We start from the raw sequence: 57,671 nt of genomic DNA on the forward strand, positions 1-57,671 counted from the left end.
TGGTAAAATCAGCTGAATTTGCCACAACTTTGACCAAGGTCTGGTCCGCAGTGAAGAAGCCAACGGCTAACTGATCGCCGGCCCAATTAGCCTCCAAAGCCCAACGTAGTGAAATCCAGTCCGAAAGGCTAATTCCTAGATTTAACAGGTAATCGGTTGTCAACCGAATATGAATCGGATGTTTTGACAAGTTAGCCTGATTGGCGTTCCCCAACTGATCCAAACAATGCGAAAAGTAAAGACAGAGCCGCTCCAAATCAGCGACTGCTAATTCCTTTTGTCCATCGGCGAAGGCTTGTAAATCACTCATTTGCAGACCAGTCGCTGCCCCAACTTGTTCGATACTTTGTTGACTTAATTGTTGTAAAATTCGAAAATTATTCATGGTTTTATTATAACAAGTTTTGACCAAAGAAAAAGCAGGTCGACGAACGTCGAACCTGCCTAAGAACTAATTTTTTACTGTTGCTTTTTCTTTTTCATCAATGATCGTAATACACCAATAACTGAAGGTAACAACGTCACCAAAACAATGCCCATAATAATCAATGAGAAATGTTCGCGGACGAAGGGAATGTTACCAAACAAAGCACCAGCACCGGTTGCAATGAAAGTCCATGAAAGCGCAGCAATCATAGTAAATTCAAGAAACTTACGAAAGTTGTACTTTGATAAACCAGCCACAGAAGGGACGAATGTTCGCACGATTGGAATATAGCGGCCTAAGATGATGGCCATCGCGCCTCGCTTCGCAAAGAATTGCTCAGCTTCTTCAATATATTTAGGCTTAATCATAATTGAAAACGGCCGGTGATTTAACAACTCGCGCCCGCCAGTTCGTAGAATCCAATAATTCATTGAATCACCGACAACAGAGGCAATAAAGAAAACCACCATAAAGACCCAATGATTCAAACCGGCTTCTTGGCCAGCTGGTGTCATTGAAATGGCACCAGCAGCAAACAACAGTGAATCACCTGGTAGAAATGGCAAAACCACTGCCCCAGTTTCAATCAAAACAATCACAAATAAAATCAAATAGGTCCAGATACCAAAGTGGGAAACCAAGTTTGCCAAGTGGACATCAATGTGCAAGGTAAAATCAATTATGCTACTCATTCTTTTCTCCGTTTTGTAAGGCCCAGCATCACGCTGTACTAGCCAGTGACATTCAACAAGCATAAGCCTATTGGGTGGTGGTTGTTGACAGGTTCTACTTTCTTACTAGGATACTGTTTTTTGGACTCAGCAACCATACCAATCAAATCTAAGCTTCTTCTGATTTATTTTCAGAATCCAAAGATAAAATTAGTCTCGTTTTTTCATCAAAACACGTTAAGCCTTTTTAAAGGCCTGGACAGTCGTAAAGACAATTAACCAGATAGTAGCGCCAATTGCGGGTACCATCGCACTTTGGTTAAAGAACAACGTCAGGTAAATCAGGACAAAGCCGATAATGGCAATTGGCACAAAGAACTTTGGCGCAATCATCAAGAAACCGTCCTTCAAGTAGTCGTTTGACTTACGGTACTGCCAGTAAGTTACCAGCGTCAACACATAAATCATGATAAACAAATCTGTTGAGGCAGAGGTAACGAAAGTAAAGGCATCCGAAATTTGTGGCAAAACGGCAATAATGGCAGAACAAGCCACCAAAGCTGCTGTAATCAAAACAGCATTAGCAGGCAACTTGTGCTTTGACATCTTGGTAAACGGCTTCAAGGCCTTGTTCTTTGATTCAACAGCTAATGAATAAAAGTTTCGTGAAGCTGAGAAAATCACAGAGTTCAAAGCAGAAGCAGCAGATGTCAAAACAACAAAGTTAACCAAAGCTGCAGCCCAGTTAACCCCAGCTAACTTAAAGACGACCACAAAGGGACTTTGGTTAGCTGGAATTTGTTGCCATGGATAGATAACCATGATGGTTGCCAAGGCGCCTAAGTAGAAAAACAAAATTCGGAAAGGAATTTGGTTAATTGCCTTTGGCAAAACCTTACGAGCATCCTTTGTTTCGGCTGCTGTCATTCCGATAAATTCCATTCCAACGAAAGCAAACATAACCATCTGGAAACTATTAATAAAGTTCCCGACACCATTTGGCATCAGTGAGAAATTACTAACCAAGTTGTTAACCGAAACTGGTCCTTGGCTCGTCTTAAAGCCGGTCAACAGCATGATAATTCCAGTAGCAATCAGTGACAAAATAGCCACAATCTTAATCATCGCAAACCAGAATTCAGCTTCACCATACAATGCTACCGCAATCAAATTAACTGAAGTTAAAATCACGAGAATCACAATTTGGATTAACCAAGCTGGCCATGATGGAAACCAAAATTGCACGTACTTTCCAATCGCTGTTAATTCGGCCATTCCCATGAAGGCAACGGTCAACCAATAAGACCAGGAAGCAAAAGTTCCAGTTTTCTTGCCCAAGTACTTAGACATGAAGGCAATAAACGTATGCTGGGTTGGGTCAGCATACAGCATTTCCCCAATCGCACGCATCACAACAAACATTAATAGGCCAATAACGGCATATGTCAGCAAAATTGCTGGTCCAGCAAAGTGAATCGAATCCCCGGCACCCATGAAAAGTCCGGTTCCAATCGTTCCACCGATGGCAATCAGCTGAACATGACGGTTACTGAGCCCTTTATCTCCCTCAAGAGCTCCGTTATTTTCTGAAGACATGATTTATCTCTTTTAATCCTTTAATTTTGCGTTTAAAAACACTCTTACAAACAACAAATCAATTCACTAGCGAGTGGCTTGATTGTTGGTGACTACATTACTCTTCTACTCGAGAGTAGTTGGCAACATCTTTTAAGACTAAGTCTTTAAAGGCGTCAGCCGACATCTTCTCTGTTGCTTGTTGACCATAGCGACGAACCGTAACCGTTTGGTTATCTTGTTCATCATCACCCAAGACCAACGTATATGGGACCTTTTTGGTTTGCGCTTCACGAATCAAATAGCCCATCTTAGCTTCCTTCGTTTCAACGTTGGCACGCAAGCCGGCTTCCTGCAGCCCTTGCTTAATCTGGTTGGCATAGGCACCATGAGCACCGTTGTTAACAGGAATAATTTGCACTTGCAAAGGTGCTAGCCAAGTTGGGAAAGCACCCTTATAGATTTCAATCAAGTAGGCCGTAAAGCGTTCCATCGTTCCAACAATACCACGATGGAGCATCACTGGCCGATGATTGTCTTGACCATCCTCACCAACATAAGTCAAATCAAAGCGTTCTGGCAACAAGAAGTCCAACTGGATGGTTGACAATGTTTCTTCACCACCCAAGGCCGTCTTGGTTTGAATGTCCAACTTAGGACCGTAAAAGGCCGCTTCACCTGGAGCTTCGAAATAATCCAAGCCCATGTCGTCCATGGCCCGCTTCAACTGCGCCTGTGACTTTTCCCACATTTCATCGTCATCATAGTACTTGGCAGTGTTTTCAGGATCACGGTATGACAAACGGAAACGGTAATCCGTGATATTAAAGTCTTCGTAGACGGCCATTGTCATCTTCAAAATTGACTTGAATTCTTCTTCCAATTGGTCTGGTGCCACGAAAGTGTGCCCATCGTTCAAAGTCATTTCACGAACACGTGACAAACCAGTCAAGGCTCCAGACTTTTCATAACGGTGCATCATACCCAATTCAGCAATACGCAATGGCAAGTCGCGGTAAGAACGTGGCTTGTGCTGGTAAACTGAAATGTGAGAAGGACAATTCATTGGACGCAATTCCAAGTACTCGCCATCCCCCATGTCCATTGGTGGGAACATGTCTTCACGGTAGTGATCCCAGTGACCCGAAGTCTTATACAAGTTCAAGTTTGACAAAACTGGTGTGTAAACATGCAAGTAATCGTTGGCCAATTCCTTGTCGACGATATAACGCTCCACTTGACGGCGGATAGTTGCACCATTTGGCAACCAAACTGGTAACCCTGAGCCAACCTTTTGACTCGTAAAGAACAAATCTAAGTCACGCCCAATATTACGGTGATCACGTTCCTTGGCTTCGGCACGACGTTGCAAATCGGCTTCCAAATCTTCGGCATTCCAGAAGGCCGTTCCATAAACACGTTGCAAAACGGCGTTATCTGATTGACCACGCCAGTATGAACCGGCAACAGAAACCAACTTAAAGTGTTTAATCCAACCAGTTGATGGCACCAGACCACCACGGTCTAATTCAATATGTTCACCTTGAACGGCCACCGAAATCGGCTCGTCTTCAGGCAAATCATTAATCAATTCCACCTTATATGGGTCGTCCTTGAAAGTTTCCAAGGCTTCAGCACGAGTAATTTCATGTGACAAGATCGGCAAATCTTCTTTAACAATCTTCTTCATCATCGCTTCGATTTCTGGGAAATCTTCCACAGAAACTTGGTTTCCAGCACCGTTATCAGTATCGTAATAGAAACCATTTTCGATAAATGGTCCAACTCCGAAGTGTGCATGAGCAAACTTTGGCAAGCGACGCATTGCTTGAGCAAGCAAGTGCGCGGTCGAGTGACGCAGGATGTCCAATGATTCCTCGTCGGCGGTAGTGATTAATTGAAAATCACCACCCGCGGTCAAAGGATCATTCATCCCAACATAGTGTCCATTCAGCTTTGCTGAAACAGACTTTTTTGCCAATGACTTTGCAATGGAACTTGCAACATCAATGGGCTTGATGCCAGCTTCGTAAGACTTCTTAGCGCCATCAGGGAAATTTAATGTAATTTCTGCCATTATGATTGCCTTCTTTCTTTTTTCAATTGCTGATTTGGAAAATAAAACATAAAAAAAACCTTTGTGCGTTTGCACAAAGGGACGTGTCACCGTGGTACCACCCAATTTCCAGATAAAACCAATATCTGGGTCTTTGAGACAGCTAACGGTGTCACCCGGGTTAACTTTCAATTCCTACTCGCTAACCATTCAGAGGTAGTCAAAAAATTAGGGTCCTGCTTACTTCCACCAACCGTAAGCTCTCTATCAGGACTTGCTAACCTAAGTTATCCTCATCAGCAATTTCTATGATTAAATATAACACGACCAAAAAAAAATATCAATTATTTCGCATCAGCCAAAACCTGGGCCAGTGCCTGGCGGGCTTTGTCATCATGGTCCAAAATGCCATTATCATAAACGTTTTGCAAGGCTGCAACTTGGTCTTTATTCAATGCCATATCAAACATCCTCCTTGTATTTGTGACTATTATAAGATAAGAATTTTAAAATTACCAGTCTTTCAAATCAGCTTAGCTCTTCTTTTGTGCAAACAGAGCCACAGTAAATTTTGTATAATAGTACTAAATCTCATAGCCAAAGGAGGCAGACAATGCCTGCAGCAAATCTCACAGCCCAAGTCGTTTTTGCCACAATCACTGGCAACAACGAAGCCGTTGCCGATATTTTAGTTGAAGAACTTGAAAACCAAGGAGTTTTTGTTAAGAAAAGCGAAATCTCTCAAACCGAACCCGAAGAATTACAAAACTTTGATCTCGGTTTTGTTGTCCCTTACACATACGACGAGGGATCACTCCCCGATGAAGGCCTCGACTATTTTGATGACCTCGCTGACGTGGCCTTAACTGATTTTACCTATGCCTTAGCAGGTTCTGGTGACACCTTTTACGGTGACCTCTATTGCCTAGCACTTGACGCCTTTGATGAACAATTTCAAAAGACCGGTGCCAAGCGTGCCGGTGAATTAACCCGGATCAACCTCTATCCGAGTGACCAAGATCGCGAGAAATTATTAGCCTTGGTCCAGGCTGCATTAGCCCAGGTACAAAAATAAATAATTAAAAGCGTTCAAACGAATAGCACAGATTAAAAATTAACGAGCGCTTCACTCCTCTATTAGCAAGCAGCAAAAAAGGCAAGCCCAATCGGGCTTGCCTTTTTTAATTAGCCTTGAAAGTCAAAATTAGTCTTCAGCAGTTGTATAAACAGCCAAAACATCTTCGTTTTCTTCCAGTTCATCGACTAAACTATCCAACTTTTCGCGATCTTCATCAGAAATCGCCATTGGGTTTTGCGCAATCATTGAAACTTCAGCATCAGCGAATTGATAACCAGCTTCTGTCAATGCAGCTTCGACAGTCTGGAAATCGCTTGGCTCTGTGTAAATCTCAAATGCTTCATCAGAAGTTTGTACATCTTCAGCACCTGCTTCCAACGCCGCTTCCAAAATAGTGTCCTCATCCAAATCAGGGTTCTCTGAACGGTCAATCACCAAGTAACCCTTGCGGTCGAATTGGAAGGCAACTGAGCCAGAAGTCCCCAGTGATCCACCGAAGTGCTTGAATGAATTCCGTACAGAAGAAACTGTTCGGTTAATGTTATCAGTTGAAGCTTCAACCAAAACGGCCACTCCAGCTGTTCCATAACCTTCATAAGTTACTTCTTCGAACTTGGCACCACCGGCACCTGAAGCTTTGTCCAAAGCTCGTTGGATGTTATCCTTCGGCATGTTCGCTGCCTTAGCCTTGTCAACAACCAAACGCAATGAAGCGTTCATTTCGGGATCAGCACCGCCAGCCTTTGCTGCAACATATAAGTCGTGCGCAAGCTTTTGGAAAATTTTTCCACGCTTAGCATCTTGGGCGTTTTTACGACCTTGAATGTTATGCCATTTACTATGTCCTGACATTGTGTCTTCTCCTTAAAAAATTAAAATACAATTTATTGTAACAAAAATCGCATTGATTAACCAGAGAAAATTCGATTAGTAATCGTTTCCACCAAGAACCTCAAGGTAAGTCATCGCAGCAGATGAAATCAAGGCTGCTAAGATATCGTCCAAGTAAACGTTGACGGTATCGGTCCGATCGTTAATTTCACCGATCAAGCCAGGCTTTTCATCGTCCAAACGTCCATAATGCACCGTGGCTGCGGCTGAGAATTGTTGGGTAATGCCGATTGCCAAAATTTCATCGACATTGTGACCATTAGCATCACGCTGCAACCGGGCCTTCAATGGTTCTGAATCAGGCATCAAAACTGCTTGTTCATCCAAAAAAATGGCTGTCAAAATGATGTCGGCGACTTCATCCTTGTGCAACACCCGGTTAATCGCCTTATCGAGGGCATCCCCATCAACTTCATCATGAAACTTCTCAATCAAAAAGGTCTCTGTTCCTTCAAAAACGTCCTGCAACGTAACGCCACGGGCAATCAATTTCTCAATGGCTGCTTGTTGGAGTGCTTCTGTCATTTTTTATTTCTCCCCTTCAATCCTTGTTTTGATACAATTCAACGTTCAAAACGTTTTCAATGGCTGCTAGGTTATCGACAATATTGTCCTCTTGTCCTAATGGTAACTGATTTAGCGCCAAAAGGGTATAGGCATAGTCACCAACTGCGCGGTTTGATAATTCTTCGATGTTTAAGTCAAGCTCCCCGACAACCTTTGTAATTTGTCCAATCATATTTGGCACGTTATTGTGCAAAACGCCCAACCGATACTTAGTTGTAAAGGGTTCGTTAATATCTGGGTAGTTGACTGAATTCACAATATTGCCACTGGTCAAATAGTTGTCTAATTGTCTGGCTGCCATCAAGGCAGAAGTATCTTCTGCTTCAACCGTTGATCCACCAATGTGTGGCGTAATGATTACCTTGTCATGATCAAACAAGACATCACTACTAAAATCAGTAATAAACATCCGCAACTTATCAGCATTCAAAGCCTTCACCGCTGCCTCATCGTCGACAATGCCACCCCGGGAGAAGTTAATCAAAGCCGCATTTGTCTTCATTTCTGCCAATTTAGTGGCATCAATAAAGTGGTGGTTTTCTTTCGTATAAGGGATATGCACCGTGACAAAATCAGACTGCTGCAGGACCTCATCGACACTTTTGGCATGCGTAATATGCCGATCAACACGCCAAGCAGTATTAGCATTCAGTCCTGGATCATAACCAATGACCTTCATGCCAAAAGCCAAGGCGATATTAGCAACTTTCGATCCAACATTCCCAAGGCCAATGACGCCAAGCGTCTTTTCATACAGTTCCGTACCACGGTAACCACCCTTGTTGGCTTCCGTGCGCAGTGAAACATCGCCCCCACGAACTTGGTTAGAAAAATTAATCGCCCCCACGATTGGTCGGGCTGCCATAATCAACGCGGCCACTGTTAATTCCTTGACAGCGTTGGCATTGCCACCGGGAGTATTAAAGACTGGAATGCCCCGTTTGGATAAATCAGTCACCGGAATATTATTAAAACCGGCTCCGGCACGAACAACGGCCTTAACTGAGTTTGGAATTTGCTCCTTGTGTAAGTCTTGGGAGCGCAACAAAAGACCATCGGGGTCCTGGTCACCGTTAATCTCATAACCATGATCCTTCAAATAGTCCAAACCGGTATGACTAATCGCGTTATACGTTTTAATGTTCATGATTTGTGTTCCCTCTCCGCTTTCTGCAAAAATGTAATCAATGCCTCGACTGCTGTCATCGGCTGGGCATTATACAAGGATGCCCGAAAACCACCAACCGAACGGTGACCGGCAAGGTTGTGCAGGCCCTCTTGATCAGCTTGCCAGCTGATTTTTCGATCTAAATCATTGTCTCCCGTTGTAAAGACAACGTTTGTTAAGGAGCGTTGCTGACCACAAACAGGGACTTGATAAAAATCAGACTGATCTAAACAATCATAAAGGCGCTTGGCCTTCTTTTGATTGTTTAAGTAAAGTTGCTTGACACCTCCCTGTTCAAAAACCCAATCCAAAACAAGGCTGAGGGCGTAAATACTAAAGACGGGCGGTGTGTTGTACATCGAGTCCTTGTCGATGTATGACTGGTAACGCATCATTGGACCAACACCTTCAATTTTTTGCTCAGCAAGCCAATCTTTTTTAACGATGGCGAGCGTGACACCGGCAGGCCCCAGGTTCTTTTGGGCTCCGGCAAAAATGGCTGAAAAATCAGACACATCGTAAGGCTCAGCTAGAATATTAGAAGACATATCTGCCACCAAGTGTCCAGGAGTTTTGGGCAAGTTTTCTTGATGGTAAGTGCTACCTTCAATAGTATTGTTGGTGGTGATGTGGAGATAGTCATAGTCAGCAGCAGCAAAATCAGCTGGTAACTTTGGCAAAGAGCGGTAGTGGTCTGGCTTTGAGCTAGCGACAATGGTGGATTCTTTGCCAACTTCTTGCGCGGCCTTGGCTGCCTTATTGGCAAAGTTACCGGAATCTAAAACCGCAATTTTGTTCTTCTGATTTGCCAGGTTGAGAGGGAGCATCTCAAACTGTAGAGATCCCCCACCTTGAATAAAGAGCACGGCGTAATCGTCTGGGATGTCCATCAATTGACGCAGGCGTTCTTCTGCATGATGAATAATCCCATCAAACTGGGAGCTACGATGAGAAATCTCTAAGATACTGTAATGCGAGTTTTCCTCCTTCTCCAAGTCTTCTCGAATCTGCTTAATCACCGAACTCGGCAGGACCCCTGGCCCAGCCGAAAAGTTATAACTACTCAACGTTTTTCCTCCTTCTGCACCAACAAAAAAAACACAGGGCAGCCTCTAGCGCCCCGTGCCCAATACGGTCAAAATAAAAGAACTGAAAGACACACAGTAAACTTAAAAGTTCAGACGCCAGCGGCTGATTGTAGTCCATCAATCGTTGGTAAGTCCCATTACCTGCGGGCCTACTTCTCCTCGATTAGTATCCATTTTAAGAAAATTTTAATTAAAGTCAAGACTTGTAATTAGGACTTATCCAAGGTATAATTTTACTTGTTTGTTGCCGATGTGGCGGAACTGGCAGACGCGTACCGTTCAGGTCGGTATGGTGATTTCACCGTGCAGGTTCGATTCCTGTCATCGGCATAGAACAATGCTTTAAAACAAGCATTTCTTGCTTCAAGTGTACAAAAAATGTACAAAACAAATAAAAAAACACCTCAAATCTTAATTGACTTGAGGTGTTTTTTATTTTTTCTTATGCTAGCTGCTCAATAGTTCCCACAAATTCATGACCACTACCAGCGCTTACTACTACATATTTGAGTTTTACTCTTTCTCCTTACACTGAAATCCAACCGAAAAACAAAGGTGAAAAAAAACAAAAGTGTAAATTTTATTTAAAAAGCAAAACAGTTTCCCACCAGAATTGCTTTTCTGTCGGGAAAATTCTATACTCATAACTGTTGTTCTTGTTAATTTTTCTAACATTTTTATCCAAGGACCAATTTTTGTTATTTTGCAAAAAAATAAAAACATTTCAAAGGAGTCCTTCTTTTTTATGATAACAGACCATTATTTACAAGCCTTTCTTTTCCTGCTGCCGATGGGCATTTTAGCCGGAATTGTCAGTACTACTGCAGGGCTGGCCTCTCTTGTTTCCTACCCCGCGCTTTTAGCAGTCGGGATTCCACCAGTTTTTGCTGATGTTACCAACACCGCCGCCCTCGTGATGACTGGTTTTGGTTCCATGTTTTCTTCCAAAAAAGAATTAACCAGCCATAAAAAAGAATTGATTAAAATTTTTCCATTAACTATTTTAGGATCAATCTTTGGTGCTTGGCTACTCCTATCACAGCCCGCTTCCTATTTTTCTAAGATTGTTCCCTTCTTTGTCTTGCTTGCCGGTTTACTCCTTTTTTCACAAATCAATAAATCGAAGTCAAACCCGCTCAACTTGACTCGTGATGAATCAATGGAAAACGATGCCCATTCACCAGTCTATAAAACAGTGATTTCTGTCGCCATTCTGTTGGTTGGAATGTATTGTGGTTACTTCGGTGCGGCCGGTGGCGTGATGCTTTTAGCCATCCTTTCTGCCACGACCACGATGAACTTCTCATCCTACAATGCGGTCAAGAACGTTTCCCTTGGTGCATCAAACTTGATTGCAACCCTGATTTACGCCTTTTCTTCCCACATTTACTGGGGACTGGCACTACCAATGGGGATTGGCCTCTTCATCGGTGGCTATATCGGTCCAAAAATCGTCCGCGTTATTCCAGATAAGATATTAAAAATCATTGTTAGTATTTTAGCAGTCTTGCTAGCTATTGACCTCTTCGTGAAGGCTTATTTCTAAAAGTAAATCCGCATCATCCAAAAGAGTTGACCAACTACCGGTCAGCTCTTTTTGCTTTCTTCAAAACTCGCAAGATTCATTGGTGAAACCAACTATCAGACCTATAATCAATTTAGATAGTATGGTATAATTTCTTTATTGTATCTTTTAAAAATACAATAAGAGACACTACCTCTTAAATTCAACTAACCATCATACGCTTAGCATCGAAAGGAGTTTTCATGAAAGTATTAATTATTGGCGCAACAGGAATGGCAGGTTCCGCAACAGTTAAGGCAGCATTGGCTGCCGGCGATGAAGTCACTGCCAACGGTCGGTCAGCCGACAAACTTGCTGATTTGAAAAAGGAATTTCCAACCATTAGGACATTGCAAAAGGATGCCTTTGAATTAACACAAGATGATTTGGCAGCTTTTGACGTTGTCGTCGATTCTTTTTCAGCTCCAACCAAGGCTTTCTTGCAAATTGACCTGGCTGCCCACCTCGTTCACCTCGTCCGTGAACAAGAAAAGCCACGCCTGGCCTTTATTCTTGGTGCCGCTTCACTCCATACCGGAGATGACCGTCACCTCTTGCTTGACGATTTAAAGAAAATTCCAGGATCAGAAGAATGGGTGAGTGTACCAGCCAACCAGGTTCTCGAACTCGATTTTTTGAGAAGTGTTGAAAACGTTTCTTGGTTTGGAATTTCACCATCGATGGACTTCATTGCTGGCCCAGCCGATCCTAAGCCATTAATGGGACAAGATGATCTTTTGACCAATGATGAAGGAAAATCAGTGGTGACAAGTGCTACCCTGGCCAACGCCTTAGTGGCCGAATACCACGATCCAAAACATCCTAACCAACGTTTTACCATTGCTAACCACTAATCAATGATTTGTTAACAAAAAGGCCCCGAAATTTCAAATTTTCGGGGCCTTTTCAGCGTTCACAACATGTTCACGGTTATCATTATAGGATTAAGTTCGATTTCTAGTGAAAAAGCCCCGAAGCTGTTTCTGGCGGTGACCTTCAGCACTAGCATCTCGTTCTTGTGTATTCGTTTGCTCTGACTTCATAGGTTCTTTTGCGCTCGTTGAATCTAATTCTACAGATTCTTCTAAGTAATTTTTATCTGGTTCTGGTGTTGCAGTGGTCCCCTCAACAGCCTGGGTTGTTTTTCCCTGAGCCGAATCAATTAATTGCAAAGCATCTGGTGACTCTGACAATTTGTCAACTACCTGATTTTGATTCACCGCAACCCCTAACTGAGATAGTACAGATTCTTGCCGATCTTGCGTCAATGGGGGTAAATCACTCGGCACTAAAACTGGTCCTAATGGCGGCAAAGGTTGATCAGGTGCGACGTCTTGATTGGTAGCAGTGACGAACAGACTTTTTTCACCAGCAACTTTCTCTGGGTGCTGCTGGCCATCTGAATTACTGTCTTGCTTTTTCTTCATTGACGAATCACGGTTGACCTCACCGCCCCGAATTTGCTTTTTTTGCGTCTGCTCATCTTTTTTACGTTGCTTTTCTTCCTCACGGGCTGCTCGAATCCGTTTCAGCTTTTCCTGCCGACTTTCTGGCCATTCAGGATAAGCTAATTGCTGCAGAAGTTCTGTCTGAGGGCGGATAACCTGGATGGGACTAGCACTTTTCGCCAAAGAGTAGTGAACCAATAAACTGTCATTGGCATCCAGCAATCTTTCAATTTGTTCTGGTAGTGAGGACAAAAAGTCCGATAAATCAGCTGAATACCGGTCAATCCCTGCTGGCAAAACAAGCTGGTCGGGATTGGCAACAATTGCTTTTGCCCCTTTCACGGCCTGCCGGTATTGCAATGCCATCATGGAGGAAACCAAACCATAGCCAACAAATTCAACGTCCTTAGCACGAGCTTGCTTTTTGGCTTGATTGATCACTTTCAAGACTTCTTCATTATAAAAATCTTGGCAATGAAGCAAATCAGTCGCAAGGTACAAAACTGCCTGCGGTGATTTTTTCACCGCGTGAATTGGATAAGCTGTTTGACGAAATTCTGGTTCCGAAAGAATCACTCGCAGGGTTTTACTAGCCAACTGATTTGGCATATCCAGATACGCCCCGAGGAATTCGGTAATTTGCTGGTCCTGGTCGAAAAGCCAGCCAGCCACTTTTTCCGCCACCGTTACCTCATAAAAAGTAAAATCACCCGTCCCAGCCGACATTAAGTCTAATCGGTAGTGATCATAAATCCTTGGAACCTTTAAATCCAAAAAGTCGCCGTTTTGGTACTGGCTACTGATAACTTGATCCTTTTCGTCAAAAAAAGTCCAGTTCAAGTAGGCGTGCATTCGTTTGGAATTTTGCACCCGCCGAGTGGTTTGATAAATGCGACCCGGCTTCAATCGGGGTAAATCAGAAAAAGACTTATCCTGATAATAATTCGCTGCATCCGTCCATGAGGCAATGACTTGGCCAGAAGGCAAAAAGTGGTTCGTATAATGAACCTCATCCTCCTTGATAAAGTCAACAATTGCTCCCTGCAATTCATGAAGGGCCGTTTGCGGTTGCCAATAAATTTGATATTGCATTAACGCCAGCCCTCCTGTTTAATAACTTTGGCCTGTCGACCAATCTCTTTTTTCAAAAATTCAACCATCGCCTCTACTTGATCTTCATGATAACCGGGCATTTGCTCGCGATTAACGGCGACATGATGATGACGGAAATATTCCAATAGTTTTGGTAATGATTCCCCATCATATTCGTCCTGAGTCGTCGTAAAGAGCGAAACCTCACCATTACGCCAAGTCAATTGATCCAACGAATGCCAGAGTTTTTGATTTAAACGTTCAGTATCCGATCGATCAAGCCGACCGGTTAACAAATAGCGAACATCTAAAATCCAATCATGGTTAACACCGCTATGAGCAAAGTCCCCCTTGGCAGTGAAGGTTCCCAAATTGATAATTGGCTTAGCCAACACCAAGTGATCAGCAGCAACCTGACCCGCATAGTACATTGCTGCGTAAGAACCCATTGAATATCCAGCTAAAATCAGTTCGTCGTCTGTTACTCGCACTGCCTCTTGAGCGCTCCTGATTTTTTTCTTAATCAAGCCCTCGTATTCTTCATTGCCGACCATGAAAGCACCGCCTTGGGCTCTGGGATCCGTCAAAAGTAAGTATGGATAGCCCAAATCAGACAGTGGCCCCATCATCTCAAATCCTTCCACGTGAAGGCGAGTGCCGACGAAGAGCACAACCAGTGGCCCCTTTTTAGTGCCCGGGTTAAAGTAAGAAAGAACTTCCTGCCCATCCTCAGTCATATCCCGACTTCCACCAGGCAAAAAATACCCTAACCCGTGGCGAGACCGCCGTTGGTGCACATTATGCAGGTTCAGGGTTCCCTTGCCCTTGGCAAGCACGAGAATTTGATAATCCTGGTACGAAGCTGGCGCCTTAATCGCCGTCAATCGCCGCATTGCAGGTCCTTGAATCATCTGTAATTGCTGTAAATGACCATTATGGTAAAACACAAAACACAATGCTAATTCAGCATCCCCAGTCTGTTCGTAATCACAGTAGACAAGGTTCTCTTGTTCTGGCTGATAGTCCCCTGGAAAGGTTTTCAACGTGCCAATTTGCTGGTAGTCAGCGCCAAAATCGCCATCAATCGCCGTCGAAAACCGCCCCGACCGCTTGAGCTGCCAACGATAATTTTTGACCGGCAAAAATTGCGTTTCAGAGAAACGAGTTGGAAAACCAGCTTGTCCCAAATATAAATCACGAATAATTCGATCAGCCACCTCTGCTGGCTTTTTTTCCTGAAAATAAAATGCACCACGATCATCTAGCGCCTGCTGCAACTCCCGGTTGAAGCCAACGGTATTTCCCAAATAAATAACTCGATAAGCCGGCCACTCCCTGATTTGACGAGACAAAACAGTCGAATCAATCACGAAATCGGTCAACAAAACATATGTATAAGCTAAAAAACTGGGATCTTGTTGTCGAGCCAACAAGAAAGGTAAGTCCAAGCTAGTAGTATAATGCCAGTCCAAATTTTCGTTTTGAACTTGGTCGGTCCAATCCACTTCTCCAATTTGTAAAATTGACATCTGGGCCATCACGGTCCTCCTTCAAAAGTTATTCAATAGTTAGTTGTCCTTCATCGCATCAGCCAAGCTATTCCCGTTTAACTCAATTACCTTCTGACGGCTAACTTTTTGTTTAAAATCAGCGTAACTCAACCCGCCATTTAGCAGCTAAAGCGTCACTGGCATAGTCCGATTGAATCTTTAGCAAAGAATCCTGAACTCCCTGCCAATTTTGTTGATCCAAGAGCCAATTCAAACTCGTCACAATATCACTAACACTTTGAACGTGCTTTGTCTCTGGTGCCTGGTAGGCCGTTTGGGTTTTGGTCAGAGAAGGCAGCCCGTATGCCAAGGCTTGTGCTTGTAGCGACAAATCGACCTCATCGGCGAGATCAATCACGACCGATGCGGTTTGCAGATACTCCTGTCGCTTTTGAGGTGTCTGCCAATCAACTAGAACAAACTGAGCAGGCAACGTCTCTAACCGTTCGGGGGACAAAGTTTGGCTCTGCGCCAACTGACCTAATTTTGCGGTTAACAATTGCTGAAAGCCAACCTGCCACATATCATTTTCAACAATAATCACCAAATCATCATGCTCAATCGCCAAGTCAAAAAGTGTGGTAAAGATATGGTTGGCATAATCAACTGAAAGCGAACCCAAGCGCCAATAGCAAACAAAGTGCTTCTTTGGTACAGCATTTTTAGTCGCCAAATCAACAGAAAAGGGTCCCAAAACAAGCGGTTGGTGAACTAGGTTGAAAGCAGATGAAAGTGGCACTTGCCCCGTGACAGTTTCAAAAGACAACAGATCGTTTGGACCCAATTTTTGGCTAGTTTCAGCCCCGTAAAATGGATAGTCCAAGACTAAGACCCGCTGATTTCCTTTGATTTGCTGAGCAATGGCTAAATTTTTTACCGAAGGTTCGACCAGGAGGGTTTGGTCTGACAGCGATTGGAGATGCAAAACCACCAGTGATTCAATCAAGACCCCCATTTCAGTAAAAGTTTGCTCAGAACCGTCCGGTAACAGCGCCTTCACTTGACCGGTCTGACAGTCCTCTTTTGCAACAACCGCGCCACTTTGGCTAAGATAGTCAATCGTCTGCAATGATTCTTCTTGGTAGGTCAATACCCGTGAAACAAAGCCCCGATCATCAATCGTCAGTTGTTGCTCAAGTTGACCATTTTTCAGCAAATCAATGCGATCAATCAAATCTGCTTTGGGATAAGTAAAATAGATTGTCGCATAGTGGACTAAGTCAACCAAGACCACGATTCGGTCATACATGCGAACAAATTCAGCATTTTTTGGCCAAGTAAAATCAGTTAAATCAAGTGGCTGACGATCCTTTTGCGTTACTTGTTGCAATTCGTCATAGGCTGACCAATATTGAATGGCTTCAATCTGCGCCTGACCCAGCCAGGTTCTCAACCGTGGCAAGTAATTGGCAAAAATAACCGTCACCTGGTCTTCGGCACGCAAAAAGAGCTTGGTCAAAGCCAGACTACTATCAACTTCGTTTTTTGAGTTCGAATTTTCTTGCCAGGTGGGCAATAAGAATATGTTCAAGGTTTCTCTCCTTTATCAACCTCAAGCGAACAGTTCAACCTTATCTAAGGGAAGTCCCGCCTTCTTTAGTTTTTCGTGGTCACTTTTTGCCACCAATACACGGCTAACACCATATTTTTGTTTCGTTAAGACCATGACCAAATCAGGCCAGACATTTCCCTGTTCATCCAAAACACCCTGTGGCAGGGCCAGAGTTGACCCCGTTGGTGCTAAAACTAAACAACGGTCAACTGTACTAATTTGGACATCGCAGTGTCCCTGCTTTGCTATCACATGTTCCAAGTAATTCTCGGCAGAATCATAGTGGCGCTGCCTTTGATCAAGAACAAAGTTGCGCATCCCTTGAAAATAAAAGTCTTGGCAAACCAGCTGATCAAAGCCAACGTAAAAATCAGATTGAAGCAGTTGGCCATTACTAAAATATTGTTTGGCGAACAAACGGCCATTGCGTTGATAAATGTCTTTACGCTCGACTTGACCACCTGCGTTCTGCCAAGTCACGGCCTGCACGAGGCGGTTAGAATTGGCGAACCAGCGTACGTCCGCCACCAAGTGTCCAGCCACGGAGATACTCTTCGTCCAATCCTGATTGACAACTAATTGACCCTGGTTAGGAACTTTTAAATCATAAAACCAGAGTCCCTCACCAGCTACTTGATCGGCCAAATAACTTTGACTACAAAGGTCAAAAACTTGGTGTAATTCTAAGCCAAGATCACGGGCAATTTGAACAGCATCTTCATGTGGGGTTGCCAGCCAAAGTTCATCCAACTCACCAGCCAGCACTTGATTAATTTGCCAAGCAACTGCCTGCTGGTTTCTTTCATCAAAACTATTAATTAGTGCAGCTTTCATGCTAGTTCATCCTCCAATTCCACCCATTTTTCAGTAACCTTTTCTGTCAAAAATGGCCGGCAAGAAGCGATTGCACCAGCTGAAAGCCGATCGTAATCTTGGAAACAAGATAAAATAGCCTCCGCAAGCTGGACCACATTGTTGTTACGATCAGCATCGGTTGTTAAAAAATCAGCCAAATAACCATTTTCACCGGGATGGATCAATTCCTTAGCGCCAAAGTTATTTGCATAACTAGCAACTGGGAGGCCCTGACTTAATGCTTCCAGATAAGTCAAGCCAAATCCCTCAGAGTATGACGCGGAAACAAAAACATCATAACGCTGCAAATCCTTTGTCACATGCTGAGATAAACCAGCTAAGACAACGCGATTAGTCAAACCAAGATCCTTAATTTGCTTGGCTAATTTTTGCTGCTCGGCCCCGGCACCATAGATAGTCAAATTGACGTCATGACCACGTGCCACTAAAACGTGAACAGCATCAATAATTTGGTCAATGTGCTTTTCTTCATGCAAACGCGAGGCTGTCACCAAATTTAGTTTTTGATTCTTCCTGGTCTTTTTTTGGCCAAGACTCGTTACCCCACCAACGGGAATGGCATCTATCTTATCGAGGTTTTTCGCTGCGGTATAACCTTGCAAATCACTCTTTAGAGCCTCTTTTTGTGCCTTGGTTGCCACAACAACCGCATCATACTGGTCCAAATGATCCAATGTGTACTGATAAAAATTATTAAAAAGAATGTGCCCGTTCTCTTCACTCACCTTGTGGTTAGCATGAACCATGCCAACAATTTTCTGCGTCGAACCCGCTACTTTTTGTCGGACCAGGGCTTCATCATAGAATGTTCCCCGATCAATAAAATACGTATTTTGTCCAAAATGTACTTCAAGTTGATTTAAGAAAAAAGTCACTAACTCGTCAAAAGTCAAGAAATAGTAATTTTCCCCTAAGAAATTCGTCAGATGAATGTCCTGCATGATTTTTTCACCTGGCCCCTGTCGATACGACCACTCGACCTGATGTGTCCCCTTCGTCAAGGAAACATAAGCATCATCAACAATATAGATATTTTTTTCTGTATTAAAAATCTTATCGCGTAAACGACGAATTTGGTAATTACCGGAACTTTGAGTCGTAATCATGCGCTGCGTATCGGTTTGATCAATTAAAATCTTTTCGTGGCTCTTGTGCACTTCGTCAGCAGGCAAACCATTATCCAAGTAGTCAAAAGGGTCGGCAGCTAACAAAAAGTCATAAAGACCAATAACCTGATTTTCTGGTAAATGCCATTCACGCATATGAACATGCAAATCTTGCAGTAAATCAGTAAAGACAATTTTGAATGGTAATTGTCCCTTTAAAAAGCACTGGGCCCGATAGAATTGAGCATGTTCAACGCCCGAATTGCCGTGACCCATACCTTGGTTAAGAAAAAAATTCATAAAGACTCATACTGCTTTCATTCAGATTTTTGTTAAAATAATGGCAAGAAAGGGCTAACCAAGGACTCGGTTACCCCTTTAATGCACTTAATTAACGTTGTGCCAGAGCCTGAGCTGCTGTGATGATGGCTACCTTGACCACATCATCTTTAGAAGCACCCCTGGAAAGGTCTGAAACCGGCTTGGCCAGTCCTTGCAAAATTGGGCCAATCGCCTCAAACCCGCCCAAACGTTGGGCAATCTTATAGCCGATATTCCCCGCTTCCAAACTTGGAAAGACAAAGACATTCGCCTGACCAGCCACCGCTGAGTCGGGTGCCTTGGCATTAGCTACCTTTTCAACAACGGCTGCGTCAAATTGCAAATCGCCATCAATTTGTTCGGCTAATTCTGGTGCCAATTCCTTGGCTATCTTTGTCGCTTCCTGAACCTTTTCAACTTGGGCACCCTTAGCAGACCCCTTCGTTGAAAATGAAAGCATGGCCACCTTTGGCTTGATACCAAAAATCTTAGCAGTATGGGCTGATTGAATAGCTATTTGGGCCATCGTTTCAGCATCAATGTCGATATTAATGGCACAGTCAGCAAAGACAAAACGCTGATCTCCTTTTTGCATAATAAAGGCACCAGAAATTCGGCGCGAACCAGGAGCCGTCTTAATTAACTGGAGGGCTGGACGTACCGTATCACCAGTTGGATGCACTGCCCCAGAAACCATCCCCTCGGCAGCCCCCATTTGGACCAGCATCGTACCAAAGTAATTTTCATCTTGGAGCCACTTTTCAGCTGTTCTTTCATCCGTCTTGCCCTTACGGCGCTCAACTAAGGCCTTAATCATCTTGACGCGTTGATCTGCTGAAACGGTTTTGATATCAACAATTTCCACCTGGTTTAGACTTAATTGAAGTTTCTTTGAAAGGGCAACAATCGCCTCTTTTTCACCCAAAATAATTGGGTTGACCAAGTCTTCTTGGGCCAATTCAACGGCTGCTGTCAAAACCCGCTCGTCGGTTCCCTCAGGAAAGACCAGGCGAATTTTTTGGCCCTTAATTTCTGTTTTAAACTGATCGAAAAGTGACATATTTCTGCTCCCTTTTGTTCGTTAGTCTTTTCTAAAGTATACCAAAATTTCTTTCTTTTATTAGCCCTTTACGGGCAAATTTCAAACTTATTTCAACCAGTTAACAGGCACCTCTTGGTGCCTTTCTAAAAAGGCATTGGTCTTTGAAAATGGTTTAGAACCAAAGAAACCTCGATAGGCAGCCAATGGGCTTGGGTGTGGTGCCATTAAAATGAGGTGTTTTTCAGCATCGATTAAACGCGCTTTTTGCTGAGCTGGCTTCCCCCACAGGATGAAAACTTTTGGCCGTTGATCAGCACTCGCTGCCTTAATCGCTGCATCTGAAAGCTCTTCCCAGCCTTTTTTTTGATGGCTATTGGCTTGACCGGCAGCAACCGTCAAAACCGTATTTAACAGCAAAACACCTTGACTTGCCCATGTTGTTAAATCATGGCTTGACCGATTAAACCCGACATCACTGGCCAATTCTTTTAAGATATTACGCAATGACGGTGGCGCTGCTAAAGTATCAGGCACTGAAAAGGCCAGACCCTGGGCCTGACTTTCGCCATGATAGGGGTCTTGACCTAAAATAACTACTTTCGTTTGCGCTAACGGTGTCTTCTCAAAAGCCAAAAAAACGTTTTCACGCTGCGGATAAACTGGTTTTTGAGGATTTTGATAAATTTCATTTAAAAATGATTCGGCCCGGTGCTGATAGCCTATTGGCAAAAGAGGGGCTAAGGCCTGGTCCCAGTCAGTTTTGGTCAAAGAAAAATCAGCCATAGTGTATACTACTCCTAATAAGACATTTCATTAACACTGTACCAAAGAAAATGATGAGAGAAAACGCCACCTAAAACGTTTTTACCCAATCTTAAGGACTCTTTATGCTTAGCCGAGACAAACTACTTGATTTAAAAGAACAATACATGGCCGACCCACAGTCACTAGCCAAAATTGATGCGGTAATTCAAACTCTGACAGCCCTTGATTACCAACAGCTGCCACCGCACCAGCTCCCCAATCTTCTCGAAGATGTCAAATCCTTAAGTCGCCATCCAGAACGTCTCCTTCTTGATGACGCATTAGCACAGCTAAGGGAAACACTGATTGTCAACTACGGGCTCTGGTTTTTACCAAACACAGATTGGGTTCAGGATTTAGTCCGCTTCGCCGATTCTCGACCGATTGTTGAGTTAATGGCCGGTAATGCCGCACTTTCTGCTGCACTAAAAGCGCAAGGACATGTTGTGACAGCTGTCGATAATCTCGATTGGAGTGGACAGGATAATCAACGGCCTGTCCCCTGGACAGCCGTTAGCAAACAAGCTGCACTCACAGCCGTCAAAGAGAGTCTCCACAAAGCCGATGACCCAAATTCTCAACCAATTTTTGTGATGGCTTGGGCACCAGATACCAGTGATGATGACTGGCAAATTTTACAGTATCTGCGGAGCCAGTCCCAACCTTTTCACTTAATTGTCATTGGTGAAAAGAATGGTGCCACCAATTCAAAAAAATTCTGGCAAGAGGCTGATTTGGAATTAAATGCTGTTTTAAATCAGCATTATCGAGCCTTTGACATGATTCAAGATGCCGTTTATCTGGTACATTGATCAGTTAAGCAAGATAAAAATTTATTAATTTTAACAAAAAAGAAGGCCAAAGCCTTCTTTTTTTGATCGACCTAAGTCTGGAGACAATATCAATCTGATTTTTATAAAATTGGTGCCAGCAGCCTGGCGACATACTGTTTAAAGACCAGCCAACGGCCCTGTTGGGCAAAACTCGTCACCGTTTGCTCACTGGAAACAGTTAAATCCTGCTTAAAGACATGGGCAAGATGATGAGCTAAGTCAGAGTCGTATAGAAAGGCATTCACTTCGAAATTCAACTTAAAGGAACGAAAATCCAAATTAGCCGAACCAACAGAAGCCAAATGGTCATCAACCACCATCGTCTTAGCGTGCAAGAAACCATTTTGATAATAATAAATCTTAATTCCGTACTTAGCTAACTGCGCAGCATAGTACTGGGTAGCTCGATAAACAAAAGGGTGGTCTGGCATACAAGGGACCATAATTCGGACATCAACGCCCGAGTTAGCGGCAATTCGTAAAGCATCAAAGGTTGAATCATCGGGGATTAAATAAGGTGTTTGAATCCAGCAGCGTTTTTTGGCCAATTGGATTAAGCGGATATAGCCCATCTTAATTTGTTCGTCATCTGTTTCAGGACCGGAAGTCACAATTTGTAAGTTTGACTTGCCCTGCAACGCTAATGACAACGGTGGAAAGTAACAGTCTGACGTCACCGCCATCGGTCTCTTAGGATCAGAGGCGTTCCAATCCAACAAAAAATGAGCTTGAAGTGAGTAAACGCCCGAACCTGTCATTCGCAAGTGGGTATCGCGCCAATGGCCAAATTTTTTATCACGGCCAAGGTATTGGTCGCCAATATTAAAGCCACCAACATAGCCAATTTTACCATCAATCACCACGATTTTACGGTGATCACGAAAGTTCAGCTGAAAATCGATTAGTGTCAGTCGCCTTTTCAAGAAAGGCGCAGCATGACCGCCCGCCGCTCGCAAGGGTGCAAAGAACCGCTTGGTGGTTCCAAAAGATCCCAGGGCATCGTAAATTACGTGCACCTCAACACCGGCTCGAGCCCGTTCAACTAAAATATCTCTGATTTCATGACCCAGCTTGTCACTATAAAAAGTATAGAACTCAAGGTTAATATTTTTTTCTGCCTGCCTCAAATCCTCTTTTAAGTGGTCAAAGAAATCCCGACCGGAAGTCAGGACTTTCACCCTATTTTTTGTTGCCAAGGAGGTTTGATTAATATTTTGAAACAGTGTCACCAAAGACTGGGCCTGAACTAAGGAAGCTTGCGTTTCGTTAAAATGCGGAACGAACCCCTCTCGTTTACCACGCTCATCGGCTTCTTGAATCAAATCGGCGATTTTTTCATTCATCGCCGATGTATCCTGGCCTTGATAGGCAAAAAGCCGGCGCTGTGATAGCTTCCGGCCCGCAAAAGAATAAATAATAAAACCAAGAACCGGAATTAAAATCAGCACCAAAATCCAAGCCCAAGTAGCGGCGATGTCTCTTGGTTCCCGAAATACCGTAATAACGGCAACGGTTGTATTAATCATTAAAAGTACTAATAGTGTTGTGAGCATCTGCTTGCCTTTATTTCACCCTGTGAAAGTCCGGTTTTGTACCAGCTGCTAGTCCTTAGTATTCCATCAAAGCAACAAACGGTACTTCGCCGGCTTCCATAATCTTCTCTCGACCGTGGAGGTCCTCTAATTCAATAATAAAGGCAACCCCGGCCACAACGCCACCTAATTCTTCCACAATCTTTCGGGTAGCATTGATGGTTCCACCAGTTGCTAAAAGGTCATCAACAATCAAGACCCGTTGCCCTGGTTGGATAGCATCCTCGTGAATTTCCAACTCATTAACACCACCGTACTCCAAAGTATAAGAAGCTGAGACGGCTTTACGGGGTAGCTTACCAGACTTACGCGCTGGTACAAAACCGATGCCCATGGCATAGGCCAATGGTGAACCAACAATGAAGCCCCGTGATTCTGGTCCAGCAATCAAGTCGACATCTAAGTCTTTGGCGAAGTCAACAATTTGATCAATTGCCTGCTGATAAGCTGGTCCATCACCCATCAATGGTGAGATGTCACGGAAAGAAACACCAGGTTCTGGATAATCTTCCACAGTGGCAACATAATCATGTAAATCAATTTTACTCATTTTTTATTTCCTCAAACCGGGTTCATTAACCGGCAAAATACCGCTGGTATGTGACAGAGTTTGCCAAGGGCTTTTTACTGGTACTTGGTAAACACAAAATGGTCCCTGCATTCATTTTAACAAAACCAAGGTCCAAAAAGACCTGAATCATTAATTTAAATTGCTTTTCTTGCATTGAAAGTTCGGATAATACAACTTCTAAATGCCCGATAATGTCCAAATTTTGGTGTCCGTACAAATATTTATATAATCTGGCAAAGTCTTGACTATTCGTTTGACCGATTACCTGGGCCAATGTTTTGGATGAATTTTTAACCGTAGCTTGTGCAGTCTGGGCTACTTGCTTGTTAACCTGACGAACAGCTGGCCCCATTGGCGTAGGCTGACCTTGTTCCGTTGCGACAAAGGCTAAATCTTCCAGCATCAGCTGCAACCTAGTTTTACCGGCAAAGGTATTTACACCAACCTTACCTGCTAGTGTTGCCTGCCTTTTTTCTTGGGCTTCTTTCACCAACTCGGGCTGGTTGAAGGCCAAAGCTTCAACAAGGCCCCGCCCACCACGGAAATTCAGCTTCAAGTGTTGATTGAGCGCTCCCATTGATTGCACCGACTCTAACGGTACATCCTCAACAGCAATGACCGGCTGTGGGTTTCCTTGCCCAAATGGCTCAAGTAAGGCTAATTGCTGGTAAAAATCAGGCGTTAAAAGACGCGGCTGCACAACCAAATTAACAGCCAATTTTTGATCAGCAAATTCCAGGTCGGCCCCATCTTGTTGAACCAAGCTTTGGACTACCGGCAATTCGTCCTGCACCATGCTCACTCCTAAAGCACCAGCATGACCACCGAAACTAGTAAAGTGATCACTATAGGCCTGCAAGAAGGCGTGCAAATCAAAGTCCCCAAAGGACCGACCAGAACCCTTGTAAACGCCATCAACGAGTGCAAGAACCACCACGGGCTTTTTCACTAATTCGGCCAAACGGGCAGCGACAATGCCAAGAATCCCCTGGTGCCAATCTTGACCGGCAATCAGTAAGATATTGTTCTGCTGATTTTTTTTGTCTAAAGCTTGCTCTTTTGCCTGGTCAAAAACAGTATCCACTAAAGTTCGGCGTTGATCATTGAGCTGTTCGACTTCCTTAGCAATTGCCTTAGCTCGGTCCGGGTCCTTTGTTAGCAAAAGTTCCAACCCTAACTGACCATTGGCTAGTCGACCAATTGCGTTTAACCGTGGCGCAATCTTGAAACCGATCGTCTCAGCTAAGATTGCTTGTCCCTTGGCATGTTTGGCACTCTTTAACAGTGCTGCTAAACCAGGTCTGGGATTTTCCTCAATTTGCTTAAGTCCCCAGGTCACAAAGGCTCGGTTTTCATCAGTCAAAGAAACCACATCGGCCACAGCCCCCATGGCAACCAAGTCCAAAAATTCTACTGGTAAGTCTTCCAACGATTCAGCGGGTTGGCCATCGGCTAAAATTGCCTGGGCAACCTTAAAAGCAACCCCCGCTCCTGATAAATCAGTAAAAGGATAATTTCCCTCTGGATGACGTGGGTGGATGATCGCATAGGCCTCAGGCAAGGTTTCTGGCAGTGCGTGATGGTCAGTCACGACCACATCAATGCCAGCACCTTGCGCCCAAGCAATCGCCTCGTGCCCACCCACACCGTTATCAACGGTGATAATCAAACTTGCACCGGTTTCTTCAACTAAGCGTTGATATGTCTTCAGATTAGGCCCATACCCATCTTCAAATCGGTTTGGAATGTAGGGGGTGACTTCTGCACCAAGCGAGGTTAATGTTTCCACCATAATCGCGGTACTCGTGATGCCATCGACATCATAGTCACCGTACACCAATATTGGTTCGGCAGTAAACACCGCTTCTTGAATCCGCTCCACTGCTTTTTCCATATCGAAAAATTCGTTTGGATCATGAATACTTTGAAAATCAGGGTGCAAAAAAGCTTGGGCCTCTTTAACATCCTTGATGCCGTTTTGCACCAAAAAACCTGCTGTAACTGGGTTTAAGTGTAATTGTTCCTGTAACCATTGGCTACTTGTTTGATTCGGTTGGTCTAACAACCGCCAATTACTTGGTACCATGCTGCTCCTTCTTGAATGGGACATCAACCACGTCGAAGTCACGGGCAACATAGGTATTTGGGAACAAATGCTTCACATCGCTTATGAACTTCTTTAATAATGGGCCAATATAGCGGGCAGAGATGTGGACTAAGACTAATTTGCCAATATGACTGTCAAGTGCGAGGTTAGCCGCATCACGAGAGGTGGAATGTCCATGTGCCCGTGCTAATTTACTTTCTTCTTTACTTTGACCATAGGTTGATTCGTGGACCAAAACATCTGCACCTTGTGCCAAAATCTTGGCTTGGTCGTTTGGAAGTGTATCCAAAATAAAGGTCACGACCCGGCCCGGCTGGGCTGGGCCAAGATAATCCTGACCGTTAATCACACGACCATCGTCCAAGGTAACTGTTTCGCCAGCCTTTAAGCGGCCATAAACAGGACCGGCCGGAATTTGATCAGCCTTTACCTTATCAATCAGCAACTCTCCTGGATGTGCTTTTTCTTCCACCCGAAAACCCCAGGCCTCAATTCGGTGCTTCAAGGGAGCCGCGACCACTCGGAAGGTTTCATCTTCAAAGATCGTTCCGACCTCAATTTCCACATAGTGAACTGGATAAGACAAGTGCGTATCTGAAATTCGTAAAGCCGTTTGAACAAAAGACTTCAAACCCTTGGGGCCATAAATCGTCAGCGGTTCACTTTTATCGGCACCCTGAAAAGACCGGGAGGACAATAAACCAGGTAAACCGAAGATATGGTCGCCATGCAAATGGGAAATAAAAATTTTTTCAATCTTTCGCGGGCGAATTGTTGTTTGCAAAATTTGGTGCTGGGTCGCTTCCCCAACATCAAAAAGCCACACAGCATTCCGTTCATCAAGCAGCTTCAAAGCAATGCTAGCCACATTGCGAAATTTAGATGGTTGGCCCGAGCCGGTTCCTAAAAATTCCAGTTCCATCGGTCTTGTCCTTTATCCTCTATTCGATCTACCGATGCTTACTAGTACAAATTAATCATCTGCTAATTCACTCTTAATATCATCCAATAGGTCGCGTTCTTCATTTGTAAATACCCGATTTTCTAACAAATCAGGTCGACGCAAGTATGTCTTTTTTAACGCTTCTTTCAACCGCCATTCAGCGATTTTACCGTGGTTTCCAGAAGTTAAGACTTCTGGTACGCTTAGCCCTCGAAAGTCGGCTGGTCGCGTGTATTGTGGGTATTCTAGCAAGCCGTCAGCGAATGAATCACCTGCTGCCGATTCGGCATTGCCCAAGACATGGGGTAAAAAGCGCACCGTTGCATCAATCATAACCATCGAGGCTAGCTCCCCACCAGTTAACACATAATCACCCAGTGAAAGTTCCTCATCTACCAAGGTCTTGATTCGTTCATCATAGCCTTCATAATGACCGGCAATAAAAGTTAAATGGTCATAGTTCGCCAATCGCTTTGCATCCGTGTGGTCAAACTTCTTTCCAGCCGGATCCAACAAGATGACATGCCCAGCACTTTTTTCAGGACTATTTTCCTTGACAGCTTCTAAGGCATCAAAAATCGGTTGGGGCGTCAGTAACATGCCAGCCCCACCACCGAAGGGATAGTCGTCAACATTATTATGTTTGTTTGTCGTATAATCACGAAAGTCGGTCACGGCAAAATCAAGGTCACCACGGTCGATGGCCTTGCCGATAATTGATTGACGCATCGGTGCAAACATATCTGGAAAAAGGCTTAAAACATCAATTTTCATCGTCAAATAACCCTTCCAAGACATCAATGGTAATCAGCTTATCAGCCACATTGACTTCTTTTACGACGTCATCGATCACCGGAATTAAGCCATCTTTGCCTTTGGGACGCTTCATAATCCAAACATCGTTGGCTCCGGTCGTCATAATTTCTTTGATTTCACCCATAGTTTGCCCGTTTAAGTCGACGACGGTGCAGCCAATGATTTCGTTGTAGTAATACTCCCCATCGTCAAGGTCAGCGCGGTCTGCTTCATCAACAAAGATGTCCTGGCCCTTAAAAATTTCAACCTGGTTAATATTATCAACACCCTCAAAGGTGACCAACCACATGCCCTTATGAACCCGGGCCTTGGCAATCGTTTCCTTGACATATTTTCCCCGGTCCAAACGATAAATAGCTTGGCCCTTTTGAAAGCGGTCGTCCGCAAAATCCGTAATGGCTTTGATTTTTAACTCACCACGAATGCCGTGTGTATTGACAATCGTTCCAATTTTAAAGTAATTTTTTGTTTCCATACTCTCTATTATAGCAAAGCTTTGCTTATCTTAGCTTGTTCAAAAAGAAAAAAACTACCAAATGAACTTTGGTAGTTTCCACTTTAAAAACCAGTTTGTCTTAAACCAATTCCAACAAATCAGCCTTCTTAGCTGATGCTGGGTAGTCGATACCCTGGGCGTCCAAGTATGCCTTAATTTCGGCAACCTTGTTCTTAGCCGTTGGCTTTTCAGATGAAGCAGCCGCAGCTGGCTTAGCAGCTACCGCTTTCTTTGTCTTAGCAGGCTTTTCAGAAGCTGCAGCAACCTTTTGTTCAGCATACTTAGCCATGATTCCAGCCTTTGACAACAAGTTACGAGCTGTATCAGATGGTTGTGCACCATTTGCCAACCAAGCCAAGATCTTAGCTTCGTCCAACTTTACTTCTGCTGGAACAGTAATTGGGTTATAAGTTCCCACTGTTTCGATAAAACGACCGTCACGTGGTGAACGTGAGTCAGCGATAACAACGCGGTAGAATGGACGCTTCTTAGCACCCATCCGCTTCAAGCGAATTTTAACTGCCATAATATAATTCCTCCGTATTTCTTTACTTCTCTATTATGCCAAATATAAAAAACGATGTCAAGTGTTTTTACTTGACATCGTTTTTTAAAATCCAAATAACTGATTTTTAAGCTTCAAAACCTTCTGCTAAAGCAGCTGGGTAATACTTCCGAACCAATTCAGCTTCAGCTTTTGATAATTCTGGGAAAGCTTCATCAGCTCCCAAGTCTTCGTGATAGCGACGGTCACGTGGTGACAATCCACCACGGGCCTTTTCGACTAAGACAGGCACGCCATCAAAGCTTGGCACCGTTTCCACTACCTCTTCACGATCCTTCAAGTCTAGCTGTGAGACCATCAAGATCAAACGTAAGTCTAAGTGTAAATCAGCTAAAACGTTCTTCTGATCAGCCGTCAAATACAGCGTCATGGCTGCTTCGGCATTCTTACCAACCAAGCCATCAGTTCGAGCAGCTTCGATTGCCTTGTTCGCTGCCGAACGCAATGTAAAGACTGTTTCCCACTTGACCATCATGTCTTCAGTTTCTGGCAAATCCTTTACCGTTGGCATGTCTTGCAAGTAAGCGTATTTCGTGTTGGTATGTGGGATATATGACCAGATTTCTTCAGCTGTGTGTGGCAAAACTGGCACCATTAACTTCGTTAAGGCCGTCAAAATTTCATAGAAGACAGATTGCATTGAACGACGCAAAGCGGAATCCGGCGCTTCAACATAAACCACATCCTTGGCGACATCCAAATAAAAGGCCGATAAGTCAACATTAATAAAGTTAATCAACCGAGAGTAAATTTCATTGAGACGGTAGTTATCGTAACTATCCTTCAAATCTGCTACCAAGTTATTCAACAATACCGTTGCATATTGGTCATGGGCAGCACGGTCTGCAAAGGCAACTTGGTCAGTTTCATAATCAAAGTCAGCTGTGTTTGCCAACAAAAAGCGCATAGTATTGCGAATCTTACGGTAAGAATCAGCAACTTGCTTCAAAATTTCATCTGAAACCGGCATATCCTGGGACGTATCAACTGAGATAGTCCACAAACGCAAAATTTCAACACCAAATTTGTTCCCAACATCCAATGGTGAAATCGTGTTTCCCAATGACTTTGACATCTTGTTGCCCTTACCATCCAAAGTAAAGCCTTGTGATAGCAAGTTCTTGTAAGGCGCCTGGCCCGTTACAGCCACAGAAGTAATCAATGAAGAGTTAAACCAACCACGGTACTGGTCAGATCCTTCCAAATACAAATCAGCAGGATAGTCCAATTGAGGACGTTGCCGCATCACCCCATTCCAAGAAGAACCGGAATCAAACCAAACGTCCATGATATCTTCTTCCTTCTTGAAGTGGCCATTTGGTGAATGTTCGTTCGTATAACCTTCTGGCAACAAGTCCTTAGCTTCACGTTCAAACCAAACATTTGAACCGTGCTTTTCAACCAATTGGGCAACATGTTCAATAATATCAGCATCCAAAATCGCTGTTCCATCTTCTGCATAAAAGATTGGTAATGGCACCCCCCAAACACGTTGACGAGAAATGACCCAGTCTCCACGACCAGCAATCATGTTATGCAAGCGCTTTTGACCCCAAGCTGGGAAGAAGTTAACCCCATCAATTTGGTCCAAAATATCTTTTCGGAAATTATCAATTGAAGCAAACCATTGCGGCACAGCTCGCCAAATAATTGGCTTCTTTGTTCGCCAATCAAATGGATATGAGTGAGTAATCTTTTCCTTAGCCAAGAACAACCCGGCATCCGTCAACTTAGTGATAACCGTTCCAGTGACATCATCATAGAACCGACCTTCAAAATCGGGGCCCGCATTCTTGGTCATGTTTCCCTTTTCGTCAACCGTCACAACAACATCTAAGCCGTATTCCTTTGAAACATTGTAATCATCTTCACCAAAGCCTGGAGCCGTGTGGACCAAACCAGTTCCAGAATCCAAAGTAACATGGTCGGCATTCATAACCACTTCTTCAGCATCAGCGTCCCAAGGATGGTAAGCCGTAATCTTATCCAAGTCTTGGCCCTTATATGAATCCAAAACTTCGTAATCTTCCCAGCCAAACTTTGGTGCAACCGTTTCCAGCAATTCCTTGGCTACAACATACTTCTTGTCTTGACCAGTTGGCTTCACCAATACATAGTCAAAATCAGGGCCCAGGGTAATTCCACGTGAAGCAGTAACCGTAAATGGTGTCGTGGTCCAAACAACCAAGTAAGTGTCGCCATCCAAGATTCCCTTGCCATCCTTAACGCGATTCGCATAGAACAATGAAGTTGACTTGATGTCGTGATATTCAATTTCGGCTTCCGCCAAAGCTGATTCGGATGACCATGACCAATAGACAGGTTTAGCTCCCTGGAAAATGTAGCCCTTCTTGGCCATCGTGCCAAAGACGCGTAACTGTGCGGCTTCGAATTCAGGTTGCAAAGTGATATATGGGTGATCCCAATCAGCCATAATCCCCAAACGCTTAAAGTCATTGCGCTGCTTGTCAACTTGCTCCAAAGCAAAATCCTTGGCCAGGTTGCGCCATTCACTCTTTGGCATTGACTTACGATCATGACCAGCCTTTGTTAGCTGCTGTTCAATTGGCAAACCGTGTGTATCCCAGCCAGGAACATAAGGTGCATAGTAGCCGTTCATGTTCTTGTAGCGGACAATAATGTCCTTAGTAATCTTATTCAAGGCGTGACCCAAGTGAATGTTACCATTGGCGTATGGAGGGCCATCATGCAAGTTAAAATGTGGCTTTTGCTCGTTTTGTGCCAGTCGTTGTTCATAGAGGTTGTCATCATACCAACCTTGTTGCCGTTCTGGCTCCGTTGTTGGCAAAGAGCCTCGCATCGGAAATGCTGTTTTTCCTAAATTCAATGTGTCTTTATACTTCATAAGAGACTCCTTTCAATAAACGAAAAAACGTCCTGTGCCCAAAAATTTGGGACAACAGGACGTTTTTTACGTGGTACCACCTATCTTCCGCTAACCATCGGTTAACGCTCTAACTGGCGATAACGGGCCAAGCCGTCAAACTTACTCTTAGTTCAGTTTGATTAAGGGTAAGGGATGTAAAAAAGCTGAGGGAATGACCATCTTACACCAGACATGGCTCGCTAACAATATCAACTTTTTCAAACTGGCTTACACCGTTAATAAATCATTTTTACTTTGGTTGCCCATTTTCAGGAAAAACGACCACTGTTGGATCTGCAACTTCCGCTTCTACCTCAACTGTTTCACTTTCAGCAGGCTTCTCCCCTTCACTAGGTTCGATTGGACCTTTAGCAAAACTTGGGACTTCTTTAATGTCGGTTGGCAACGGCTTTTCTTCAGTACTATCCTGACTAGTTGGTGCTGAAACGACTGCTTTCGAGGCAGGATTCAACCAATCGTTCGTTTCAGCCAAGACCTTTTCCGATAATTCAGAAGCAGGTAACTTGTCAACTGCCTGTGATAATTGTCCCTGCTCAAGCAAAGCTTTTTGTTGGTCAATCAGTGACAGGAATGATTGCCGGAAACTATCAACTCGCTGACGCAAGCGGTTTTGTTCGTCAATTAAATCAACATTCTCTTGCGCCAAACGGGCAGATTCAGCTTCAGCTTTTTGATGGGCTTCATCAACAATTTGCTTGGCTTCATCTTGAGCATGGGTCAATTGCGACTTCACTTCAGATTCCGTCTCAGAGCGCAAACGTGAGGCAGCGCTTTGGGCAAACATGATTGATTCGTTCACTTGATCACGTTCACCTTCGAGCTCATCAATACGGTTTTGTTGCTGACGATTTTGTTGCTGTAATTTCTCAAAATCAGCCAATAAGGTACGGTAATCATTATTGACTTCATCCAAGAAAGAATCAACTTCGCGTGCGACATATGCCCGTGATCCCTTTCTAGTGAATTCATGGTTTAAAATCTCATCTGGTGTTAATGCCATCTTATCTCTCTGCCTCCCGAATTCATCTCATCGATGAATAATATTAAAAACTGCTTTGATTTTATCCTTTTTGCTCTGCCCTGACAAGCTTTCTAAGCAAATTCTTCCATATTTTCTCACTGAAATCACATCTTTTAGGGAAATTTGCCGATCAACCTGATCACTAACCGTCCAATTAACTTGCACAGAGCCACTGGTAACTAAAGCTTGTGCTTTTGCACGTGCCAGTTTGAATGCAGCTGCTACAACCACATCAAGACGCAACGAGTTGACTAAGAGAAATTGATCTTGGCCATCTTCTTCCTTTTGAAAGGCGTGCTCGAAGCTAATTGTTTGCCAGTCGGTCTTAACCTTGCCAATGCGACCAATCTCTTGGCGAATAAAGCCGACTAATGGCTGGTCAACCGCTAATTGAACTTGCCCTGCATCTTCTTTAACCACGATATCGCCAAAGCCTGACCGATCGAGTCCGGTGTGTACAAGTGCACCTAGGATGTCTTTATGGCGCAGGCTGACAAACTTAACCGGAAAGGTCAATTCTAACAAAACTAGTTGAAAGTCACTTTCCTCAACCTCATAAAAATCAGGTGCAATCACGATTCGCTTTGATTCAGCTTGGTCAAAAATCCCGTCTTCCAACATTTTTAGGCCTGCATGCTGATTCACCAGCGTTTGCACAATGTAGCGCTGTCGCGGATTTAAAAATTTGGTCAGAACTAATCGATAGTCGATTTCTGCCTGATTTACCCAGTCGAGGGCTTGCTTCACAAAATCGCCCTCACTTTCGTGAAAGTGCTGGGCGATAGCCTGCTGATTACTCATTTAAAAGAACCATGCCAAGGCATATTGTGCCAAATCCAAGACGATAAAAGCGATTAATGGTCGCAAATCTAAGATGCCAATTGGTTTGATAAAAGAGAACCATGACAAATATGGCGTCACAATTTTCCCTAATTCACGGCCAAACCATGTGTTATAAGCACCTGGAAACCATGACATCAAAACATAGACAATCAGTGCATAAGAATAAATCTTAAGCAGCCACGCAATAATCGTGACTAGTAGTAGTCCAAACATAAATATTAATACCGACCTTGATTATCAAGGTTTTCACTCATAGAGCCTGCTACTTCATAAGTTGAAGGTGTCAACAAGAAAATTTTCTCACCAACTCGTTCCATCGAACCCGAAACAGCATAGACAGCGCCGCCAATATAATCTAAAATTCGCATTGCCTGTTCCTCTTCCAACTGGGAAAAGTTAACAATCACAGCATCACCTTCAATCACTTGACTGGCAATTGCTCGTGAATCAGCGTAAACCTTTGGTTCAAAAAGAGCAATGCGACCTTGCGCAACTCCAGCAGCTCCAGTTTGATTCTGATTTTTAAATGCGGTCATTTGCTTGTTTGCTGCAGGCTTTTGCTTTTGAACAGGTTGTTGCTCAGGTGCTTCTTCATAGCTCTCTTCTTCATAATAATCATCATCGCCCGAAAAAAGGCGCTTAATCCCATCAAATGCCATTAGTCAATCCCCCTTATCGTTTCTTGAAGAATGGTGGCTGATCATCATCTTCGTTTGACAAGTCTAAATCAATATTTTGGTTAACCGGCTCAACGGGATCAAAAGCTTTCTTTTGAACGCCATCGAACTGACCTGTTTGGTTACTTGGCCGTTTGCTAGTCGTGATATCCCAATTTTCAAAGGGATCATCCTTACCAGGCACGCTCTGATTTAAAGACTGGTCTTGACCAGTTCGAGCAAAAAGACCATTTTGCTCTGACTCATTTGTTGATTTGTCTTGTTGAACGGAACGTTTGAGGGGTTTGACACCACCCGCTTGCAAACCGGTCGCAATCACCGTAATTCGAATTGAATCGCCTAAGTCTTCGTCAACAGAAGTTCCAAAAATAACGTTAACGTCGCGACCGGCTTCTTGGTTAATCACATCAGCAGCAGTCTGAGCTTCGTACAATGACAAATCAGGACCACCGGTGATGTTCAACAAAACATCTTCAGCACCAGACATATCAACTTCGAGTAATGGTGAAGAAATGGCAGCCTTCGTTGCATCACTTGCACGGGATTCACCATTGGCGACCCCAACACCCATCAAAGCTGGTCCAGCATCTTGCATAACTGTTTTCACATCGGCAAAATCCAAGTTAATGAAACCAGGATTGGTAATTAACTCTGAAATACCACGAACACCTTGGGCAACAACGTCATCGACAATCTGAAAGGCTTCCGACAATGGTGTCTTCAAATCGATGCGGTCCTTGAGCTTTTCGTTTGTAATCACAATCAAAGAATCAACGGATTCAGATAAGGCTTGTAACCCTTCTACCGCATACTTTGATCGCTTTGGCCCTTCCCATGAAAATGGGCGAGTAACAACAGCGACCGTCAAGGCCCCCATTTCTTTAGCCGCCTTAGCGACGATTGGAGCAGCACCATTTCCGGTTCCACCACCCATTCCGGCTGTCACAACAACCATATCGGCACCCTCTAGGGCTGATTTAATTTCTTCTTCAGATTCTTCAGCTGCCTTGGCACCACGCTCAGGATTTGAGCCGGCACCAAGTCCACCAGTTAATTTCGGTCCAATTTGAACCTTTTGACGAGCCTTTGATTTATCTAAGGCCTGGACATCAGTATTGGCAACAATAAAGTCAACCCCTTGGATGCCTTCGTCAATCATATGGTTGACCGCATTAGATCCACCACCACCAACACCAATGACCTTGATGATAGCGCCGGCTTGATCCTGCGTTTCGTCGATTGTAAAATCCATGAAAGTTACTCCTTTGGGAATGTTTTATTCGTTGTCGTCTGGTTCTGCAAACAAGGAGGCGAGCGTTGACTTTACTCGTGAAAATACTCCTGGTTTCTTTTCAGCTGGATCGAGGTAGACCCCTTCCTCGCCTTGTGCTTCAATGACATCATTATCACCATCGTCAACCAAGTGATAATGGCTGGCTTGGTCCTTTGCCGCTTCTTCCACCTGTTGTCCCATCAGGACTGCCTTGATTTCCAAGGCTAAGTTACTTTGGAAAGCTTGATGGGAAGCATAGGCAAGGGCTCGGGCGAAGCTCGGATGACGCAAGCCAATTTGTGTTGGCTGTGCAACCTGAACATTTGAACCAAAATGTTCTTGAGCCTTAGCAAGAACTCCAGGTGTTGCTGCGTTGCCACCAGTAATGAGAAAACCACCCGGTAATTCTTCAGCACCAATGGCTTGTAACTGCTGGTCTAGACGATCAAAAATTTGGTCGTAACGCGCTGCCATAATTTCAGACAGATACTGTTCGTCAACCGCCTTTTTTTCCGTTAAGCCAACGGCATTCACATAAAATTGCTGCTTAGCCGAGGCCTGGTAAGGGTCGGCTGACCCATATTTTTTCTTAACAGATTCAGCCTCATCAACACTAATACCAAGAACTGTCGAGATATCCTTAGTAACCTGGATACCACCCTCATAATCCACGGTCATATACTTTACCTTGTGATCATGGACGACAGAAGCAGTTGACTGGCCACCAGCTAAATCAATTAGAATCGCGCCAAAGTCTTGTTCAGCGTCATTTAGAAAAGCGGGTGCCAAAGCAATTGGTGCTAAAACCAGTGACTGCATCTGTAAACCAGCCTTTTTAACAGCGGTCTTAATCGTGTCAACGACTTTACTTGGTGCCAAATAAGCTAGTCCTTGGACTTCCAAACGAACACCAATCATATCGGTTGGATCTTTAATGCCATCAAAACCATCAACAATAAATTCGTTTGGTAAGAATTCAACAACCGTTTGGTCTTGAACTGAAAGCGAATCGAGGGCTTGATGTGTCACATTGACGACATCTTGATTCGTAATTTGTTTATTTTGATTTTCAATCGAAACGAGCCCGGTCACCGTTTGGATGTCCACATGGTTAGCTGGTAAGCCAACAACCACCTCGTTAACTTCAATATTTGCCTTTGCAGCAGCCTGTGAAACTGCTTGTGAAATGGCCTCAGCCGTTTGGTTGATGTCAACAATCACGCCACGGCGTAAACCAGCACCAGGGGCACTGCCCGTAGCAATGACGTTGAAGCGACCATTTTCGCTTTGGGCAACGACCACTTTAACCATGGTTGTCCCGATATCTAATCCAACTATCACGCCATCTTGGGTCATGCAAATCTCCCCTTTTTTAATAAAAATTTAGAAACTAAACCTAAAAATAATCTTATCATATTATACCTTACTCTGGTAGGGCTTAGAGCCAATTTATGAGCAAGTTTTTTCATTATGAACCGTTATATGGATATGAGTATGATCCATATTGCAAATCAACAATCCCAACTGTCGACATTTGCGCTGCAATCCCAGCATAATATTGCATTTTATCGGCCAATGTATTCTGAGTTGCATAAACCGTATTGCCGTCATTCATTGACAATACTAGTTTATCGCTATTATTTGTATCTGGTGCAAATTTAATCTCGCCAATATCCTGACGTATTGGTTTATCCAAAGAAGAAACTGCCCTAGCAACCCTTTTAATCCGGGTCACAGAAGAAAAATCAGTATAGACGGGTCCCTGACCATCAACTTGGTTGATTTTGCTTTGATTTCCGGCTGAATCGAGTTGATACCATTGGTCACCCTTCTTTAGAAAACCGGCATTAATTTTCTCACCTGCTTCAATTGAAACCGTGCTCTTTGTTAATGAAATTTTCACCTGCGAAATTTTATCGTTACTTCTTTTTAGTTTTTGTTCTAAAAAAGTTTCTTGAAAGAAAACTTGGTAACGGTAATCACCGGGCTTAATCCCCACTTCTTTTTCAATTGTCTCAGATGGGATATTGCCAGCATCGACATTAACTGTCGTAATTTTCACCCAAGGTTGCCAAATCATTAAAATGGTTGCGATTGCTGCCAAAAAAATAAAGGACACGGTGGCACTGGTCCATCTGGGATTCATTCGCATTGTCATTTTAATTCTTTGCAAGGCAATTACTCCTAGTCTTTGATGACTGATTTGATCAAGCGATAGAACCGGTCACCGGCATCGGTGATCCCAACAGCTGCTGCTTGAGCCTTCATGGCTTCTGCCTGTTGGTCGTTTAATAGCAAAGCATCCGCAGCCTTGACCAAGGATTGGCCATTAAAATCAGGTTCCTTAATCGACAAAGCAGCTCCCGCTTCCACCAAGGCACTCGCATTTTTAGTTTGGTGGTCACCCGTCACAAACGGCGATGGCACCAAAATAGCTGGTAGACCAAGAGCCGTTAATTCGGCAATCGATGTTGCCCCTGCCCGAGAAACCAAAACATCCGCCTTTTTCATCACAGCTGGCATGTTATCAATATAAGGCAAAACCTTAATATGATCGCCAAGTGTCAGGCCCCGCTCTTGCAACAAGCGGTTAAAGTTATCAATTCGCTTTGGTCCGGCAACCAAGACAACCTGGTAAGGACGGTCATTGAATGTTGAAATCGCATCAAGAGTCGCTAAGTTAATGGCTGGTGCACCTTGTGACCCCCCAAAAATCAACAACGTCTTTTTGTCATCCTCTAACCCATAACTCGTCCATGAAAAATCAGATTGAAGGTTCGCAACTTCCTGAGCTCTGGGATTACCAATCACCGCTGTTTTATCAACCGGGAACTGGTCCTTAGCTGCTTCAAATCCCAGTCCAATTTTGGTTGCGTTTTTAGCCAAAAACTTGTTGGTCACACCAGCAACTGAGTTTTGCTCATGAATGACCGTTGGGATGCCCATTTGTTGGGCAGCATATAAAACAGCACCGGAAACATAACCACCAGTACCAACAACGACATCCGGCTGAAAGTTCTTTAAAATTTTCTTAGCAGCAGCAGTGGCCTTCAAAAATAAATAAATCGTTTTAAAATTGGTTAACGAGAGCGAACGCGAAAAACCTTGGACTTCCAATTGCATAAAAGGCAAGTTTGTCTTTGGCACGATCTGCTTTTCAACTCCACGGAAAGAACCAATATACAAAAATTCGGCTTCCGGTTCCTTTTTCTCAATGATTTTGGCCAAAGCTAAGGCCGGATAAATATGGCCTCCCGTTCCACCACCTGATAACACTACTTTCATCTTTGCTCTCCTTACCCAATCTGCAAACTATTTTTTAAGGCTTGTTCGTAAGCATCCCCACGAATTTCAAAATTAGGATATTGATCCCAAGAAGCGGCGGCTGGTGAAAAGAGAACTACTTCTCCCGGCTTGGCCATTTGGACAGCCAATGGTGCCGCTTCTTCGACTGATTTGACAACCGTTACCGGTAAATTCAAAGAATTGGCCAAAGCCTTCACCTTATCGTGCGTTTCCCCAAAGGCAATTACCTGACGAACATGCTTTAGGTCTGGGGCCAAGCGAGACAAGTCATCCCCACGGTCTAGTCCCCCGGCCAGCCAAACAACTGGCTGGTGAAAGGCAGACAAGGCGGCTTGCGTCGCTTCAATATCAGTTGCCTTCGAATCGTTATAATACAAGACACCCTGCTTTTTAAACAAGAATTCCAACCGGTGCTTAACGCCCGAAAAGGTCTGCAAAACATCAACGATGCCTGCTGGGTCAGCACCCGCAACCGTTGCTGCCGCGGCTGCCGCTAAAACATTTTCCAAATTAGGTTGGCCAACAAGCTTAACATCTTTGAAAGGCATTAGTGTTTGTCCTGCAAAAATGAGATCATCGCCACGTTGATGAGCATAGGCCGCTTGGTCTTGATCATCAAAGAGCAATACCTGAGCGGCTGTCTTACTTTCAATTAGTGGCGTATCTGGTCCCTGCCCATTTAAAATCAGAATCTGATCAGGCCGCTGGTTCTCTGTGACGTGAATCTTTGCCGCTAAGTAAGCCGTTCTCGTATGATGGAAGTCTAGATGGTTTGCAAAGACATTGGTAACCACGGCAATATCAGGCTGAATCATTGGAATCCCAACTAATTGGAAAGAAGACAATTCTAAGACAAGCGTATCTTCCTGCTTCATCGGACCAATAACCTGACAAACTGGCGTTCCAATATTACCAGCAACAACGACTTTCCCCTGTTTTGGATCGGCTTGCAGCATCTTGCCCAAAAGCGTTGTGGTCGTCGTCTTCCCGTTTGAACCGGTAACAACAATCAAACGTCCAGTAAAAGTCGACAAGGCAACAGCAACTTCAGTCAAAATTGGGATCTTCAACCGCTCCGCTTTTGCTAGCAATGGTTGTTCATAATGGATACCTGGATTTTTAACGACAAAATCAGTTCCTTCGGCCAAAGATTCTGCTTGGTCGTTTTCCAAAAAGACAACACCGGCAGCTTGCAAGGCTTTAAAATCAGCGTCTTCTTCAATTTTGTCCCGATTGGCAACTGTGACTTGTGCGCCAAGTTCTACTAGACGCTTGGCAGCGGCCTTCCCTGATTTGGCCCAACCCAGCACTAATACTTGTTTGTTTTTAAAATTTAACTCTGCCATACCCTTCTCCTTTTTTCTTGAACACACAATGCTGATTTTTTATGTACAGTGGTTAACGTTATTAACCACTTTTAAATTCTAGTAAAAAATGAAAACAGCCAAAATGGCCAAAACTAATCCAACTGACCAAAAGGCAATATCAATTTGCCACTCCGACCAACCAAATTTTTCAAAGGAGTGGTGAATTGGCGCCATTGGAAAGACTCGCTTATGGAAAAAGTGATAAGAAAATGTCTGAATAATAACAGACAAAGTTTCAATCACGAAGACCAAACCAATAATTAACAGTGAAATCACAGCATGCAGCAAGATCGATTCAACTGCCAAACCAGCCCCCAAGGCGAGCGAACCCGTATCGCCCATAAAAATCTTAGCCTTTGGTAAATTGAAAATCAAAAAGCCAACTAACGTTCCAATCAAAATCAGGTTAAAGGAAACCATCGCCCAATCAGCGGCCCAATAAGCCATGACTGCATAGGCCCCGTAAGCAATAATGGCTAACCCACCCAAAAGGCCGTCAAGACCGTCAGTTAGGTTTGTTGCATTCGACCAGCCTACTAACCAGAACCAGATAAAGATGACATAGAAATAGCCCAAATAAACAACACCAACAACTGGTAAGTTAATAACGGCTGGCACCTTTAAGGCCCAAAGCAAGAACATCACCACCACGGCCGATAGCGTTTGTGACGCTAATTTTGGCTTAAAAGCAAAGCCATCATCGGCATGCTTCAGCAGTTTCAAAACATCATCGACAGCACCAATTAAGGCAAATGAACCAATCGCTACTGAAAGAGTCAAAACTGTCGTAAAAGCAGTTGAATTTTCATAGGTCCTTGGCAAACAAAAAGCAACGATGATTGCCACCGAGACGAAGACGGCTCCTCCCAATGATGGTGTACCGGCCTTTTGCTGGTGGTCTGGGCCCAAGACCCGAATGACGGCCTGTTCCTTACTTTGCTTTAATTTTTTGATCACCATTGGCATCAAAAGTGCTGTGATAGCCATTCCCAAGAGGAATTCTAGTACAACTGACATTACGTTCTCTCCTTAAAGTTGACGCTAATTTTACTTTGACCAGTCACCGCTGTACCGGCCGTCACGCTTTGCTTCTCGCCATAACCAGACCCTGTTAAGGACATTTTGACTTTTGCTAGATAGCCCCAAGACAAAACATCATTTTTCGTCCAAGAGCTAAAATCAGGAACAGTGACTGCACCGCTTGCCGTCAAGAAGACGCGCTGACCCTTAATGGCATCCTGATTTCCTTTAATTGATTGCGCCGAGATGGTACCACTTGAACCCAAAGTTGTTACAGACAGGCCCGCATTTTGTAGTGTCTGCTCAGCTTGGCTAATCGACAAGCCCTTCACGTCAGGAACTGTGACCTGGTTGGTCTTTGACTTAACACTATCATCCCCATCGTTTAGTGCCTGAAGTATCACTGGTCGAAAGACATTGTTCAATGTAATTTGAATGTTGGCATCTGGGAAAACCTGTGGCTGGCGAACTGCTATATACATAATATACTTTGGATTTTGTTCAGGCACAATTGCCATCACCGAATGAATATCATTTGTTAACCCATCCAGGTACTTTCCATTCTCGGAAATCTGTGCGGTTCCGGTTTTAGCAGCAACCTGATAACCAACATCTGACAAACTATATTGTTTAGCCGTTCCATCATCGGCATTGACAACCCCGGCCATTAAAGACAAAACTTGCTTGGCAGTACTTGCTGAAATGGGATTAGCGACCTGAGTCGTCTTGCCCTGGTAAACAACTTTCCCCGTCTCCGGATTAGTGACTCGGTCAACCAGGTAAGGTTTAATTTCCTTTCCCCCATTGGCAATGGCTGTATAAGCCTGAAGGAGCTGGGCCGGGGTTACCCGAATAGCTTGACCATAGGCCGTGTTAGCCTGATCAATTGGTTGTTCAAAAGACATTGACCCGGCTTCTTCGTTTGGTAAATCCATCCCAGTCTTTTTCAAAAAACGGAACTTATTGATATAAGATTTCCAAGTGCTGGCACCAAGAGCCTGTTCCAAATGCGCAAAACCAACGTTTGACGACCGTTCATAGGCTTGGCGGTAAGTTAAAGTACCCTCATTATTGCCAAAGGCATCGACCACCTTTTGGCCATTAATATCATAGGTTCCAGATTGATAAGTATCATTTGGATGCCACTTGCCTTCTTGAATAGCAGCCGCCAGCGTAATAGTCTTCATCGTGGAACCCGGTTCAAAGGACCCTTGATTAACCAAGTTTTCCCAAGCAGATGAGAGCCCATCCTGCGTGTTGGGATCGAAATTTGGCCGTTGCGTAGCGGCCACAATCTTACCCGTTTTTGCTTCCATCAAAACCGCTACAGCCGACTTAGCCTTTGTGCCAGCAAAGAGAACGTCCATTCGGTTTTCAAGCGTGGCCTGCAACTTTTCATTCAACGTTAAGGTCACATTGTTCCCATTTTCAACCTGATTCTTTTTAGAAGTTTCATTCTGATTTCCAAGAGCAGTCTGGATACCATCTTTACCTCGTAAGGTATTGTTTTTAAAAGCCTCGATTCCCAAAATTCCACCCAGTATTCGCGTACCGGCAGAATCTATCGTTGAATTTGTTAAACCAATAATATGGGAGGCCATACGGTTATTCGGATAATACCGAGATGGCTGGGAATTAAACTTAATGCCAGTTAAATTTAAAGCCTTAATTTTATTATAAGTATCGACACTGAGGTTTTTCGCCTTAGGACCAAATTCGACTTGAAGCTTGTCAGAGGTCAACTGAGCATATAAGTCATCATAGCTGATGCCAAGAATACCACTAAGTTTCTGTGCCGTATCTTTCTTGTCAATCACATAGTCAGGCTTGCCTGTTTTCGTTACTTGCTTTTTATCCAAAACAGCATACATATCATAAACAGTCGAATTATCCGCCAGGACTTGACCATCCGAATCCAAAATTTGCCCACGAGTAGCCGGCACAGTTTCCTTTTGCATAAAGGCCAATCGAGTGGCAGCAGTTAGGTTATGGTGATTGACCACCTTAAAACCAGCAATCTGAAAAAGACGACCACCCATGATTAAAATAACACAGAAAGCCCCCACAAAAAGGAGGCCACCGAAACGTTTACCATTCCGTGTTATTTTTTTCCCGAGTTGTCGTCTTTTCTTCTGCTTCATCTGCTTACTGGTTTACATTCCGAACGTTATTAGTACTCTGTTCCATATTAGCTGATTGGGCAACCTTTTCCAAGTTGTCACGATTCGTTTTTGATTGAATGTCACCACGATAAGAGTCGTTTTCTTCTTTCACGTTGGTGACCTTCTGAGAGATCTGTTCATTTTGAGCATCGACTCGTTGCATGGTCACAGTTGTTGCCACTGTTCCCATCATTAACAGTAAGACAATCCCGGCCATAAAAATAACCAAGCCACGTTCGCGTTTTGTCCAGACGGCTGCCTGGTAGCGTTTTTTGGTCCGAACTTTTTTGGCAGACGGTGTGACGGGCTGCTCAGGTAAGGCAGTCGCCAAATTTTGATAGCGATAAGCGTTTTGTGCCATTTTTGAACTCCTTTACTAGTAACTTTGCCAAACAAAAATCATCACATTGCTGATTGAAAGCGTTAAGAACCTTCGCGCTTCAAGCGGACAATGCCTCTTAATTGCGCCGAAGCAGATCGATGATTTTCAGTTTGCTCTTCTTCACTTGGCTTAATCGCCTTACGTGTCAATAATTCATAGTCTGCCTGCATTTGTTCAGGCAAAAGTGGCAAACCACGTGGTAAATCAGGTGTGGCTGCCTTCTCACGAAACATCTGCTTAATCAACCGGTCTTCTTGCGACTGGAACGAAATTGCTGAAATTCGTCCATGAACAGCCAAAAGGTCTAAGGCCTGCGTCAATGAGTCTTCAAGAGCCCCTAATTCATCATTAACGGCCACTCTCAAAGCTTGAAAGGTCCGCTTGGCCGGATGGCCCCCATGACGTCTAGCTGGTGCTGGAATCGCCTCTTTAATGATTTCAACTAGATCAAAGGTGGTTTCAATCGGCTTTATTTCCCGCGCTTGTTCAATCTTGCGAGCGATGGCTTTACCAAAGCGATCTTCCCCGTAACGAGTCAAAACTCGGACCAAATCTGAAAAAGGCCAATCATTGACAATTACCTTTGCTGTTAAGTCCTGACGACGATCCATGCGCATATCCAATGGTGCATCATGGTTATAAGAAAATCCTCGGTCACCTTGGTCAAACTGGACGGAAGACACGCCCAAATCGTACAAAACACCATCAACTTGGTCGACACCAAGGTCATTTAGGCTTTGCTTCAATGTGCGAAAATTTTGGAAAACCAAAACTAACTGACCATCAGCAATTTCTCGTTCATACTGCTTTTGATTATGTAAGATGGCGGTCTGATCTTGGTCAAAGGAATAAAGGGTCCCAGTGGTCAATTCTTTGAGAATTTCTCCAGTGTGGCCCCCACCACCCAAAGTTGCATCGACGTAAATTCCGTCTGGCTTGACCGCCAGCAATGCAACCGCCTCTTTTTGGAGGACCGTTACGTGTTCAAATGCCATTTTAATGTCCTCCTGTTTCACACTACTCTTGTTCATTTTTTGGTTCACGTTCAATAAATAACCTTAAAAATCAAAGTCAACCAATCCTTCAGCAATTTCATCAAAGTTTTCAGCAGTATCCTCGGTATAGGCCTGCCAATTTTCCTTTGACCAAATTTCAAAAGAATCACCGGCGCCCGTCACAACCACTTCTTTATCGATCTGGGCATAGTCTTGCAGGTTACCATCAACAATGATGCGCCCCTGCTTATCAAACTCTGCTTCTTTAGCGCCGGCTAAAACAAAACGCTTAAAGGCCCGGGCTTCTTTTTTTCCAAGCGGCAAAGTGTTTAATTGTTCCTCTAAGTTTTGCCAAACCGACATCGGCATGGCCCGTAAGGCATGTTCCATCCATCGGACAATCACGAAAGATTCACCCAATTGATTTCGAAACTTAACAGGGATGGTGAGCCGACCCTTGGAGTCTAAATTATGTGAAGATTCCCCCATGAACATCGGCGCACCCTCCTTTCTTAAAGATAACTTAACAATAATTTACCACATTCCCCCACATTCCTCCACTCTTCTCGTAATTTTTTTAAAATGTTGGTAATAAAAAAAGCTTAAACCCTAAAAAATTAGGATTTAAGCTTAGTGGGGAATCGACCCTATCTTTTTAAAATCACAGCTAGAACACACAAGGCAAGCATCAAAATAATCCCAAGTATGCCAGTCGCCTGCCAATACCGATGGCAAAAGAAAGCCAGTCGTTGGCGGTGCCACAAAGCAATCGAATTCCAAATTGCCCCAATTAACAGCCATACAACTAAAATAGCTAACAAATCAGATCGATAAAAGGCCGCACCCCAAGTCAAATGTGCGAAAACAAAAGTCGGAATGACAGCAAGGTCCAAGACACCAATTTTTGGAAAAGCGCGATAAAAAAGTCGCCACAAAATAATTAAAAAGAAAATGGCTAACCAAATTGCAGGCCAATAAAACCACATCATAACATTCACCTCTTTGTCAACTTTACCAAGGTCAGTTGAGAATTTCAATTTCTTTCATCTATATGTTATGATACATTTAAATTACTCAGGAGAATGTTGCTACCAATCATGGCCAAGAAAAAAGCAAAGAAAAAAGTAAGTCAAACACCCGTTCAAAAAAATGCAAACGTTGATACCGAACTGCAAGATGAAGTTATCCGTCAATTAAATAAACGACCAATCCCAAAGGTTGAAAAGAAAAAGAAGAGTAAGTTCCAGATTTGGACTTGGATCATGTCAATCTTTATGGTGATTGTCATGGCCGGTTCCGTTATCTATGCCGCCATCGCTGCCATTGGCCACTAAAAAAAAAATAAAAAAAACGCCGACTAATTGCTATGGTCGGCGTTTTTTTTTACGTTAAATAATTTTATTCAACAGATAGCAAGAATGGATAAAGGTCCTGACCACCGTCATGAACTTCGCATTCCAAGTCTTCATCAAGGTCATCAACTGCTTCGGTCAAAGCCTTGATATCTTTCTTTTTTGCATCCTTACCAGTAATGATCGTGACAATTTCACTATCATCGTCTAACATCTTCGCTAAAGTATCCTTGGCTGTTTCCACTAACTTTTGGCCAACGACGACGATTTCGCCATCAACCATTCCTAGCCAATCACCTTTTTTAATGGTTTGACCATGCAACGTTGTATCACGAACCGAATGAGTAATCTGGCCAGAAACAACTGTTGCTAACTGTTCAGTCATGGCTGCTTGATTATCCGTTACCGAAACCGTCGGGTTGTAGCCCAACATGGCTGTTAAGCCTTGCTGAATCGTCCGTGACTTCACTACTTCAACTGGCACATCAACCAAGTCTTTCGCCTGGTCAGCCGCCAAGAAAATATTCGAGTTATTTGGCAAAATGATTGCTGCCTTTGCTTGTGACTTTTCAATGGCTTCGACAAAATCAGCCGTTGAAGGATTCATCGTTTGACCACCGGTAATCACCTGGTACACGCCCAAAGACTCAAATAATTGTGCTACGCCATCACCAGCTGCTACTGCAAAAACCGCTACATCAGGGGCCGGCTTTTGTTCTTGTGTAACCTGTTGGTTCTTTCGGTCTTCTTTTTCTTGTTCATCGATGACGGCCTGCTGTTGATCACGCATGTTATCAACCTTGACCTTGACCAATGAGCCAAATTCACCACCCCAATGAATAATCGCACCGGGATCCTCAGTATGAACGTGAACCTTGACAACATCTTCGTCATTGATGACCAAGAGTGAGTCACCCTTGTCAGCGATGTAATCATAAAAAGTTTGGTAGTCGAATGGCTTTTCAACCGTTGTTCCCTTACCAATTTCAACCATGACCTCCGTACAGTAACCGTACTGAATGTCTTCTGGCCGTAACGATTCATTTGCTTGGGCACCCGCATGCAACTTTGAAACCATCTGATCAAGTTCGGCGTTATCAGGCGTCTGTAAATTTTCTTCTGAAATTGTACCCGAAATTACTTCAGCAAAAGCTGACAAAACCAAAACAAGACCCTGGCCACCAGAGTCGACTACACCAACTTCTTTCAAAACAGGCAAAAGGTCAGGTGTCTTGTCTAAAGCCACTTGAGCAGCGTGGGCGACCTGATCCATCATCGTTGGTAAATCATCACCAGCATTGGCCGCTTGATCAGCAGCAGCCGCAGATTCACGAATTACCGTTAAGATAGTACCTTCTGTTGGCTTCATCACTGATTTATAAGCGACTTGAGCAGCCATCATCAAAGCATCGGCCAAATCTCGGGCTGAAAGGTTATCCTGATCAGCCAAAGAATCGGCCATGCCGCGGAATATTTGTGACAAGATCACGCCAGAATTACCACGAGCCCCCATTAAAAGGCCTTTCGCTGTGGCCTTGGCTAAGGCCCCAACCGTTTCTTCCTGGGCATCACGCTCGTATTGCGCACCTGAAGCCATTGACATGGCCATATTGGTCCCTGTATCTCCGTCAGGAACGGGAAAAACGTTTAACTTGTTAATGTTCTCCGCATTCGCAGTCAACTTGGCCGCGGCGGCATTGACCATCTTGCCATAATCGGCAGCAGTGATAGTCATTATTTTTTCTGCAGTCATCTTCTTTTCAATCCTTGGTTTCAATTCCTTGGACAATCACGTTAACTTCGGGTACATGAATTCCCAAATAACTATCCAAATAATACTTGACCTTGCGTTGAACCGACGTGGAAATCTCTGCTAACTTCATGCCATAACGCACAACAATATAAACATCCACAATAACGCCAGCGGCCGTTTGCGAAACAACAACACCGCGACCATAATTTTCCCGGTTCAAAATTTGGTTCATACCATCACGCAAAGTCGCCCGTGAAGCCATGCCAACCACACCAGGGTTGGCAATTGTGGCCCCACCAACAACCGACGCGATTACGTCGTTTTCAATTTTGATTTCACCATTTTGAGTTTGAATCTTAATTGCCATCACGTTGTTGTGGGGCAAAAAGCCCCACGTTCCTTTCTGTTTACGATAACCCTATTCTACCATGTTCTAAGAAAAGGTTCTAATCTGCGCACCAGTGGCTTGAGCGTCATTTATCATAATCCCTATCGATGGTAAACATCAGCTGCCAAAAGACTGAGCTTAGTCATCAACAACTGATAATAAAAAAACCACCCTCAAGTGGTGGTTTTTAAACACGTTCAATTGAGCCGTTCTTCAATCCGGCCTTCAAAGTACGTGCCGTTAAGTAAACTTTCTTAGGTGCGGAACCGTTAATCTTAACAGTAACCTTTTGCAAGTTTGGCTTCCAGCTACGACGACTTGAATTCAAGGCGTGTGAACGTTGATTACCAAAACGGGTGCGTGCACCAGTAATTGCATCTTTTGCCATGTCTGACCCTCCTATCCGAGCCGAGGTATTGTTCATGCTCTTCTTATCAACAATACAATATTTTACCAGAATAAAAGGCCTTTAGCAAGAGCAGAAGTCAATTTAACCATCGGTTCAACCTCAAATTCAAAAGCAATTCGCTCTATACGTGCCTTTTACCCACTTTTTATCTAGAAAATTACTTACACTAAAGCTTTTCCCTAGTCCATAATAACGAATTCCAGCACTAAAGGCAAAGCAAATTATAAACTTTGCTGATTTATATTCGACCAATTTGTACAAAATCACTATGTTAGTAAAATTCGCTTGCAACAAAACTCTTTGCCCCAGCTCATAGGCTCATCAGCAAAAAATATAAAAAGGTGCCGACACAATTATTGCCGCCACCTCTATCAAAATCAATTTTTACAATTATGCGTACTTTTGCAAAATTTGAGCTAATTGCTCCTTGTTATGGAAACCGGTAATCCGTTCAACGGCTTGACCATCCTTTGTCACGACCAAAGTTGGAATTGCACGAATACCGAAGTTTGCAGCAGTTTCCTTGTTTTCATCAACATCAACTTTATAAAAGTTAATATTCTTAGTAGCATCTTCATCAGACAAAGCATCTAAAACGGGTGATTGCATCTTGCAAGGACCACACCAAGTTGCCCAAAAATCCGTAATGGCAACGCCAGTGGCGGTTTCTTTTTCGAAATTTGCATCAGTAATTGCTGTTACAGCCATTTACTTACCTCCATCTTTACTCTGAGTAACGATCATGATTCCACTGTCAAAAGACAAGTGGACCAATTCATCAATAAATTCATTTGATGACCACATTATAGCCTTACTTTCTTTCTGTGTCAAGGTATACTTCGCATCAATGATTTCCAAATTATCAACTATACCCAATGGCATAAAGCCTAGATATTTCATACCTTTAATGTGCTGAACCACCTTTTCCCCAGGCAACAAATAAGAAACAACATTCTGCTGATCAACCAGGGCAACCCGTTCCACTAAATTTGGCAAATCAATCTCTTGTGCCAATTCAGTAAAGCCAGCCATTGCTGGAAAAGTTAAATTAGCTAAAAGATGGTCGAGACGGCCACCAGTTGCTCCATAAACTCTGATTTCATCTGCACCGAGACTAGCTGCAGCCTTGATGGCTAGCTGCGTATCAGTAAAGTCTTTTTCCGGAGGAAAACGATAGACATGGTTAGCTTCCAAATGACTGGTAACTTCCTCAAACTCATCTTTTGTCAAAGAATCAAAGTCGCCAACCACCGTTTGAAAGTCCATTCCAGCCTGCATTAAGTACCAAGCGCCACGATCAGCACCCAACCACTGCCCTTCTTGCTCAAAAATATCATCAGGCCAAAATTCAGTCGGACCCCCAGCTAAGATATTAATTCGCATTCAATTACCCTTTCTTTTCGAAAAAAGCCAAGCAAAAATTTGCTTAGCCCATTTTAGATTATTATTTAATAAACTGTCTGTTTTACTTAGTTAAATCCAGCAACTTAGCAACTTTAGCAGCTGGATCCTTCTTATCGTAGACATATGAACCAGCAACGAAAACATTTGCACCGGCAGCGGCCGTCAAAGCAATCGTTTTATCGTTAATGCCACCATCAACTTCGATATCATAGTCCAAACCATTATCTTGCTTATAAATAGACAATTCCTTAATCTTTTCAACCATTTCTGGCAAGAAGGCCTGACCGCCAAAACCAGGATTAACCGTCATTACTAAGACCTGGTCGACCATTGTTAAGACAGGAATAATAGCTGACACCGGTGTTCCGGGATTAATCACCACCTCTGCCTTCACACCAGCAGCTTTAATCATTTGTAAAACACGGTGAATATGTGGCGTCGCTTCCACGTGAACTCCAATTAAGTCAGCACCAGCCTCAGCCAATTCTTCAACATGGTTTTCTGGGTGGACAGCCATCAAATGGACATCCAAGAACAAATCAGTTTGCGGGCGTAATTGCTTTACCCAAGCTGGACCATAAGCCATCGATGGAACAAATGAACCGTCCATCAAGTCGATGTGCAAATACTTTGCACCAGCCTTTTCCACCAAGGCGACATCTGCGCCTAACTTGGTGACATCCGCACTCAAAATTGATGGAGCAATAATTCCTGCCATGTTTTCCTCTTTTCCTCAGCGCTCGGCATGTTGAGAATTCATTGCCAAATTAGCAATTATCCCCTTTACTGACGCCATTTTTGGCTCGTCTTTTGATAGACTGGCCGTTTCCCTTTAATAATTTGATAAAACAGTTCGTAACTATTATACCGTGCTTGTGAAATACTGCCAAGGGCAACCCCCTCTTTCACCGCACAACCAGGTTCATTGATGTGCGAGCAAGTCCGAAAGCGGCACTGGCCACTGACCGCTTTTATCTCAGGAAAGTAATTTCCTAATTCTTCAACCGGAAAGTCAAAGACTTCATAGGATGAAAATCCTGGCGTGTCAGCAATCAAAGCATCAAAAGCTGGGACTAAAATTAACGAAACTTGTCGAGTTGTATGTTTTCCACGCGAGAGCGCTTTTGAAACAACCCCCGTCTCTAACTGCAATTCTGGTGCCAAAGTGTTTAGTAGCGTTGATTTACCCGCTCCTGTTTGACCCATCGCCACCACAACCTGTTTTTTCAAAATTGGCTGGAAAGCGGCAGCAACATCATCATCGGAGGCGATGACATCATAACCAATCGCACGATATTCGGCTAAGGTTGCCTCAAAATCTTGTCGATCAGTCGAATCGAGCAAGTCCATCTTGGAAAAATAGAGGACAGGTTTCACGAAAGCGGCCTCAAGCGCTACCAATTGCCGATCCAACAAATTTTGAGAAAAGGCTGGTTCAACAACCGAAGTCACAACAATGGCTAAATCAACATTAGCAATGGGTGGTCGCACCAAATCATTTTTCCGATCATGTAACGCCCAAATAAAACCCTCGCCGTTTTCCGATTCAAAATCAGCAAAATCGCCGACTAGGGGGCGGTGGTTTTTTTGACGAAATTGTCCGCGTGCTCGTGTGCGTTCGACAACCCCATCATCCATCATGATGTCATAGTAACCGGCCAACGACCGAATAATCCGTCCTGTTTTCATACGCTTAGTATAGCATATTTTTAAAAATTCCAGTGAACACCACAAACCAAATTCTAACAAAAAAAAGAAAAACATCAAATTTGTGTTAAGTTTGATTTTTAATCAAAAAAGCCACTAAAAAGCGGCTTTTTATCATCACTGTTATGCCAAAATTCAAGCTAATGGTTATTGGACGAAGGTGATGAGGAGGAACTCGAGGACGAAGACGAAGAAGAGTTCGATGAATTATTATTCGAATTATTACTATTATTGTTGCTATTCGTACTATTTTCCTGGCCAGCAGAAATCGTCAAGGTTAGCGTTTTATCGGAAGTAATCTGCGAACCAGCTGGTATATCTTGGGCAATTACCTGACCACTTGTTTGGCTCGAATTTGTAAAGTTAAAACTGAGCTGAATCCGGTTCGAATTTGCCCAGTTCATTGCATCACTTTGGTTCTTACCAACCAGGTTTGGCACTTGAACCTTACTTGGACCAGTTGAAACCGTTAAAGTGATTGTCGTTGAACTAGGATCAACAGCGGTAAAGGCCGCAGCCGATTGGGAAATGACTTCCCCACTCGGAACATCAGAACTAGCTTGGCTTTTTCGCTTAACGGTGAAGCCTTGACCACTTAGCTGCGCCGCTGCTTCGCCATAGCTCCAACCACTATAGTCGGCTAGAGTGACCTTATTCGCACCAGAGGAAACCACCAAAGAAACGGAAGTTCCCTTTTTTAGGTAGGCGCCCGATCCAGGTTTCGTCTTCATCACTTGGCCACTAGTAACCGTCTTGGACGACGCATAAGTTGGACTGGACACCGTCAATCCAGCATCAGAAAGCTTGCTTTCAGCTTGGTTTACAGACATATTGGTGACATCCGGCATAGTGACATAGTTATTTTTAAAATAACTTGCCCCACCAAAGCTAGCCAACAACAAGACTAGCATTACTAAGGAAACAACCCACTTTTTGGCCGACTTGTACTTAACACCATTTTTGGACAAAACCTGACGAACAAACTTTGGCATCCGATCAACTTGCGTGGCAATTTCTTTGATCGACATTCCCTGCTTAGCATAATCAATAATTTGATCAGTGACCGATTTTCCTTCTTCGGGATCTTTTAAAATATCAGGGTCAGCCACATAGGGGTGATCTGCTAAATCAGTATCGACTAAACGCGTCTCATCAGAGGTTTCTGGCACGTACCGACTCTCTTTGGAGCGTCTTTTCGACAACGAAGTTTTTAGGTCAGCGGCCATATCTTCAGCCGAAAAATAGCGGTCTACTGGATTTTTAGCAGTTGCCCGCAAAATAACATTTTCTAATGGCTGGGGAACCTGGCTATCAAAATCGCGCACAAAAGGCATTGGCATGTTCCCATGCTTATAAGCCACTTGTTCTGGCGTATCACCTTGATAAGGCACTTGGTTCGTCAACAGTTCATACAAAATAACACCCAGCGCATAAATATCGGACTGGGCAGAGGCATGCTGACCGATGGGCAGTTCCGGCGCCAGGTAATGAATTGAGCCGATCACCGTGTGTACCTGAGTCAACGACTCTGATTTTTTGGCCGTTGCAATCCCAAAATCGGTAATCTTCACTTGCCCTTGTCGATCAATCAAGATGTTTTGTGGTTTCAAATCACGATGAATAATACCAGCACGATGGGCAGCTGCCACTGCATCCAAGATTTGTTCCATGATATCAACAACCTTGTGATAAGGGATTGGAAAATGCGCCTGCGTGTAATCCTTCAAATCCATCCCATCGACATATTCCATCACCAAATAAGAAGAGCCATCAAACTCACCGGCATCATAAACCTGGACAATATGGTCGTTGACCAAAGCTGTTGCTGCTTTTGCCTCACGTTGAAAGCGTTCAACAGCGTCTGGTTGGTCCTTGATGTCCAATCGAATCATCTTCAACGTAACATCACGGTTTAAATAAGTGTCAAAAGCTTGGTAGACATTGGCCATGCCACCACCACCCAGAGGGTGCACTACACGGTAGCGGTGATCAATCATCGTTCCTTGTTCCATTAGTTTTGCCTCCCTGTTTGTTGTGGCATTTCTTGGTCAGTATCTGATTGTTGACGAACATCGGCATACGCCTTGGCCGCCATTTGTTGGTTTGGATTCGTTAAATCTGTCACCAGCAATGCCGTAATATTATCCGGTGCCTGGCGCGCATTGGCCGCCTTCATTAGCGCCCGGATTCGTTCGGTTAGGTCTAAGACAGACCCCAATGGCGGCTCATTTCCTGGCCGGTGGCGTCCTGGTTGGAGCAATTTGACCTGGTCTTCAATTGAAAGAACCTTGGCCAGACCATCGGAGGTCAAATAAAGCCAATCATCTTTTTTAGGGACAAAAGTTGTCCATTCAAGGTCAACTTTTTGATTGACCCCCAAATAGCGGGTTAAAGAATTGGCTTCGGGTAGGCTTTCATCATAAATTTGACCACTATCCCGCTTAATTTCATTCCGCAGGGTGTGATCAAAAGTCAACAATTCAGCCTTTTTCCCCCGCAAGAAATAAGCCCGAGAATCACCTGCATTTGCAACTAAAATTTTTCCCGGCAAGCAAGCAGCCAAAACCACTGTTGTCGCCATATTGTTAACCCGAGGATTTTTTTGTCCTGCTAACAAAATAGCGCGATTGGCCAAGGCGGCTTGATGCACCAACCAGGCCTTCACACTTTCTGGATCGGTCATGTTCCTTTTTTGCCAAGCAGTACCAAGGGTTTCCACCACAATTTGGCTGGCCTGCTTAGAACCCGGATTAGAGGCAACACCATCAGCGACAACCACTAAGGCTTCGCCTGATTGATTATAAAAGGCGCCCACTGCGTCTTGATTATCGACCCGAGTAGGGCCTTTTTCGCTGATATAAGCAATTGCCATCGTATCTAATCCTTCCTTTGAAGGGTAGCTACGAAAAAGCCGTCCGTTTCGTAGTCATCTGGATAGATTTTCAACACATCCTCTATCCGATCATCCTTCAACTTTTTATCGGTTGGTGTCTTCAACAAGGTAAAATCAGGATTTTCAGCTAAAAAGCGTTCAATCACGCCATCGTTTTCCTGATTTAAAATCGTACAAGTACTATAAACCAAACGGCCGCCTGGCGCTAATCGCTTTGCGGTCGCATTCAAAATCGAAAGCTGTAAGTCAGCGAGGTGCAAAACATCTTCAAGCGACTTTTCATAGCGAATTTCTGGTTTCCGGCGCAAAAGCCCTAAGCCAGAACAAGGTGCATCGACCAAAATTCGATCAAAGTCTTGGTCCAACTTTTCTGGCACCTGTCGAGCATCCAAAGCTTTTGCCTCAACCCGGTCAGCTAAACCAAGGCGTTTCGCATTGGCTTTAATCAACTTAACCTTGTGATCGTGGATATCTAAGGCCAAAACTTTGGCATCCCCCGATAAATACTGGGCAATCTGGGTCGTCTTGCCACCAGGAGCAGCCGCCGCATCCAAAACCAAATGAACGGATTCATCAATGGCTAGTGCCTCAACCGGCAACATGGCGGATTCATCTTGAATCGTAATCAGACCTTCAATAAAGGCTTTAGAAGAAGCCACATGACTACCAGTGACGACTAGTGCATCGGCAGCCACAGCGGAATCTGAAACAAAGAGGCCTTCGGCCACCAAACTTGCCTTTGCACCAGCAATCGTTGTCTTCGCCGTATTAACTCGGACAGACTGGGCCGGTGCTTCATTCAAAGAGGCCAAAATACTCTTGGTCTTATCTTCCCCGACTTGATCCAATAAGGCTTTCACCAGCCAAACGGGTAACGAATAGGAAATCGATAAACGTTCGATTGGATCTGCAATTTTACTTTCATCAAGAAGACCCGTGCGGTCCATATTATGCAAAATAGCCGTGACAAACTTAGCTGTCCCAGCATTTCCAAGGGTCTTAGCCACTTCAATGCTTTCGTTGAAAATGGCATGCTTAGGAATTTTGTCTAGTTTATGCCATTGGAACAATGCCGTCAAGAGCAATTCCTTGACCCATGGTTCTAATTTTTTCCCTTTCACAAAGGGGGCCAACCAGTACTCCAACAATAAGCGGTACTGAATAGTCCCATAAACGAGCGTGGTCAAAAGCCCCTTATCAACTGCTTTAAGCTGATGGCTCTTGATCATTTGGTTCAACTGTAGGTTGGAATACGCACCGTTTTTAATTTTAGCTAGGGTAACAACCGCTAGTAAACGGGGATTTTGACTACTTTTTACTTGATTAGGCATTAACTTCCTCAACGGTGACCCACTGGTCGCCCACTGCATATTTTTGACCGGCACCATTCAAATAGGCGGTAACGGCCATCACACTCTTGCCGGCTGGCTGCAGACCCTCTATTGCTAACTGCGTGCCATCAGCGGCCGCAATCACAAGGTGTTTCTTATCTTTTTTGGTAATCACGCCCGGCTTCGCTGCTGTTTTTTCAGCCAAGGGGGTCGTCTCCACCAGCTTAAAACGTTCACCGCCAACCACGGCATGGGCCGGATGAGTTGGATACAAAGCACGAATATGGCAATTTAACTGTTCAGCAGTCTCTTTTTCAAAGTCTAGGTTTTGCTGATTACGACTGATATTTGGTGAAAAGCTGACCTGGTCAGGGTCTTGGGGTTTTGCTTGGGCTGTTCCGGCTGCCAATTTTGGTAAATTAGCCAAAACTAACGGTGCCGCAACAGCACTCAACTTATCAAACATGGTGCCAACATTATCAGTTGCCTCAATCGGTACCTTGACCACATCAATCACATCACCAGCATCCATTTTCTTGACCATGTACATCAATGAGACGCCGGTTTCTCGGTCACCATTCATGATTGCGTAATGAACTGGTGCACCACCACGGTACTTTGGCAGCAAGGAAGCATGGGCGTTTACCGCCGCTACCTTGGCCGCCTCCAGTAACTTTTCTGGCAGAAATTGTCCAAAAGCAGCCGTTACGATAAAATCAGGTGCCAGCTTTATCAACTCAGTCATTTCAGCTGATCCACTGATTTTTTCTGGCTGCAAGACTGGTAAAGCATGGGCTAAGGCAGCCGTCTTTACCGGACTTGGGGTCAACTTTTGCTTACGCCCCTGTGGGCGATCCGGCTGAGTCACCACAGCCAAAACATCATATTGGGGATCAGCCACTAAGGCCTCTAAAATTGGGACAGCAAATTGGGGTGTTCCCATAAAGACAACGCGATTGGTCATTAACTTCCTCACTAGTTCTGCCGACCAGAATGCCGGCACTTTCATTTATTATAACAAATTCAATCAAAAGACTCATTGACGCTAGCAAAATGCCGATTAAGCACGGTTTATATGGCAGCAAAGCGCCTTACCAAGCCCACCTGTCTCCTCCTTACATAAAGGTAACTGGGTCACGCTTGACCGAAAGTTGGAAGCCGGCTTCCGCCTTTTGTGACCGGTCAACCAAGTCACGCAGCAAGGCATCTGCCTCATGGGGCTTCTTCAGTTTGAGCAGAATCTGGAAATAGTAGCGTCCCTTTAGCTTGGCGATGGCTTGGGGTGATGGCCCCAGCATCAAAACATCCTCTGGCAACTTTTTTCTCAACCAAAGACCGATTTTGGCACTCTGGACCGCCACCAGGTTTTCATCAGGGTGCGAACTCTGAATCTGAATCGTGTAGTAGTAGGGTGGAAATTCACCCGCATGGCGGATAGCCATTTCTTGCCGGTAAAAGCCTTCGTAATCATGGTGCTTTGCAAATGTCAGCGCGTAATGCTTGGGATTAAACGTTTGAATCACAACCTCTCCCGCCCGATTACCTCGACCGGCTCGGCCGGCAACCTGGGTAAGGAGTTCAAAGGTTTTTTCACTAGCACGAAAATCAGGTAAGCCCAGACCCGTATCGGCATTTAAAACGCCAACTAGCGTAACATCCTCAAAGTCCAAGCCTTTGGCTA

General features: G+C 44.0%; 55 protein-coding genes, 1 tRNA gene and 1 other annotated feature (2 of these 57 only partly in view). Of the genes, 6 read left to right on the forward strand and 50 right to left on the reverse strand.

Annotated elements, in window-relative coordinates; genetic code table 11:
* From ACSYSR_RS00845 to thrS, 4 genes are all read right to left on the reverse strand, one after another.
* Positions 1 to 385: the 5' portion of an XRE family transcriptional regulator gene (locus ACSYSR_RS00845; protein ID WP_489816395.1), read on the reverse strand. 176 nt of this gene lie to the left of the window's left edge; 385 of the gene's 561 nt are visible here — the first part of the coding sequence; the start codon lies at positions 383 to 385; its stop codon lies beyond the left edge, outside the window.
* A gap of 74 nt (positions 386 to 459) precedes the next feature.
* A complete protein-coding gene (locus ACSYSR_RS00850; protein ID WP_252774127.1) occupies positions 460 to 1,119 on the reverse strand; it encodes a VTT domain-containing protein in 660 nt (219 codons plus the stop codon).
* A gap of 216 nt (positions 1,120 to 1,335) precedes the next feature.
* Entirely contained in the window at positions 1,336 to 2,694 is a 1,359-nt protein-coding gene (locus ACSYSR_RS00855; protein WP_252774128.1) for an amino acid permease, read from the reverse strand.
* A gap of 97 nt (positions 2,695 to 2,791) precedes the next feature.
* Positions 2,792 to 4,750 carry a threonine--tRNA ligase gene (thrS, locus tag ACSYSR_RS00860; protein WP_489816394.1) on the reverse strand — a complete coding sequence of 653 codons (1,959 nt, stop codon included), beginning with the start codon at positions 4,748 to 4,750 and terminating at the stop codon, positions 2,792 to 2,794.
* A gap of 74 nt (positions 4,751 to 4,824) precedes the next feature.
* Positions 4,825 to 5,038, reverse strand: a binding site (T-box leader).
* 304 nt (positions 5,039 to 5,342) lie between these two features.
* Here thrS and ACSYSR_RS00865 point away from each other — a divergent pair.
* On the forward strand, positions 5,343 to 5,804 hold the full coding sequence (locus tag ACSYSR_RS00865; RefSeq protein ID WP_489816393.1) for a flavodoxin domain-containing protein: 462 nt from the start codon (positions 5,343 to 5,345) through the stop codon (positions 5,802 to 5,804).
* Between the two features lie 129 nt (positions 5,805 to 5,933).
* Here the strand turns inward: ACSYSR_RS00865 and ACSYSR_RS00870 are convergent, their stop codons facing one another.
* The 4 genes from ACSYSR_RS00870 to serC form a co-directional block, all read right to left on the reverse strand.
* On the reverse strand, positions 5,934 to 6,659 hold the full coding sequence (locus ACSYSR_RS00870) for a YebC/PmpR family DNA-binding transcriptional regulator (RefSeq protein ID WP_252774131.1): 726 nt from the start codon (positions 6,657 to 6,659) through the stop codon (positions 5,934 to 5,936).
* Between the two features lie 75 nt (positions 6,660 to 6,734).
* The gene (locus tag ACSYSR_RS00875; RefSeq protein ID WP_252774132.1) at positions 6,735 to 7,223 is read right to left on the reverse strand and encodes a phosphatidylglycerophosphatase A family protein; all 489 of its coding nucleotides are present in this window, start codon (positions 7,221 to 7,223) and stop codon (positions 6,735 to 6,737) included.
* A gap of 16 nt (positions 7,224 to 7,239) precedes the next feature.
* Complete coding sequence (locus ACSYSR_RS00880; RefSeq protein WP_489816537.1) at positions 7,240 to 8,415, reverse strand: 3-phosphoglycerate dehydrogenase family protein; 1,176 nt, start codon at positions 8,413 to 8,415, stop codon at positions 7,240 to 7,242.
* Entirely contained in the window at positions 8,409 to 9,500 is a 1,092-nt protein-coding gene (gene serC / locus ACSYSR_RS00885; protein WP_489816392.1) for a 3-phosphoserine/phosphohydroxythreonine transaminase, read from the reverse strand. The genes ACSYSR_RS00880 and serC overlap by 7 nt, the downstream gene beginning before the upstream one ends.
* A 267-nt stretch (positions 9,501 to 9,767) precedes the next feature.
* Here serC and ACSYSR_RS00890 point away from each other — a divergent pair.
* From ACSYSR_RS00890 to ACSYSR_RS00900, 3 genes are all read left to right on the forward strand, one after another.
* Positions 9,768 to 9,851, forward strand: a tRNA-Leu gene (locus ACSYSR_RS00890).
* Between the two features lie 415 nt (positions 9,852 to 10,266).
* A complete protein-coding gene (locus tag ACSYSR_RS00895) occupies positions 10,267 to 11,067 on the forward strand; it encodes a sulfite exporter TauE/SafE family protein (RefSeq protein ID WP_252774134.1) in 801 nt (266 codons plus the stop codon).
* 221 nt (positions 11,068 to 11,288) lie between these two features.
* Positions 11,289 to 11,939 carry an NAD(P)-dependent oxidoreductase gene (locus tag ACSYSR_RS00900; protein WP_489816391.1) on the forward strand — a complete coding sequence of 217 codons (651 nt, stop codon included), beginning with the start codon at positions 11,289 to 11,291 and terminating at the stop codon, positions 11,937 to 11,939.
* A gap of 90 nt (positions 11,940 to 12,029) precedes the next feature.
* Here the strand turns inward: ACSYSR_RS00900 and asp3 are convergent, their stop codons facing one another.
* From asp3 to ACSYSR_RS00935, 7 genes are all read right to left on the reverse strand, one after another.
* Positions 12,030 to 13,625, reverse strand: coding sequence for an accessory Sec system protein Asp3 (gene asp3, locus ACSYSR_RS00905; protein WP_489816390.1), 1,596 nt, complete (start codon positions 13,623 to 13,625; stop codon positions 12,030 to 12,032).
* The gene (gene asp2, locus ACSYSR_RS00910; RefSeq protein ID WP_489816389.1) at positions 13,625 to 15,163 is read right to left on the reverse strand and encodes an accessory Sec system protein Asp2; all 1,539 of its coding nucleotides are present in this window, start codon (positions 15,161 to 15,163) and stop codon (positions 13,625 to 13,627) included. Before asp2 ends, asp3 begins: the two co-directional genes overlap by 1 nt.
* A gap of 109 nt (positions 15,164 to 15,272) precedes the next feature.
* Positions 15,273 to 16,706 (reverse strand): accessory Sec system glycosyltransferase Asp1, encoded by a 1,434-nt coding sequence (asp1, locus tag ACSYSR_RS00915; protein ID WP_489816388.1) that lies wholly within the window; start codon positions 16,704 to 16,706, stop codon positions 15,273 to 15,275.
* 21 nt (positions 16,707 to 16,727) lie between these two features.
* The gene (locus tag ACSYSR_RS00920; protein ID WP_489816387.1) at positions 16,728 to 17,561 is read right to left on the reverse strand and encodes a glycosyltransferase; all 834 of its coding nucleotides are present in this window, start codon (positions 17,559 to 17,561) and stop codon (positions 16,728 to 16,730) included.
* Positions 17,558 to 19,009: a glycosyltransferase gene (locus tag ACSYSR_RS00925; RefSeq protein WP_489816386.1), complete on the reverse strand. Its 1,452-nt coding sequence runs from the start codon at positions 19,007 to 19,009 to the stop codon at positions 17,558 to 17,560. The genes ACSYSR_RS00920 and ACSYSR_RS00925 overlap by 4 nt, the downstream gene beginning before the upstream one ends.
* A 91-nt stretch (positions 19,010 to 19,100) precedes the next feature.
* Positions 19,101 to 20,090, reverse strand: a complete 990-nt coding sequence (gene pta / locus ACSYSR_RS00930; RefSeq protein WP_489816385.1) for a phosphate acetyltransferase — start codon at positions 20,088 to 20,090, stop codon at positions 19,101 to 19,103.
* An 87-nt stretch (positions 20,091 to 20,177) separates the two neighbouring features.
* On the reverse strand, positions 20,178 to 20,855 hold the full coding sequence (locus ACSYSR_RS00935; protein WP_489816384.1) for a uracil-DNA glycosylase: 678 nt from the start codon (positions 20,853 to 20,855) through the stop codon (positions 20,178 to 20,180).
* A 104-nt stretch (positions 20,856 to 20,959) separates the two neighbouring features.
* Here ACSYSR_RS00935 and ACSYSR_RS00940 point away from each other — a divergent pair, with 104 nt between their 5' ends.
* Positions 20,960 to 21,688: an SAM-dependent methyltransferase gene (locus tag ACSYSR_RS00940; protein ID WP_489816383.1), complete on the forward strand. Its 729-nt coding sequence runs from the start codon at positions 20,960 to 20,962 to the stop codon at positions 21,686 to 21,688.
* Between the two features lie 101 nt (positions 21,689 to 21,789).
* Here ACSYSR_RS00940 and cls read toward each other — a convergent pair whose 3' ends face one another.
* The 23 genes from cls to ACSYSR_RS01055 form a co-directional block, all read right to left on the reverse strand.
* Complete coding sequence (gene cls, locus ACSYSR_RS00945) at positions 21,790 to 23,262, reverse strand: cardiolipin synthase (RefSeq protein ID WP_489816382.1); 1,473 nt, start codon at positions 23,260 to 23,262, stop codon at positions 21,790 to 21,792.
* Between the two features lie 55 nt (positions 23,263 to 23,317).
* Positions 23,318 to 23,851, reverse strand: coding sequence for an adenine phosphoribosyltransferase (locus tag ACSYSR_RS00950; RefSeq protein WP_489816381.1), 534 nt, complete (start codon positions 23,849 to 23,851; stop codon positions 23,318 to 23,320).
* Between the two features lie 25 nt (positions 23,852 to 23,876).
* Positions 23,877 to 25,958: a single-stranded-DNA-specific exonuclease RecJ gene (gene recJ / locus ACSYSR_RS00955; RefSeq protein WP_489816380.1), complete on the reverse strand. Its 2,082-nt coding sequence runs from the start codon at positions 25,956 to 25,958 to the stop codon at positions 23,877 to 23,879.
* Positions 25,945 to 26,901, reverse strand: coding sequence for a ribonuclease Z (rnz, locus tag ACSYSR_RS00960; protein ID WP_489816379.1), 957 nt, complete (start codon positions 26,899 to 26,901; stop codon positions 25,945 to 25,947). The genes recJ and rnz overlap by 14 nt, the downstream gene beginning before the upstream one ends.
* 51 nt (positions 26,902 to 26,952) lie before the next feature.
* Entirely contained in the window at positions 26,953 to 27,696 is a 744-nt protein-coding gene (gene trmD / locus ACSYSR_RS00965; protein ID WP_252774406.1) for a tRNA (guanosine(37)-N1)-methyltransferase TrmD, read from the reverse strand.
* On the reverse strand, positions 27,686 to 28,213 hold the full coding sequence (gene rimM / locus ACSYSR_RS00970) for a ribosome maturation factor RimM (protein ID WP_252774147.1): 528 nt from the start codon (positions 28,211 to 28,213) through the stop codon (positions 27,686 to 27,688). Before rimM ends, trmD begins: the two co-directional genes overlap by 11 nt.
* Positions 28,214 to 28,313: 100 nt before the next feature.
* A complete protein-coding gene (gene rpsP / locus ACSYSR_RS00975; RefSeq protein ID WP_489816378.1) occupies positions 28,314 to 28,760 on the reverse strand; it encodes a 30S ribosomal protein S16 in 447 nt (148 codons plus the stop codon).
* Positions 28,761 to 28,866: 106 nt separating this feature from the next.
* The gene (gene ileS, locus ACSYSR_RS00980; protein WP_489816377.1) at positions 28,867 to 31,665 is read right to left on the reverse strand and encodes an isoleucine--tRNA ligase; all 2,799 of its coding nucleotides are present in this window, start codon (positions 31,663 to 31,665) and stop codon (positions 28,867 to 28,869) included.
* 271 nt (positions 31,666 to 31,936) lie between these two features.
* On the reverse strand, positions 31,937 to 32,707 hold the full coding sequence (locus ACSYSR_RS00985) for a DivIVA domain-containing protein (protein WP_252774150.1): 771 nt from the start codon (positions 32,705 to 32,707) through the stop codon (positions 31,937 to 31,939).
* A 27-nt stretch (positions 32,708 to 32,734) separates the two neighbouring features.
* Positions 32,735 to 33,529: a YlmH family RNA-binding protein gene (locus tag ACSYSR_RS00990; protein ID WP_489816376.1), complete on the reverse strand. Its 795-nt coding sequence runs from the start codon at positions 33,527 to 33,529 to the stop codon at positions 32,735 to 32,737.
* Positions 33,530 to 33,784 carry a YggT family protein gene (locus ACSYSR_RS00995; RefSeq protein ID WP_047974355.1) on the reverse strand — a complete coding sequence of 85 codons (255 nt, stop codon included), beginning with the start codon at positions 33,782 to 33,784 and terminating at the stop codon, positions 33,530 to 33,532.
* Positions 33,785 to 33,789: 5 nt separating this feature from the next.
* Positions 33,790 to 34,230, reverse strand: coding sequence for a cell division protein SepF (locus tag ACSYSR_RS01000; RefSeq protein ID WP_252774152.1), 441 nt, complete (start codon positions 34,228 to 34,230; stop codon positions 33,790 to 33,792).
* Between the two features lie 13 nt (positions 34,231 to 34,243).
* A complete protein-coding gene (ftsZ, locus tag ACSYSR_RS01005) occupies positions 34,244 to 35,500 on the reverse strand; it encodes a cell division protein FtsZ (protein ID WP_489816375.1) in 1,257 nt (418 codons plus the stop codon).
* A gap of 24 nt (positions 35,501 to 35,524) precedes the next feature.
* On the reverse strand, positions 35,525 to 36,877 hold the full coding sequence (gene ftsA, locus ACSYSR_RS01010; RefSeq protein WP_489816374.1) for a cell division protein FtsA: 1,353 nt from the start codon (positions 36,875 to 36,877) through the stop codon (positions 35,525 to 35,527).
* Between the two features lie 112 nt (positions 36,878 to 36,989).
* Positions 36,990 to 37,694: a cell division protein FtsQ/DivIB gene (locus tag ACSYSR_RS01015; protein ID WP_489816373.1), complete on the reverse strand. Its 705-nt coding sequence runs from the start codon at positions 37,692 to 37,694 to the stop codon at positions 36,990 to 36,992.
* Between the two features lie 11 nt (positions 37,695 to 37,705).
* Complete coding sequence (gene murG / locus ACSYSR_RS01020; protein WP_489816372.1) at positions 37,706 to 38,806, reverse strand: undecaprenyldiphospho-muramoylpentapeptide beta-N-acetylglucosaminyltransferase; 1,101 nt, start codon at positions 38,804 to 38,806, stop codon at positions 37,706 to 37,708.
* An 11-nt stretch (positions 38,807 to 38,817) separates the two neighbouring features.
* Positions 38,818 to 40,173, reverse strand: a complete 1,356-nt coding sequence (murD, locus tag ACSYSR_RS01025; protein WP_489816371.1) for a UDP-N-acetylmuramoyl-L-alanine--D-glutamate ligase — start codon at positions 40,171 to 40,173, stop codon at positions 38,818 to 38,820.
* Between the two features lie 78 nt (positions 40,174 to 40,251).
* On the reverse strand, positions 40,252 to 41,211 hold the full coding sequence (gene mraY, locus ACSYSR_RS01030) for a phospho-N-acetylmuramoyl-pentapeptide-transferase (RefSeq protein WP_489816370.1): 960 nt from the start codon (positions 41,209 to 41,211) through the stop codon (positions 40,252 to 40,254).
* Positions 41,211 to 43,355, reverse strand: coding sequence for a peptidoglycan D,D-transpeptidase FtsI family protein (locus ACSYSR_RS01035; RefSeq protein ID WP_489816369.1), 2,145 nt, complete (start codon positions 43,353 to 43,355; stop codon positions 41,211 to 41,213). The genes mraY and ACSYSR_RS01035 overlap by 1 nt, the downstream gene beginning before the upstream one ends.
* 4 nt (positions 43,356 to 43,359) lie before the next feature.
* Complete coding sequence (locus ACSYSR_RS01040; protein WP_252774160.1) at positions 43,360 to 43,737, reverse strand: cell division protein FtsL; 378 nt, start codon at positions 43,735 to 43,737, stop codon at positions 43,360 to 43,362.
* Between the two features lie 62 nt (positions 43,738 to 43,799).
* Positions 43,800 to 44,753, reverse strand: a complete 954-nt coding sequence (gene rsmH / locus ACSYSR_RS01045) for a 16S rRNA (cytosine(1402)-N(4))-methyltransferase RsmH (RefSeq protein ID WP_489816368.1) — start codon at positions 44,751 to 44,753, stop codon at positions 43,800 to 43,802.
* Positions 44,754 to 44,816: 63 nt separating this feature from the next.
* Positions 44,817 to 45,248 carry a division/cell wall cluster transcriptional repressor MraZ gene (gene mraZ, locus ACSYSR_RS01050; protein WP_252774162.1) on the reverse strand — a complete coding sequence of 144 codons (432 nt, stop codon included), beginning with the start codon at positions 45,246 to 45,248 and terminating at the stop codon, positions 44,817 to 44,819.
* 152 nt (positions 45,249 to 45,400) lie between these two features.
* The gene (locus tag ACSYSR_RS01055) at positions 45,401 to 45,742 is read right to left on the reverse strand and encodes a hypothetical protein (protein WP_252774163.1); all 342 of its coding nucleotides are present in this window, start codon (positions 45,740 to 45,742) and stop codon (positions 45,401 to 45,403) included.
* Between the two features lie 93 nt (positions 45,743 to 45,835).
* Here ACSYSR_RS01055 and ACSYSR_RS01060 point away from each other — a divergent pair, with 93 nt between their 5' ends.
* On the forward strand, positions 45,836 to 46,087 hold the full coding sequence (locus ACSYSR_RS01060; protein ID WP_489816366.1) for a DUF4044 domain-containing protein: 252 nt from the start codon (positions 45,836 to 45,838) through the stop codon (positions 46,085 to 46,087).
* Positions 46,088 to 46,151: 64 nt separating this feature from the next.
* Here the strand turns inward: ACSYSR_RS01060 and ACSYSR_RS01065 are convergent, their stop codons facing one another.
* The 12 genes from ACSYSR_RS01065 to priA all read right to left on the reverse strand — a co-directional run.
* Entirely contained in the window at positions 46,152 to 47,858 is a 1,707-nt protein-coding gene (locus ACSYSR_RS01065; RefSeq protein ID WP_489816365.1) for a DAK2 domain-containing protein, read from the reverse strand.
* 7 nt (positions 47,859 to 47,865) lie between these two features.
* Positions 47,866 to 48,225: an Asp23/Gls24 family envelope stress response protein gene (locus ACSYSR_RS01070; protein WP_252774166.1), complete on the reverse strand. Its 360-nt coding sequence runs from the start codon at positions 48,223 to 48,225 to the stop codon at positions 47,866 to 47,868.
* A gap of 208 nt (positions 48,226 to 48,433) precedes the next feature.
* Positions 48,434 to 48,634 (reverse strand): 50S ribosomal protein L28, encoded by a 201-nt coding sequence (rpmB, locus tag ACSYSR_RS01075; RefSeq protein ID WP_047974341.1) that lies wholly within the window; start codon positions 48,632 to 48,634, stop codon positions 48,434 to 48,436.
* A 411-nt stretch (positions 48,635 to 49,045) separates the two neighbouring features.
* Positions 49,046 to 49,363 (reverse strand): thioredoxin, encoded by a 318-nt coding sequence (gene trxA, locus ACSYSR_RS01080; RefSeq protein ID WP_047974340.1) that lies wholly within the window; start codon positions 49,361 to 49,363, stop codon positions 49,046 to 49,048.
* Positions 49,364 to 50,038 carry a thiamine diphosphokinase gene (locus ACSYSR_RS01085; RefSeq protein ID WP_252774168.1) on the reverse strand — a complete coding sequence of 225 codons (675 nt, stop codon included), beginning with the start codon at positions 50,036 to 50,038 and terminating at the stop codon, positions 49,364 to 49,366. It lies immediately after the preceding gene.
* An 82-nt stretch (positions 50,039 to 50,120) separates the two neighbouring features.
* Positions 50,121 to 50,777 (reverse strand): ribulose-phosphate 3-epimerase, encoded by a 657-nt coding sequence (gene rpe / locus ACSYSR_RS01090; protein ID WP_489816364.1) that lies wholly within the window; start codon positions 50,775 to 50,777, stop codon positions 50,121 to 50,123.
* 65 nt (positions 50,778 to 50,842) lie between these two features.
* Positions 50,843 to 51,748, reverse strand: coding sequence for a ribosome small subunit-dependent GTPase A (rsgA, locus tag ACSYSR_RS01095; protein WP_489816363.1), 906 nt, complete (start codon positions 51,746 to 51,748; stop codon positions 50,843 to 50,845).
* A 158-nt stretch (positions 51,749 to 51,906) separates the two neighbouring features.
* Complete coding sequence (gene pknB / locus ACSYSR_RS01100; RefSeq protein WP_489816362.1) at positions 51,907 to 53,778, reverse strand: Stk1 family PASTA domain-containing Ser/Thr kinase; 1,872 nt, start codon at positions 53,776 to 53,778, stop codon at positions 51,907 to 51,909.
* Positions 53,778 to 54,638: a PP2C family protein-serine/threonine phosphatase gene (locus tag ACSYSR_RS01105; RefSeq protein ID WP_489816361.1), complete on the reverse strand. Its 861-nt coding sequence runs from the start codon at positions 54,636 to 54,638 to the stop codon at positions 53,778 to 53,780. Before ACSYSR_RS01105 ends, pknB begins: the two co-directional genes overlap by 1 nt.
* A 5-nt stretch (positions 54,639 to 54,643) precedes the next feature.
* The gene (gene rsmB / locus ACSYSR_RS01110; RefSeq protein WP_489816360.1) at positions 54,644 to 55,990 is read right to left on the reverse strand and encodes a 16S rRNA (cytosine(967)-C(5))-methyltransferase RsmB; all 1,347 of its coding nucleotides are present in this window, start codon (positions 55,988 to 55,990) and stop codon (positions 54,644 to 54,646) included.
* Positions 55,983 to 56,954, reverse strand: a complete 972-nt coding sequence (gene fmt / locus ACSYSR_RS01115) for a methionyl-tRNA formyltransferase (RefSeq protein ID WP_489816359.1) — start codon at positions 56,952 to 56,954, stop codon at positions 55,983 to 55,985. The genes rsmB and fmt overlap by 8 nt, the downstream gene beginning before the upstream one ends.
* Before the next feature lie 151 nt (positions 56,955 to 57,105).
* On the reverse strand, positions 57,106 to 57,671 hold the 3' portion of the coding sequence (gene priA, locus ACSYSR_RS01120; protein ID WP_489816358.1) for a primosomal protein N'. Its footprint extends 1,858 nt past the window's final position; 566 of the gene's 2,424 nt are visible here — the last part of the coding sequence; its start codon lies beyond the right edge, outside the window — the gene reads right to left on this strand; the stop codon is at positions 57,106 to 57,108.

Source organism: Fructobacillus sp. ESL1096 (genome assembly GCF_058511985.1).

Excerpts from the sequence above, each read along its gene's own strand:
- rpe (WP_489816364.1), bottom strand. The coding sequence starts at position 50,777 with ATGGCAGGAATTATTGCTCCATCAATTTTGAGTGCGGATGTCACCAAG.
- ACSYSR_RS00895 (WP_252774134.1), top strand. The coding sequence starts at position 10,267 with ATGATAACAGACCATTATTTACAAGCCTTTCTTTTCCTGCTGCCGATG.
- rpsP (WP_489816378.1), bottom strand. The coding sequence starts at position 28,760 with ATGGCAGTTAAAATTCGCTTGAAGCGGATGGGTGCTAAGAAGCGTCCA.
- murG (WP_489816372.1), bottom strand. The coding sequence starts at position 38,806 with ATGAAAGTAGTGTTATCAGGTGGTGGAACGGGAGGCCATATTTATCCG.
- ACSYSR_RS00870 (WP_252774131.1), bottom strand. The coding sequence starts at position 6,659 with ATGTCAGGACATAGTAAATGGCATAACATTCAAGGTCGTAAAAACGCC.
- ACSYSR_RS00920 (WP_489816387.1), bottom strand. The coding sequence starts at position 17,561 with ATGAAAGCTGCACTAATTAATAGTTTTGATGAAAGAAACCAGCAGGCA.
- mraZ (WP_252774162.1), bottom strand. The coding sequence starts at position 45,248 with ATGTTCATGGGGGAATCTTCACATAATTTAGACTCCAAGGGTCGGCTC.
- ACSYSR_RS00990 (WP_489816376.1), bottom strand. The coding sequence starts at position 33,529 with ATGAGTAATCAGCAGGCTATCGCCCAGCACTTTCACGAAAGTGAGGGC.
- trxA (WP_047974340.1), bottom strand. The coding sequence starts at position 49,363 with ATGGCTGTAACAGCAATTACTGATGCAAATTTCGAAAAAGAAACCGCC.
- ACSYSR_RS00950 (WP_489816381.1), bottom strand. The coding sequence starts at position 23,851 with ATGAGTAAAATTGATTTACATGATTATGTTGCCACTGTGGAAGATTAT.
- rpmB (WP_047974341.1), bottom strand. The coding sequence starts at position 48,634 with ATGGCAAAAGATGCAATTACTGGTGCACGCACCCGTTTTGGTAATCAA.
- cls (WP_489816382.1), bottom strand. The coding sequence starts at position 23,262 with ATGCTCACAACACTATTAGTACTTTTAATGATTAATACAACCGTTGCC.
- ACSYSR_RS01055 (WP_252774163.1), bottom strand. The coding sequence starts at position 45,742 with ATGATGTGGTTTTATTGGCCTGCAATTTGGTTAGCCATTTTCTTTTTA.
- mraY (WP_489816370.1), bottom strand. The coding sequence starts at position 41,211 with ATGTCAGTTGTACTAGAATTCCTCTTGGGAATGGCTATCACAGCACTT.
- ACSYSR_RS00875 (WP_252774132.1), bottom strand. The coding sequence starts at position 7,223 with ATGACAGAAGCACTCCAACAAGCAGCCATTGAGAAATTGATTGCCCGT.
- rsmB (WP_489816360.1), bottom strand. The coding sequence starts at position 55,990 with ATGCCTAATCAAGTAAAAAGTAGTCAAAATCCCCGTTTACTAGCGGTT.
- ACSYSR_RS00985 (WP_252774150.1), bottom strand. The coding sequence starts at position 32,707 with ATGGCATTAACACCAGATGAGATTTTAAACCATGAATTCACTAGAAAG.
- ileS (WP_489816377.1), bottom strand. The coding sequence starts at position 31,665 with ATGAAGTATAAAGACACATTGAATTTAGGAAAAACAGCATTTCCGATG.
- ACSYSR_RS00855 (WP_252774128.1), bottom strand. The coding sequence starts at position 2,694 with ATGTCTTCAGAAAATAACGGAGCTCTTGAGGGAGATAAAGGGCTCAGT.
- ACSYSR_RS01060 (WP_489816366.1), top strand. The coding sequence starts at position 45,836 with ATGTTGCTACCAATCATGGCCAAGAAAAAAGCAAAGAAAAAAGTAAGT.
- ACSYSR_RS01040 (WP_252774160.1), bottom strand. The coding sequence starts at position 43,737 with ATGGCACAAAACGCTTATCGCTATCAAAATTTGGCGACTGCCTTACCT.
- rsgA (WP_489816363.1), bottom strand. The coding sequence starts at position 51,748 with ATGAAAACAGGACGGATTATTCGGTCGTTGGCCGGTTACTATGACATC.
- ACSYSR_RS01000 (WP_252774152.1), bottom strand. The coding sequence starts at position 34,230 with ATGGCATTTGATGGGATTAAGCGCCTTTTTTCGGGCGATGATGATTAT.
- asp3 (WP_489816390.1), bottom strand. The coding sequence starts at position 13,625 with ATGCAATATCAAATTTATTGGCAACCGCAAACGGCCCTTCATGAATTG.
- ACSYSR_RS00995 (WP_047974355.1), bottom strand. The coding sequence starts at position 33,784 with ATGTTTGGACTACTACTAGTCACGATTATTGCGTGGCTGCTTAAGATT.
- ACSYSR_RS01065 (WP_489816365.1), bottom strand. The coding sequence starts at position 47,858 with ATGACTGCAGAAAAAATAATGACTATCACTGCTGCCGATTATGGCAAG.
- ACSYSR_RS00935 (WP_489816384.1), bottom strand. The coding sequence starts at position 20,855 with ATGGCTGATTTTTCTTTGACCAAAACTGACTGGGACCAGGCCTTAGCC.
- fmt (WP_489816359.1), bottom strand. The coding sequence starts at position 56,954 with ATGACCAATCGCGTTGTCTTTATGGGAACACCCCAATTTGCTGTCCCA.
- ACSYSR_RS00865 (WP_489816393.1), top strand. The coding sequence starts at position 5,343 with ATGCCTGCAGCAAATCTCACAGCCCAAGTCGTTTTTGCCACAATCACT.
- ACSYSR_RS00925 (WP_489816386.1), bottom strand. The coding sequence starts at position 19,009 with ATGAATTTTTTTCTTAACCAAGGTATGGGTCACGGCAATTCGGGCGTT.
- rimM (WP_252774147.1), bottom strand. The coding sequence starts at position 28,213 with ATGGAAACAAAAAATTACTTTAAAATTGGAACGATTGTCAATACACAC.
- ftsZ (WP_489816375.1), bottom strand. The coding sequence starts at position 35,500 with ATGGATTTTACAATCGACGAAACGCAGGATCAAGCCGGCGCTATCATC.
- ACSYSR_RS00850 (WP_252774127.1), bottom strand. The coding sequence starts at position 1,119 with ATGAGTAGCATAATTGATTTTACCTTGCACATTGATGTCCACTTGGCA.
- ACSYSR_RS00940 (WP_489816383.1), top strand. The coding sequence starts at position 20,960 with ATGCTTAGCCGAGACAAACTACTTGATTTAAAAGAACAATACATGGCC.
- ftsA (WP_489816374.1), bottom strand. The coding sequence starts at position 36,877 with ATGACCCAAGATGGCGTGATAGTTGGATTAGATATCGGGACAACCATG.
- rnz (WP_489816379.1), bottom strand. The coding sequence starts at position 26,901 with ATGGAACTGGAATTTTTAGGAACCGGCTCGGGCCAACCATCTAAATTT.
- pta (WP_489816385.1), bottom strand. The coding sequence starts at position 20,090 with ATGTCACTTTTCGATCAGTTTAAAACAGAAATTAAGGGCCAAAAAATT.
- asp2 (WP_489816389.1), bottom strand. The coding sequence starts at position 15,163 with ATGGCCCAGATGTCAATTTTACAAATTGGAGAAGTGGATTGGACCGAC.
- ACSYSR_RS01105 (WP_489816361.1), bottom strand. The coding sequence starts at position 54,638 with ATGGCAATTGCTTATATCAGCGAAAAAGGCCCTACTCGGGTCGATAAT.
- ACSYSR_RS01085 (WP_252774168.1), bottom strand. The coding sequence starts at position 50,038 with ATGCGAATTAATATCTTAGCTGGGGGTCCGACTGAATTTTGGCCTGAT.
- trmD (WP_252774406.1), bottom strand. The coding sequence starts at position 27,696 with ATGAAAATTGATGTTTTAAGCCTTTTTCCAGATATGTTTGCACCGATG.
- rsmH (WP_489816368.1), bottom strand. The coding sequence starts at position 44,753 with ATGGCATTTGAACACGTAACGGTCCTCCAAAAAGAGGCGGTTGCATTG.
- pknB (WP_489816362.1), bottom strand. The coding sequence starts at position 53,778 with ATGGAACAAGGAACGATGATTGATCACCGCTACCGTGTAGTGCACCCT.
- murD (WP_489816371.1), bottom strand. The coding sequence starts at position 40,173 with ATGGCAGAGTTAAATTTTAAAAACAAACAAGTATTAGTGCTGGGTTGG.
- ACSYSR_RS01070 (WP_252774166.1), bottom strand. The coding sequence starts at position 48,225 with ATGGCAATTAAGATTCAAACTCAAAATGGTGAAATCAAAATTGAAAAC.
- thrS (WP_489816394.1), bottom strand. The coding sequence starts at position 4,750 with ATGGCAGAAATTACATTAAATTTCCCTGATGGCGCTAAGAAGTCTTAC.
- ACSYSR_RS00900 (WP_489816391.1), top strand. The coding sequence starts at position 11,289 with ATGAAAGTATTAATTATTGGCGCAACAGGAATGGCAGGTTCCGCAACA.
- ACSYSR_RS01035 (WP_489816369.1), bottom strand. The coding sequence starts at position 43,355 with ATGAAGCAGAAGAAAAGACGACAACTCGGGAAAAAAATAACACGGAAT.
- recJ (WP_489816380.1), bottom strand. The coding sequence starts at position 25,958 with ATGGTACCAAGTAATTGGCGGTTGTTAGACCAACCGAATCAAACAAGT.